At 52.8% G+C, this 57671-nt stretch carries 47 protein-coding genes (1 of these 47 running past the window's edge); 23 read left to right on the top strand and 24 right to left on the bottom strand.

Annotated features, from left to right (window positions below):
* Nucleotides 1–20 carry the 5' portion of a hypothetical protein gene (locus A6F49_RS01520; RefSeq protein ID WP_043056055.1) on the bottom strand. 1201 nt of this gene lie to the left of the window's left edge, so the window shows 20 of its 1221 coding nt (coding positions 1–20); it begins with the start codon at nt 18–20; its stop codon lies off the left edge, out of view.
* A 226-nt stretch (nt 21–246) separates the two neighbouring features.
* Between A6F49_RS01520 and A6F49_RS01515 the strand changes: the two genes are divergently transcribed.
* Both A6F49_RS01515 and A6F49_RS01510 read left to right on the top strand, forming a co-directional pair.
* The gene (locus A6F49_RS01515) at nt 247–933 is read left to right on the top strand and encodes an 8-oxoguanine DNA glycosylase OGG fold protein (protein WP_150119342.1); all 687 of its coding nucleotides are present in this window, start codon (nt 247–249) and stop codon (nt 931–933) included.
* A gap of 345 nt (nt 934–1278) precedes the next feature.
* Nucleotides 1279–1842, top strand: coding sequence for a DUF421 domain-containing protein (locus tag A6F49_RS01510; protein ID WP_052500030.1), 564 nt, complete (start codon nt 1279–1281; stop codon nt 1840–1842).
* A 181-nt stretch (nt 1843–2023) separates the two neighbouring features.
* Here A6F49_RS01510 and A6F49_RS01505 read toward each other — a convergent pair whose 3' ends face one another.
* The 6 genes from A6F49_RS01505 to A6F49_RS01475 all read right to left on the bottom strand — a co-directional run bounded on the left by A6F49_RS01505 (nt 2024) and on the right by A6F49_RS01475 (nt 9111).
* A complete protein-coding gene (locus A6F49_RS01505; protein ID WP_043056058.1) occupies nt 2024–2650 on the bottom strand; it encodes an AlbA family DNA-binding domain-containing protein in 627 nt (208 codons plus the stop codon).
* A 638-nt stretch (nt 2651–3288) separates the two neighbouring features.
* Nucleotides 3289–3726, bottom strand: coding sequence for a DUF3995 domain-containing protein (locus A6F49_RS01495; RefSeq protein WP_043056060.1), 438 nt, complete (start codon nt 3724–3726; stop codon nt 3289–3291).
* Nucleotides 3727–3976: 250 nt separating this feature from the next.
* A complete protein-coding gene (locus tag A6F49_RS01490) occupies nt 3977–5122 on the bottom strand; it encodes a UvrD-helicase domain-containing protein (RefSeq protein WP_043056061.1) in 1146 nt (381 codons plus the stop codon).
* Nucleotides 5112–6713 carry an ATP-dependent nuclease gene (locus A6F49_RS01485; RefSeq protein ID WP_043056062.1) on the bottom strand — a complete coding sequence of 534 codons (1602 nt, stop codon included), beginning with the start codon at nt 6711–6713 and terminating at the stop codon, nt 5112–5114. The genes A6F49_RS01490 and A6F49_RS01485 overlap by 11 nt, the downstream gene beginning before the upstream one ends.
* Nucleotides 6714–7072: 359 nt before the next feature.
* Nucleotides 7073–8245 carry a serine hydrolase domain-containing protein gene (locus A6F49_RS01480; protein ID WP_150119341.1) on the bottom strand — a complete coding sequence of 391 codons (1173 nt, stop codon included), beginning with the start codon at nt 8243–8245 and terminating at the stop codon, nt 7073–7075.
* A gap of 254 nt (nt 8246–8499) precedes the next feature.
* Nucleotides 8500–9111, bottom strand: a complete 612-nt coding sequence (locus A6F49_RS01475) for a TetR/AcrR family transcriptional regulator (RefSeq protein WP_052500032.1) — start codon at nt 9109–9111, stop codon at nt 8500–8502.
* Between the two features lie 304 nt (nt 9112–9415).
* On the opposite strand from A6F49_RS01475, the gene A6F49_RS01470 reads away from it, so the two are divergent.
* From A6F49_RS01470 to A6F49_RS01430, 9 genes are all read left to right on the top strand, one after another.
* Nucleotides 9416–9646, top strand: a complete 231-nt coding sequence (locus A6F49_RS01470; RefSeq protein ID WP_043056063.1) for a Flp family type IVb pilin — start codon at nt 9416–9418, stop codon at nt 9644–9646.
* Between the two features lie 104 nt (nt 9647–9750).
* Nucleotides 9751–10155, top strand: a complete 405-nt coding sequence (locus tag A6F49_RS01465) for a TadE/TadG family type IV pilus assembly protein (RefSeq protein ID WP_043056064.1) — start codon at nt 9751–9753, stop codon at nt 10153–10155.
* The gene (locus A6F49_RS01460) at nt 10143–11039 is read left to right on the top strand and encodes a Tad domain-containing protein (RefSeq protein WP_043056065.1); all 897 of its coding nucleotides are present in this window, start codon (nt 10143–10145) and stop codon (nt 11037–11039) included. The genes A6F49_RS01465 and A6F49_RS01460 overlap by 13 nt, the downstream gene beginning before the upstream one ends.
* 11 nt (nt 11040–11050) lie before the next feature.
* The gene (cpaB, locus tag A6F49_RS01455) at nt 11051–11749 is read left to right on the top strand and encodes a Flp pilus assembly protein CpaB (protein ID WP_043056066.1); all 699 of its coding nucleotides are present in this window, start codon (nt 11051–11053) and stop codon (nt 11747–11749) included.
* Nucleotides 11746–12936: an AAA family ATPase gene (locus tag A6F49_RS01450; RefSeq protein WP_052500033.1), complete on the top strand. Its 1191-nt coding sequence runs from the start codon at nt 11746–11748 to the stop codon at nt 12934–12936. The genes cpaB and A6F49_RS01450 overlap by 4 nt, the downstream gene beginning before the upstream one ends.
* Nucleotides 12933–14393, top strand: a complete 1461-nt coding sequence (locus tag A6F49_RS01445) for a CpaF family protein (RefSeq protein WP_082911522.1) — start codon at nt 12933–12935, stop codon at nt 14391–14393. The genes A6F49_RS01450 and A6F49_RS01445 overlap by 4 nt, the downstream gene beginning before the upstream one ends.
* Entirely contained in the window at nt 14390–15343 is a 954-nt protein-coding gene (locus A6F49_RS01440; RefSeq protein ID WP_067605475.1) for a type II secretion system F family protein, read from the top strand. The genes A6F49_RS01445 and A6F49_RS01440 overlap by 4 nt, the downstream gene beginning before the upstream one ends.
* The gene (locus A6F49_RS01435; RefSeq protein WP_043056068.1) at nt 15343–16239 is read left to right on the top strand and encodes a type II secretion system F family protein; all 897 of its coding nucleotides are present in this window, start codon (nt 15343–15345) and stop codon (nt 16237–16239) included. Before A6F49_RS01440 ends, A6F49_RS01435 begins: the two co-directional genes overlap by 1 nt.
* On the top strand, nt 16236–16862 hold the full coding sequence (locus A6F49_RS01430) for a prepilin peptidase (RefSeq protein ID WP_067605472.1): 627 nt from the start codon (nt 16236–16238) through the stop codon (nt 16860–16862). The genes A6F49_RS01435 and A6F49_RS01430 overlap by 4 nt, the downstream gene beginning before the upstream one ends.
* 222 nt (nt 16863–17084) lie before the next feature.
* On the opposite strand, the gene A6F49_RS01425 is transcribed toward A6F49_RS01430, so the two are convergent.
* The 3 genes from A6F49_RS01425 to A6F49_RS01415 form a co-directional block, all read right to left on the bottom strand.
* Nucleotides 17085–18638, bottom strand: a complete 1554-nt coding sequence (locus tag A6F49_RS01425; RefSeq protein WP_043056751.1) for a helix-turn-helix transcriptional regulator — start codon at nt 18636–18638, stop codon at nt 17085–17087.
* Between the two features lie 335 nt (nt 18639–18973).
* The gene (locus A6F49_RS01420; RefSeq protein WP_043056070.1) at nt 18974–20356 is read right to left on the bottom strand and encodes an MFS transporter; all 1383 of its coding nucleotides are present in this window, start codon (nt 20354–20356) and stop codon (nt 18974–18976) included.
* A gap of 226 nt (nt 20357–20582) precedes the next feature.
* A complete protein-coding gene (locus A6F49_RS01415; RefSeq protein WP_043056071.1) occupies nt 20583–25025 on the bottom strand; it encodes an NACHT domain-containing protein in 4443 nt (1480 codons plus the stop codon).
* A gap of 676 nt (nt 25026–25701) precedes the next feature.
* Between A6F49_RS01415 and A6F49_RS01410 the strand changes: the two genes are divergently transcribed.
* Both A6F49_RS01410 and A6F49_RS01405 read left to right on the top strand, forming a co-directional pair.
* A complete protein-coding gene (locus A6F49_RS01410) occupies nt 25702–26148 on the top strand; it encodes a hypothetical protein (protein WP_150119340.1) in 447 nt (148 codons plus the stop codon).
* Nucleotides 26149–26229: 81 nt separating this feature from the next.
* Complete coding sequence (locus A6F49_RS01405; protein ID WP_043056752.1) at nt 26230–27054, top strand: DUF4232 domain-containing protein; 825 nt, start codon at nt 26230–26232, stop codon at nt 27052–27054.
* Nucleotides 27055–27085: 31 nt separating this feature from the next.
* Here A6F49_RS01405 and A6F49_RS01400 read toward each other — a convergent pair whose 3' ends face one another.
* Nucleotides 27086–27301, bottom strand: a complete 216-nt coding sequence (locus A6F49_RS01400; RefSeq protein WP_043056074.1) for a DUF6458 family protein — start codon at nt 27299–27301, stop codon at nt 27086–27088.
* A gap of 202 nt (nt 27302–27503) precedes the next feature.
* Here A6F49_RS01400 and A6F49_RS17940 point away from each other — a divergent pair, with 202 nt between their 5' ends.
* Nucleotides 27504–27644: a hypothetical protein gene (locus tag A6F49_RS17940; RefSeq protein WP_161485753.1), complete on the top strand. Its 141-nt coding sequence runs from the start codon at nt 27504–27506 to the stop codon at nt 27642–27644.
* 197 nt (nt 27645–27841) lie between these two features.
* Here the strand turns inward: A6F49_RS17940 and A6F49_RS01395 are convergent, their stop codons facing one another.
* A complete protein-coding gene (locus A6F49_RS01395) occupies nt 27842–28756 on the bottom strand; it encodes a LysR family transcriptional regulator (protein ID WP_043056102.1) in 915 nt (304 codons plus the stop codon).
* Between the two features lie 103 nt (nt 28757–28859).
* Between A6F49_RS01395 and A6F49_RS01390 the strand changes: the two genes are divergently transcribed.
* Complete coding sequence (locus A6F49_RS01390; RefSeq protein WP_043056075.1) at nt 28860–29960, top strand: cyclase family protein; 1101 nt, start codon at nt 28860–28862, stop codon at nt 29958–29960.
* 28 nt (nt 29961–29988) lie between these two features.
* Nucleotides 29989–30708, top strand: coding sequence for an SDR family NAD(P)-dependent oxidoreductase (locus A6F49_RS01385; RefSeq protein ID WP_043056076.1), 720 nt, complete (start codon nt 29989–29991; stop codon nt 30706–30708).
* Between the two features lie 586 nt (nt 30709–31294).
* On the opposite strand, the gene A6F49_RS01380 is transcribed toward A6F49_RS01385, so the two are convergent.
* The 7 genes from A6F49_RS01380 to A6F49_RS01350 form a co-directional block, all read right to left on the bottom strand.
* Complete coding sequence (locus tag A6F49_RS01380) at nt 31295–32482, bottom strand: mandelate racemase/muconate lactonizing enzyme family protein (protein WP_235604805.1); 1188 nt, start codon at nt 32480–32482, stop codon at nt 31295–31297.
* A 111-nt stretch (nt 32483–32593) separates the two neighbouring features.
* On the bottom strand, nt 32594–33472 hold the full coding sequence (locus A6F49_RS01375; protein ID WP_043056077.1) for a LysR family transcriptional regulator: 879 nt from the start codon (nt 33470–33472) through the stop codon (nt 32594–32596).
* Nucleotides 33473–33629: 157 nt separating this feature from the next.
* Nucleotides 33630–34511 (bottom strand): VOC family protein, encoded by an 882-nt coding sequence (locus A6F49_RS18260; protein WP_067605470.1) that lies wholly within the window; start codon nt 34509–34511, stop codon nt 33630–33632.
* A gap of 154 nt (nt 34512–34665) precedes the next feature.
* A complete protein-coding gene (dctP, locus tag A6F49_RS01365; RefSeq protein WP_043056078.1) occupies nt 34666–35760 on the bottom strand; it encodes a TRAP transporter substrate-binding protein DctP in 1095 nt (364 codons plus the stop codon).
* Nucleotides 35757–36656 (bottom strand): NAD(P)-dependent oxidoreductase, encoded by a 900-nt coding sequence (locus tag A6F49_RS01360; protein WP_043056079.1) that lies wholly within the window; start codon nt 36654–36656, stop codon nt 35757–35759. The genes dctP and A6F49_RS01360 overlap by 4 nt, the downstream gene beginning before the upstream one ends.
* A 19-nt stretch (nt 36657–36675) precedes the next feature.
* Nucleotides 36676–38118 carry a TRAP transporter large permease gene (locus tag A6F49_RS01355; RefSeq protein ID WP_043056080.1) on the bottom strand — a complete coding sequence of 481 codons (1443 nt, stop codon included), beginning with the start codon at nt 38116–38118 and terminating at the stop codon, nt 36676–36678.
* Nucleotides 38115–38642 (bottom strand): TRAP transporter small permease, encoded by a 528-nt coding sequence (locus A6F49_RS01350; protein ID WP_043056081.1) that lies wholly within the window; start codon nt 38640–38642, stop codon nt 38115–38117. The genes A6F49_RS01355 and A6F49_RS01350 overlap by 4 nt, the downstream gene beginning before the upstream one ends.
* A gap of 1531 nt (nt 38643–40173) precedes the next feature.
* Here A6F49_RS01350 and A6F49_RS18780 point away from each other — a divergent pair.
* Nucleotides 40174–40671, top strand: a complete 498-nt coding sequence (locus A6F49_RS18780) for a type IV toxin-antitoxin system AbiEi family antitoxin domain-containing protein (protein WP_043056082.1) — start codon at nt 40174–40176, stop codon at nt 40669–40671.
* A 229-nt stretch (nt 40672–40900) separates the two neighbouring features.
* Here A6F49_RS18780 and A6F49_RS01340 read toward each other — a convergent pair whose 3' ends face one another.
* Nucleotides 40901–41398 carry a hypothetical protein gene (locus A6F49_RS01340; RefSeq protein WP_043056083.1) on the bottom strand — a complete coding sequence of 166 codons (498 nt, stop codon included), beginning with the start codon at nt 41396–41398 and terminating at the stop codon, nt 40901–40903.
* Nucleotides 41399–42234: 836 nt separating this feature from the next.
* Between A6F49_RS01340 and A6F49_RS01335 the strand changes: the two genes are divergently transcribed.
* Nucleotides 42235–43314: an acyltransferase family protein gene (locus A6F49_RS01335; RefSeq protein ID WP_082911519.1), complete on the top strand. Its 1080-nt coding sequence runs from the start codon at nt 42235–42237 to the stop codon at nt 43312–43314.
* Between the two features lie 137 nt (nt 43315–43451).
* On the opposite strand, the gene A6F49_RS01330 is transcribed toward A6F49_RS01335, so the two are convergent.
* On the bottom strand, nt 43452–44039 hold the full coding sequence (locus A6F49_RS01330; protein WP_043056085.1) for an Ltp family lipoprotein: 588 nt from the start codon (nt 44037–44039) through the stop codon (nt 43452–43454).
* A gap of 264 nt (nt 44040–44303) precedes the next feature.
* Nucleotides 44304–45227, bottom strand: a complete 924-nt coding sequence (locus A6F49_RS01325) for an immunoglobulin-like domain-containing protein (protein WP_043056086.1) — start codon at nt 45225–45227, stop codon at nt 44304–44306.
* Nucleotides 45228–45333: 106 nt separating this feature from the next.
* Here A6F49_RS01325 and A6F49_RS01320 point away from each other — a divergent pair, with 106 nt between their 5' ends.
* Nucleotides 45334–47136: a thiamine pyrophosphate-requiring protein gene (locus A6F49_RS01320; RefSeq protein ID WP_043056087.1), complete on the top strand. Its 1803-nt coding sequence runs from the start codon at nt 45334–45336 to the stop codon at nt 47134–47136.
* 30 nt (nt 47137–47166) lie between these two features.
* Here the strand turns inward: A6F49_RS01320 and A6F49_RS01315 are convergent, their stop codons facing one another.
* On the bottom strand, nt 47167–48213 hold the full coding sequence (locus tag A6F49_RS01315) for a LacI family DNA-binding transcriptional regulator (protein ID WP_043056088.1): 1047 nt from the start codon (nt 48211–48213) through the stop codon (nt 47167–47169).
* Between the two features lie 158 nt (nt 48214–48371).
* Here A6F49_RS01315 and A6F49_RS01310 point away from each other — a divergent pair, with 158 nt between their 5' ends.
* Both A6F49_RS01310 and A6F49_RS01305 read left to right on the top strand, forming a co-directional pair.
* The gene (locus A6F49_RS01310; protein WP_043056089.1) at nt 48372–49724 is read left to right on the top strand and encodes an MFS transporter; all 1353 of its coding nucleotides are present in this window, start codon (nt 48372–48374) and stop codon (nt 49722–49724) included.
* 53 nt (nt 49725–49777) lie between these two features.
* The gene (locus A6F49_RS01305; protein ID WP_161485751.1) at nt 49778–51073 is read left to right on the top strand and encodes an amidase; all 1296 of its coding nucleotides are present in this window, start codon (nt 49778–49780) and stop codon (nt 51071–51073) included.
* A 912-nt stretch (nt 51074–51985) separates the two neighbouring features.
* On the opposite strand, the gene A6F49_RS01300 is transcribed toward A6F49_RS01305, so the two are convergent.
* On the bottom strand, nt 51986–52300 hold the full coding sequence (locus tag A6F49_RS01300) for a hypothetical protein (RefSeq protein ID WP_150119339.1): 315 nt from the start codon (nt 52298–52300) through the stop codon (nt 51986–51988).
* A gap of 819 nt (nt 52301–53119) precedes the next feature.
* Here A6F49_RS01300 and A6F49_RS01295 point away from each other — a divergent pair.
* Both A6F49_RS01295 and A6F49_RS01290 read left to right on the top strand, forming a co-directional pair.
* Nucleotides 53120–55345 carry an AAA family ATPase gene (locus tag A6F49_RS01295; RefSeq protein WP_161485750.1) on the top strand — a complete coding sequence of 742 codons (2226 nt, stop codon included), beginning with the start codon at nt 53120–53122 and terminating at the stop codon, nt 55343–55345.
* Nucleotides 55335–57137, top strand: coding sequence for a UvrD-helicase domain-containing protein (locus A6F49_RS01290; protein ID WP_052500035.1), 1803 nt, complete (start codon nt 55335–55337; stop codon nt 57135–57137). Before A6F49_RS01295 ends, A6F49_RS01290 begins: the two co-directional genes overlap by 11 nt.
* Nucleotides 57138–57671: the final 534 nt, after the last annotated feature.

Below are 57671 nucleotides of genomic sequence, written 5' to 3'. Positions count from 1 at the left end.
TCATTATCTGTCTTGACCATAGCGACAGCTTAGTTGACCAGTGTAGTTGAGCCTAGATTTGAACACAACGATTCGTTGCTAGCCCTGGTAACCACCTTCAAGATAGTCGCTACCCTAAACACCTCTGGGGTACGGATAAATCATCGCATTTAATTCAAGTAAGACGTCGTAGCAAGGATAGTTTATACCTTTTTCATGAAGGATTACTTATGCTAGGACCATCACTTACACATTAGGAGACTTCATTTGACTACCTGTAAAATGCCCACACCACTATGTCTCGCCGAAGACATGAAACAACCGTTCACTAAGCAGCGCGCATTTTCATATGATCGAGAAAAATGGCTGCATTGGCTGGCAGAGATACCAGGTGCGGTCACAGCTGTCACCGCACTCCCTAATGAGGTTGATCGTGACGCAATCAAGCATGCCGTAAAGGAAAATCTCGAGGCCAACAACGTTGAAGGTGCTTTTAGTAGCACCATGATATGGGGCTACGGAACTATCGGTTATGGTCCTTCACGAACTTTGAAGATCCTGTCAAATGGGCAGGAAAACGGAAATACGCTCAGTGACGCTGTGGTCAACAAACTTAGGCAATCGGTCAAAGTCTCACGGACAGACGGAGGAGTCGCTGGATTTTACTACCTAAATAACGAGGGCAAAATCAAGGATTTAGGGCCTTCGTTCTTCACCAAATGGCTATATTTTATTACGGCAAGTGGGCCACAGGGGGAAAAAGCCGCAACCCCAATTCTTGATGCCTTAGTTATCGATTGGCTAGAGGAAAAAGGCATGAAGCTAAGGCGAGCCCGGAGTTCCGATTACGAAAACTACGTTTGTTGTTTGACCGAGTGGGGTGCTCCATACGGGTTGTCCGCTGCAGAAGTTGAAGAACGTATATTTCGAATTATCCGCGGAGGAACAAACTAGGATGGCACCAGAACAATTCGACTCGGAAGTTTTTTATCCCACCTCGTGAGAACTTCCGAGTTCGAAGTGTTAATCGTCATCTAGTCCCTAACCTCAACTTCAAGAGTCGTTCTCGGCAGTCTCGACCGAGCCCATGTCATTCGAATATTCATTGCACTTGGTGCCGAGGGCAGATGGGGCCGCTCCGGCCAGGCCTTAGAAGCTGAGCGCATCAAGTGTGGAGTACTACGCTGGATCTTCGGCCAGGGTGTGCACGAACTACAACAGCGAGTGCTACATTTCAAGCAAGAATCCAAATTGGGCAACGAACGCACCATCTAGTATGGCTGCATAGATGCTTTCAGCGTGACACAGGAACAATTGATAGAAACTTTAGGGATTGAACTTTGGCGCATTCCTATTGTGGTTGTCACTGCGATCGCGATCTATCTCGTCCTGCTCCTGCTCGTTCGCGTTTTTGGCGCACGAGTACTCTCGGGAATTACCGGCTTCGATATTGTCGTTGGTGTCATGCTCGGTGCTGTTGCAGGCCGCGTTATTATCGGTCACCCGCCGACACTGGCCGCCGGCGTCATCGGTTTAGTCACTTTGCTGTGCTGCGAGGCGGTCTTCGGCCTGGTTCGCAGCAACATACATCTCCATCGGGCCATCAATACTCGCCCGACTGTGGTATTCGCGCATGGTCAGCAGCAGCCAGATCTGATGCGCAAAGCCCACATTACGCTCTATGAAATCACCAGCTGTGTTCGCAAGGCGGGGTATACAAATCTGCGTCAAATCCGATGCATCATCCTTGAGCCTAGCGGTGAGCTAAGCGTTCTTGGCTACGAAGATACCTTGGACCCCGAGGTACTCCACGATGTGGTGGGGTCTGAGCGGGTACTCGCAGGCGAGAACGTGGAGCCCTAATGAGATCGCAGATGAGATGACACGGTTCTAGACGATAAAGCATTCGGTCATGTTCGATTCAGTTTTACTCGAACCCTGTTGACGCTTCGGTAGCGACTACTCGTCAGATCGATGGAATAGATTGACCGTAATCGATGTCAAGTCCTGGGCTGCAGTGGCAACTAACATCCGCAGTTCTCAATTATTCTGACGGGTATATGCCGAAACGTAGAAAAGCCCGACCCACCGACAACATCGAATGCACGTTCGCTGGATGGTTGAAATACCCTCCATCACGACTGCGCTCAACTATTGAAAAGTAATTGTCGCGGACTTTGCCATCTATGACTGACCCGTGAACTAAGAATGGCTTCAATTCTTCCGGCTGTGGCGGCACCTCTATTAGAACAAGTTCGCCGCCTTTAACATAGACTTGTTCCATACTGAGGCCCTTTATGCGTGGATAAAGCCGATCCTTCAGAATATCAGTGTACTTCTGTGTAGTTTTATGGTTTATGCACATGGGGGTGAGCTTTTCGAGAATGTCTACGCCGTTCCGTTTTTTCGTCTCGATGCCTATTACGATAACCCCGGGACCTTCAGAATTTGCGAACTGAGCAACAGTTTGTGCCAGCCGGACTTTTCCATATGACGACTCTAAGGCATAGTGTTCTCGCTTAACTTCCAGCCAATCACTTTCAGGTTGGCCCAAAACCGCCTCAGCGTGCCCAGCTCTGATAAGTTCGGCCAGAGTAGAGGAAGTCAAGCCACCCGCAGTGGCATCGATTAAAGCTTGTAAGCTAGTCCCATCTTTAACCAACGAAGCCACAGTTCAGCCTCGAACGGCGAATTTGAGTTCTATCGATACATATCTATAGTTTCCTGTGTCGTCTAGGTCCTCTTCAAGTCGAAGAATTTCATACTTATTGCGGCTCAGGAACGGTTGGATTCGCTCTTCGGTCTTTGAACTCGGACCGGGTTCTTCATCCCCGTAATACCGAACTTTCATTATCAAGGACTCTTGCTCTAATCTGAACGAAACACCTGATATTGGAAGGTATTCAATGTCCCTGTCTCCATCTAATTCAGTGACGATATCCACTTCCATGGAAAGACCTAGATCGTCCAGTCGTCTCAAAACGGATCGAAGTCGCTCGATGCTGACGTTTTCCAGGTCGTCTAGATGGAGAGAAATGGTTCTTCCGTCTTGAGATGTACGGATTTCTCCGCCGATATCCCATGTATTGCCTTCGCTATACAGGACAATGTTTCCGCGTGTTAATGTTGGCCCTTCTGCCCAGCTTCTTTTTATGATGTTGAACTCCGCTTCACAAAACTAATTCGTAGGATCATTACCAATATAGAATGTTCCAAATCTTCCTGGACCTTTGTTCAAGCGAGCCGCTTTCGCTCCACTTACTATCCGAAACTCAGTCATTTCAATTTCAAGAACGCCACACAAATGTACTACTGGGCACGTAGGCTACGTCGCGTCAAGACCAGTGAGATCACCAGCGTCAAACCCCAGAAGAAAAACAATGGATCCCACAGCAGAGCGTGGCCGAGCATCACTGGCTCATTGTAACCAGTGCTTGGAGACACCAGTCCGGTGAGTACCAACCACGCGGTGACGGCGTAAACGCCGCCGTAGAGTACGAGTCCGCTGCCACCTACCCAGCTGACTAGTCGCCAAAATCTTCTGCCACCGAGCTTGCCGTATTCGACTGCCACGGGGATCACCGCCGCCGCAGTTTTCGCCAGGCCGATGCCCAGCAGCACAAGGAAGGTTTGGACAGGTCGTTCAAGTTGGCTCACCACTGCCCATTGACCGACGGTGTCTAACATCCAGGTGCCACCGAAGGCCCAGTAAAAACTCCAGAAGGCGTGCACCAAACCTAAGATCATGTCCGCCCAGAGGAACCGTCTGCCAACTCGGACCGATCGTGGTTGCGTGAACTCCTCGCTAAGTATCGGTCGTTGATTCCTCAGTTATCAACCAATACTACGGGTGGCATGTTCCGGAGTGAACCGAAGATGCGCGGTGATTGGTTGTGAGAGACTCGGTTCCGCTTGTTCACCAATACGACCTGGATGTGAAACCCCGGCTCCACACTAAAATCAGTTCGATAGTGATACCCACTAGCGACGCAGTAGCTCACATCAGGGTGAAGAGATCTGGCTCTTCAGGAACTTGCGGCTGCCAAAGAGTGATTTTGCCTTGAAAATCAGGATGAAGCGTCGCAAACACCTTTGCTGCACCTGTGGTCACTATCGCGACACTATAACGTGCTCTCGTGACCGCTACATAGAACCCGCAAGCGGATTTTGACGCCAAAACTTCACGCGATTTTAGTAGTTTCCTAAATGGACCCGTTGCATAGACAATTACTCGATCACGAGTAATACCTTTAGCCATTCCGAAAGTTAGCAACTCTCCATCTGGTACTCCGCGACTGCTCCTTTGATACCTCAATACGGTGGGACGTTGTTCGAAACTCGCAGAATACGCATCAGCATGTTGTTCATCCACCAGAAATACTCCATCGTGACCTGTAGTCTCCCTGAATGCAGACGTCGTATTCGGCAACGATAGTTTGGGGTCGTGAATGAAGTCAGAAAAATCAGCAATTTTCTGATTAAACCGATTTGTAACATCGTTTGGCACAATATGGCATTGTCCTGCTGCCTGTCGCTTTCTGAACCAATCAACAATCTTTACCCCACGGTAATCTTTGTTAAGTCGATCTGATCGCGAGGTTTCAAGCACCGCTTGACGCACATCGCCGACGAGCAACACATTGATTTTTGAGTTCATGAGCCCTTCAAGTACGACAAGGTCATTACCACCCAAATCCTGAAATTCGTCTATGTAAATATAGTCATAGATTCGTTCAAGTCGCTTTATAGGCGCACCTGCGGTCAATTCAATTATTAGCTTCGCAAGAGTTGCCAATCTGGAGCTGTATGGCTGATGATCATCGTCATAGTAGTATTTCCATCCACTACGACCCCGAGGAATATCATCCTGAGAGTACACGGGATGGAGCCCTCGCGGGTTGATGCCCGGGAACTTCAATGGAAGATATGGCCGAACGATGTGACGAGAGAGAAACGAGAACCATCCCATAGTCTCGTGCTCGCTCAATAATCGATTAGGGAGACGTGATCGGATTACGTCCTGGCCTTGCAGGGTATAAGTCACAGCAAGTGAAGTCGTCCCGGATGGTTGCGCGTTGATTCGCTCGACGATCTCCCTTGTTTTACCACTTCCAGCCACTGCAAGCTGTACCTCAGTCGCCATGTATGAACTCGATTGCGTCTATGAAATACTGTGGCCAGCTAAGCGTCACTTCTTTGTCTGCTACCCGCCATGCCCACTCAGTTTTGCCACCGACCATAGTCTCAACTACGCTGTCTTCTGCGCCGAGACCAAGAATCTTTCGAAGCTTTGCTTCATTGTCGCCAGTATTTACTACTTGATACTCAAGCGTGCGGCCCAGATCCACGTCACCAATGAAGTATTCGCGTTTCCCAGTTTCAAGAAGATCAGCTGCAGCGTCTTTCCAGTAGGACGGTTCTTTACCATCGTTATCACGAAGTACCGCCATTTTTCGGTTAAGTGCTTTCCCTAACTCCAGCGCTCTTTTTCCACGTATGCCAAGGGTGATAACGTCTATAGCATTATCTCTTGGCTCAACGCCCTTAATAATCTTGTAGGCCAGATTAAAGATCATTTCATCTGAGGGTCCTTCGACGATCACTACCTTGCTCCCGATCGCCAGCCGTAATGTGTCATATCCCGATTGCTTTTGAAAATATTCTTTCGTGTCATTCGTTATATCAGGTGTATCCAGCTGCGCAATTTCGGACTTGTACATTAGATGCAGAGACTTTAATCCGAGTCTGTTCAGTACGAAGGAGCTATGCGTTGTAACGAAAAGTTGACGGCCGTGAGCAAGTGAATTAACTTGCTGAAGCATTCGCTGGAGCTGAGTGTGAGATAAGTGGTTCTCGGGTTCCTCAATTAACACGAATTGAGATTGCTCCGGAGTGCGACTCATCGCAAGTGCAATCTTCGTTGATACCTGACGCCCTTGTCCGAGCATCGAGAAGGGCGTCTCTTCTATATGTGGAGCAACAACAGCGTCCCAATTCGTCGACGCGCTTTGATCCATCTGCAGGCTGACTCCGAAGGAAGAATCTTCCTTGCCAATTCTTTCGTTGACTTCCCTAAGGATGCCGCTCGTAATCTCAGCCTTAGCCTTACGATGATCCAGAGCGATCTTCGCACTCTCCTGTGGCGAGACAAAATCACGGATTAATTGTCGAAGCTTGTAATCGACACCTGAGTAGGACCAAGTGGTATTGCTATTAACTAGGGCAATCCCAAGACCTCGCGGTTGCCTCAAGATAATCTCGCCCGCGAAATCTTTCCAGGTGACCATATATAGATCCGACGGAATCAACCGTGGTAGATCTTCTTCAGAGGAGTAGGCATCTAGCTCCGCTGAATGTTCAGGGTCAGGCTGGACTTGCAATCTCAGGCCAGGATACTCTTTAGCTTCTGAGTTCCAAACTCCTCGAAGACGACCGACTCCTGGGGTCTCGTCTTCAAAGAAAATTTCCAAATCAATTTCAGGCCAATCTGGACTTTGCTTGCGGTCAAGTGCTTCGAAGAAGGCTTTCACAGCGTCATGGTTAAACCAATATGGATTAAGATCTTCAGATGCCCTCCTCCCGCGAACTCTGCCACTAATCAATAGTGAAATGACCTCGAGCAACGTTGACTTCCCAGCTTCATTATCCCCAACAACTATGTTGAGATCTGGGTTTGGAGAAAAATCCAGTGATTTGAAGCAGCGATAGTTAGTAGCTTTAACACGGGCGATCATGAGGCCAGTATGACATCTCCATAATCTAGGCCAATTATTGCTACGTATTGCTCCCTCGAGCAGCTAGCTTCAAGACAAATCGTAAAGGACGACAGGGATCACCGGTCGATACCTTTGCCTATTATTCCCAAAGGAACGCCGTGCCAATGCGTGAGCAGGTATCTTCGAAGACTCAAAAATAGTCACAACCTGATAGTGATCTCGTACATGCCAATCTCACCACTCCGTCACCGTCATGTCATTCAAAGCAAGGCGTAGGTTACGTGACATTTATTAGGTTTCGAATAAAACTTCATGACTTTGTTCCTGGAACTCAGTACTTTGGCACACCGTGTCCTGCACCACCAATCAACGTTGATTCATCTCAGGGTCAAAATCTGCGAGTACTCACGCATCAGTGCAGTCGGAACGTGGCGCTCGGTCTCCACCCCATCCGAAATCTCGACGGCCTGCGAGATGTTCATGAAAATCACCACGCTGGAATCCGACTCTTCGTCGTGCATGACCAGCGCGGTGAAGCCGAGGCCTTCACCGGTATGACCCCACCAGCTCTCGAGAGAACCAATACCAACGGCGTATTCGTCGTACTCGGGACCGTCAGACAACGGCGCACCGACCAGGCGTTCTTCCTGCAGCTCGGGCGAGATCAGCTCCCCGGTTGCCAGGGCCTTGGCCCACACGGTCATGTCCGCCGTCGTCGAGATCATGGCACCGGATGCGCCCATGGACGAGAAGTTATTGAAGATCGGTACCACCTCACCCTCGGCCGGCTGGTGGCCTTGGGCATGTGGGGCCGGCCAGTCGTCGTCGGAGTCAGCGTAGACGGTATCGGTCAGGCCGAGTTCATCGACAATGCGCTCGTCAATGGATCGGGCAAGGGGTTGGCCGGTGACGTCTTCAATGACGACGCCGAGCAAGTTCGTGGAGGTATTGGAATACACATGGTCGGTGCCGGGGTCGAACTGTGAGCCCTCGTCCAGGCCGTAGCTGTTGAGCGCTTCGAGTGTGAAGTGCTGGGCGGGGTTTTCGACCAGCGTGTGCACGAACGACTCCGAGCGCGTGTAGTCCCCTACCCCACTGGTCATGTTGGCCAGCTGACGCAGGGTGATCTGATCGCCGTTGGGCACGTCGTCAATATAGGTGCCGATGGGGTCGTCGAAGCTGAGTTTGCCCTCATCAACCAATTGGAGCAGCACGGTGACGACGACAGACTTGGTGACGCTGCGAAGTGGCCAGACCATATCGCCGGTGATGGGATCTTGGGTTTCAAGGTCAGTCACGCCTCGCACTGTTGACCAGGTTCCATCGGGCGTGGTGACAGCGACGGCGGCGCCGGGGACTTCGTAGCGATCCATCCACGAATCCAGGGCTTCGGCCAAAGGTTGCTGCACGGTTTCGGGAAGCTCGGTGGGGGTTTGCGACAGCGATGCGGCGTCGTTACCGGACTCAGCACTGGCACAACTTGCGAACCCTAACAGGGCAGTTATCACGAGGGGCAGAACGCGCAACCGCGCTCGAAAAGTCGCGTCCATATCCTCATGATACGTGGCGGGTTCGGCGTTGCCTACAGCCACACAAGAATCGCACAAGAGGAGCTGTGGCTCTCCGCTTGCGAAAGCCGATCGTGCATGGCGGGTTCAGCTGAATTGAGATGTCGTTGACGACATCCGCAACAAACCAATACGTGAGTGTACGTCGTTGAAGTTGGCGGGTAGGTTGTTCTGCAATTACCGCGGGCGCCTGAGGTCAACCGCGTCGCGCTTAACCCCACACCGTCCCCGCAAGGCTAATCCTTAGCGACTGCGTAGCCGGTTGAGGCGATGTTGAATGATGTATCGACAAGATCCGGCAGGCAGTCCTCAGTGCAACTACATTTCGACCAAATATTCATGGACGTGGTGATAGCCGACACCACCGCTTCCGCGGCAAGAGTGGGGTATGGATCCTCCGTCAGGTCAGTGCCGAACCGGTCTGCGATAAGCTCGCTAAGATTTGCACTAAGTTCCGACTCTTGGGCAACACGAAAAGGCTTTAACGTCGGGTTTTGCCGTTCGAGCTCAACGAGCTCAGCAATCATTCGCAAATGTTCAGGATGCTCGCGAGCATACTTGGAAAAAACCTGACGCAACTCTTCAACCGGGTTCCCCTGCTGAGTGCCGGCGCTGTATTCGCGAAGCATCGCTTCAAAGCCAACCCGTCCGGCTGCTAATACAGCGTCTTCTTTTACTGGGAAGTAGTTTGAAACGGTCCGGGGCGACACGAATGCCTCTTGAGCAATCTCGTCAATAGTCACCCGACTGAGTCCTTTTTCTTTCGTTAATTTGAGTGCAGCCGCCGCGATTTGTTCGCGCGTCAGCTGTTTTTTGAGTTCTCGCAAACCCGGCTGTTCTTTGGTCATAGGGTCAGTGTATCGCAAACATGCGAAACTTTAATTTTGCTGTTTCTGCACATTTACGGAAACCAAAAAACACCCACCGTGATCAAAGTCACGAACATGCTACTGATCGGTAATATAGCGCGGGACTTTCGCTGTAAACACAAAGGAAAACCCCAAAAATAAGCTTCAAAATTGAAAAACAATCGATGAAAGTTTGCTGGATCTGCAAAGTTCTGGGAAACTGGAATTGATCCCGAGTTGCACTTGACTAGGGATCATAGCCATAGGGCTTGGGCCCTCGAACTCACACAAGAAGGAACTTTCCATGCTCCGCATTTACACTCTCATCGCAACACTTCAGACATTCGTCAACGACCGTTTCGAAGGTCGCAAGGACCGAGGCGCCACCGCTGTCGAATACGGTCTGCTGGTCGGCCTCATCGCCGTCGTCATCATTGGCGCCGTCCTCACCCTCGGAGGCCAGCTTGAAGGATTATTCGAAAGCGTATCGAAAGTACTTCCAGGCGCTGGTAGTGGCGCAGCAACCGATAACTAAACCCACTCAATATCACTTGTCGTTGCCGGTGGCACTTCACTCAGGGTCACCGGCAACGACAAGCATGATTTCACCATCACGAGCAACGAGCGAAAGGAATGTCCATGGTAGAAAACAATCGCGATCGCGGCGCTTCCGCCGTGGAATTCGCACTGGTAGCTCCGCTCCTGGTAGCCCTCCTGTTGGGCATTTTGGCTTTCGGACATGCATTTCATGTTCAGTCGGTGCTGTCCAATGCGGCGCGGGACGCGGTGCGCGTTGTGTCGTTATCGAATGCCTCGAATCAGACCGACCCGCAAACCGCCGCCCGTGAAACCGCGATCAACTCGGCACAGCCGTCCGTCAGCTTGACGAATGCGCACATCGACATCACGCCAGATGCTTGCGGGGCGGCGGAAAACGTCACCTCTGAAACCGCAACGGTAACGATCACCTATCCGCTGCAGTTACTCGGCGGCATTGGCAATATCACTCTGACCGGCAAAGGGACCATGCGGTGCAACGGCTAAAGAATAATGATCGCGGCCAATCTGGCACCATTGTCGCAATTCTCATGGTGCCTTTGATGGCGATGCTAGCTCTGGCCATTGACGTCGGGGCCATGCATCTGGATAAACAACAGCTCCAAACCGGAGCCGATGCAGCAGCTCTAGCTATTGCACAGGATTGTGCCCATAACGACTGCTCAACCGCCAATATCACCGCCGACTCCATGACGAAAGCAAATTTTCATGGTGACGGCGCATCCGGCACCGTCACTGCGCTCAACGTGTCAGACCGTACGGTCACAGTGCAAACCAGCACGATTCGGGAACACTGGTTCGCGCCCATCATAGGTATCCATTCGACGCCCATTCATGCAACCGCCGTCGCCCAGTGGGAAGATCAAGCCAGCGTTGCCGGCACACTTCCCCTAGCGTTTTCCTGGTGCGCTCTGGATGGCCTTGAAGAATCCGCCTCGCAACAGGTCCTGTACTCCTCAGATAACAACTGTCGGGGCTCCGGGCCGAACACCATTCCGGGCGGTTTCGGCTGGCTGACTCCCGGTGACAGCACCTGTGAAACACTCACGTGGGTAACAGAAGGTTGGGCAAAATCTGATCCCGGCAATAACCCGTCATGTAATACGGCGACACTACGGCAATTCATTGGCCAACAAGTCTTCCTACCGATCTTCGACGCCGCAGCAGGCCAAGGCAATAATGGCCGCTACCGAATCATCGGCTATGCAGCCGTCACGCTGACCGGGTACAACTTCTCGGGTGCAAGCTATCCTGCTTCCCCGCCGTGTAGTGGCAGCGCTCGATGCGTCAGCGGTATCTTCCACCGCTTCGTTGCACTCACCGAATCCTCTGATACCTCCGGCACTGCCGTCGTCACACTTACCGAATAAGGTCTTCTCCCATGTCACGCCGCTTACTCGCCATCATTAGTTCTGCAGTCCTGGCCATTATCGCCGGAGTGCTGGTGTTCAATTACGTCAATCGAGCCGATGCTCGCGCAATGTCGGATCTCTCCCCTGCCCAAGTCCTGGTGGTCACCGATACTGTGCCCACGGGCACTGCCGCCGCAGAACTGCCAGACTACGTCTCGGTTGAAGAACTTCCTGCCTCCACCATTGCGCCAGATGCCGTGCAATCGCTGGACGACGTCGCAGGCCTCGTCACCGTGTCCGAACTCTATCCCGGAGAACAAGTCCTCAGCACACGATTCGTCTCCCCGGGCCAAGATGCCGCACCTGAAGTGCCGGCTGGCCACCACGAAGTCACCATCCAGTTACCAACAACGCGGGTCATCGGCGGCTACCTTGCTGCCGGAGACACCGTCGGCCTGTTTGTCAGTTCCGATCAAGAAACCCGACTGCTGCTGCACAAAGTCCTGGTCACCAACGTGCAAGGCGGTGCCGTGATGGAAATAACTGACGACGGCGCAGCAACCGAACAACCCGCTGCCGAATCACTCATGGTCACCCTGGCCGTGGATGCAGCCGATGCACCACTGGTCGTCAATGCCGCCGAATTTCACGGTGTCTGGCTCTCGTTGGAACCAGCGGATGCACCAGATAGCTCCACCACCATTGATCGAGAGGACCTCTTCGGATGACACACATAGCCATTGCCACTTCCGGTGAAGATCTCGAAGCGAAATTCGCCAAAGCTACCGGGACAACGCACCTACGAGTCCCCATGCCCACGCTTGAACAACTCGACGAGTTCCACGACTGGTACGCTGACACACTTCCTGATGTCTTAGTGTTGGACGCTCGGCACGACCACGTACTGAGCCTCGAACTGGCCACCGATCTGACCGCACAGCATGCCCATCGCGTGGTCTTATTGGTCGTTGAACAGCTTGAAGCTATGAGCCTGCCGGCGATGCGCGCCGGCGTCACTGACCTGATACCGGCAGAAGCCGAACCGCATGAGATCCAACAGCGCCTCAGCCAAGCCGAACACCGAGCACAATCGCTGGCAACTGACGAGTCCCCAACCGCCCCCGAGCAACCCAGGGGCCGGGTGATCAGCCCAGTGTCTGCCGCAGGTGGGGTCGGCAAAACTCTGGTTGCCACCAACCTCGCGGTTGCGCTGGCCCAGACTCAGCCGCACTCCACAGTACTGGTGGACCTGGATCTACAATTCGGAGACGTTGCCACCACACTTGGGCTGGAGCCTGAATATCGGTTGGACGACGTCCTACACAGCGTCACCCATGGTGACACCATTGCACTGAAAAGTCGGTTGACCCTGCATGCATCAGGACTACTGGTGCTGCCCGCCCCCGATAATCCAGCCACGGCCGACACGATTTCCACCACGCAGATCAGTCAACTGCTCGACACCCTTATTGCCGAGTTTGCCTTCGTTGTGATCGACACGGCCACCGGGCTCTCCGATGCCACCCTGGTTGCCTTAGACCACACCACCGACCCGTTATTACTGACATCGTTGAGTGTGCCCTCGATTCACGGGATACGAAAAGTCGTCGACACCCTATCGCTGCTGCAAATGTTCAGTGACGCCACCCAGGTGGTGGCAAACTTTGCCGACACCAAAGATGGGGTCACCCCACAGGATGTCGCCCAAACGCTAGGGGTCAACGACGTCATACGGATTCCCACCTCCAAGCGGGCCTTAGCCGCCGTCAACACCGGTGTTCCACTGGCCCAGTCTCGACCACGCGACCCGTTGGTCAAAGCACTACGCCCAATCGTCAACTCGGTGCTTGCAGATGATCTGAACCTCGTTGATGCAATCACCCACCGCGCAGGCAGAAAGGATTCCCGATCATGAGTTTGTCACGACGTCTGCACCGCGTCCAACAACAGCCCGGTTCCTTTCCACGAGAACACGCGGAGGCTCATGAGGATCCTGCGCCGCAGCCTTCTCGGCTCCAAGCTGCCGCAGCACAGCAAAAACCATCTGCCCGCAAGCGTCAACGCAGCACAACCACCGCGGATCCAGAAAATGCGTTCCGAGCGCTCAAGGGTGAAGCTGCCAAGAAGCTCTATGATCGCATCGGGGCCCGGCTCAATGATCCGTCGCTGACCGAAGAGCAGCTGCACGGCATCGTGCGTGCTGAGCTCAACCGAGTGGTCGAAGAGGCCTCAATTCCCCTGTCCTCCGGGGAACGTCAGCGCCTGAATGATTCGGTCCGCGACGATTTGTTGGGCTACGGTCCACTGGAGCCATTGCTCGAGGACGATTCGGTTACCGAGGTCATGGTCAACGGACCAGATGCCATTTATGTGGAGCGCGATGGCCGTCTGGAGCCCTCTGATGCCCGGTTCTCCTCCGAACAGCACCTGCGGTTGATCATCGAACGCATCGTGTCTCGGATGGGACGTCGAATCGATGAATCGACCCCAATGGTCGATGCCCGTTTGCCAGATGGATCCCGCGTCAACGCCATCATCCCGCCGTTAGCGTTTAATGGTTCATCGTTGACTATTCGCAAGTTTGGCAAAAACCCGCATACGGTCCAAGACTTATTGCGCTTTGGCACCCTGACGCCACAGATGACCGAACTGCTCGAGGCGTGCGTTAATGCGAATCTCAACATCATCATCTCCGGTGGTACCGGCACCGGTAAGACCACGCTGCTCAATGTACTGTCGTCGTTCATCCCGAATACCGAACGTATTATCACAATTGAAGATTCTGTGGAACTGCAGTTGCAGCAGGAACACGTTGTACGGCTTGAATCCCGTCCACCCAATGTCGAAGGCAAAGGTGGCATGGTGATTCGAGATCTGCTGCGCAACTCGTTACGGATGCGCCCGGACCGCATTGTGGTCGGTGAAGTCCGTGGCGGCGAAAGCTTAGACATGCTCCAGGCCATGAACACCGGACACGACGGCTCCATGTCCACCGTGCACGCGAACTCGCCACGGGATGCGATTTCCCGGTTAGAACCCTTGGTGCTGATGGCAGGCATGGACCTGCCACTGCGCGCGATCAGGGAACAGATCGCTTCAGCAGTGGATGTGATCGTGCAGCTGACTCGACTGCGTGACGGCACCCGACGTGTCACGGCGGTCACCGAAGTCCAAGGCATGGAATCCGACACCGTCACCCTGCAAGATGTCTTCTTATTCGACTACTCAGCGGGTGTCGATGCATCAGGTCGCTTCCTCGGACGCCCCGTGTCTACCGGTATTCGTCCGCGCTTTACCGAACGCTTCGATGATCTGGGGATCACCGTATCCCCGAAGATCTTTGCGCTACCTCAAGGAGGCACGGGCCAATGATGACTTCAACACAGGGCACCGCACTCCTCGTGACTGCCGCGGTGACGGCCGCGCTGGCCGTTGGGGTATTAGCCTATGCACTGATCATGCCCCGGCCCGCACGGGTACCATTCGCCCGACGTCGTCCCGGCGTGAACCCCCCGCCCCACCCATTACACCGTGCCTTCGCCGCGGTGACCAATCGTGTCGAGCGACGTCGACGAGATCGCGGAACACCGGCCGGCACGCAGTTATTGGATCTGGCAGCTGTGAAGATAGGTCCCGAACAGTTTGTTCTGAGAATCATCATCGGTGCACTCGTGGCGGGTGTGCTCGGTTGGGTCCTCGGCAATGTCCTGATCGGGCTGCTGTTGATGATCGCAGTGCCGGTTATCAGCCGATGGGTCATTGGTCTGCGGATCGCAAAGCGCCAACAATTATTTGCTGACCAGCTCGAAGACTCCTTGCTGTTGATGGCCTCCAGCCTGCGCGCCGGTCACAGTCTGCCCCAAGCACTGGCGTCCCTGGCTGAAGAAGCCGAGAGTCCCACCGCAGAGGAATTCACTCGCGTCGTCAACGAAACCCGAGTCGGCCGCGACCTTGGTGAAGCACTGGAAGTCACCGGCCAGCGGATGGACAGCGAAGACTTCACCTGGGTCACCCAGGCCATCGCAATCAACCGCGAAGTCGGCGGCAACCTTGCCGAAGTTCTCGACGGCGTCGCCGGCACCATCCGACAGCGCAACGAAATCCGCCGCCAGGTTGCCACCCTGAGCGCCGAAGGTCGGCTCTCCGCCGTCATCCTGATGCTGCTCCCCTTCGGTGTGGGCGGCTTTTTACTGCTGACCAACCCCGCCTATTTGGCGCCCTTTATCGAAACGCCAATCGGCTACGTACTGCTTGGCATCAGTGCCAGCCTGTTGCTTCTGGGTGGCCTGTGGTTACGCAAAACCGTCGAGGTGAAATTTTGATGCCGGCATTCATCGCAGCAGCCATTGCAATCGCCCTTGCCGTAGGCATTGGGTTGTGGAACCTGTGGCAAGTATTTGACCCGACCCGGCGACTCGCACAAGCCAATCTGGCGCGCTCAGGCCACACCGAGCTGACGGAAGACACCCACGACGACGCCGTATCGACCCGCAGTTCGATACAAGAGTTGGTCTGTACACTCACGCCTGGTCTGGTGGTGCGGGTCTTGGACCGGCAGCTCAGCTTGGCCGGTCGTCCCGCGGCGTGGCCATTGGTCAAGCTGCTGAAACTCAAATTGCTGTGGGTCGGCATCGCCCTGGTGCTCAATGCGATCGTGTTGCTCACGGGTCCGCCACCGCTGGGTGTTCTGGTCACTGTGCTCGTGACCGTTGTTGGTTATTTTCTGCCCGAGCTGTTGGCACATAGTGCCGCACAGAAACGCAGTGAACGCATTGAGATTGAGCTGGCTGATACGCTCGACCAAATGACCATCGCAGTAGAAGCTGGCTTGGGTTTCGACGGCGCCATGGCCCGTGCCGGCGAGAACGGTCGCGGACCGTTAGCTGAAGAACTCGTGCGCACGCAGCAAGATATTCAGATGGGGAGCTCCCGCAAAGATGCCTTCCGGGCGCTGGCCGAGCGCACCGACGTCAATGATCTGCGACGTTTTGTCCGGGCGGTCTTCCAGGCCGATACCTACGGCATATCCGTGGCAGGAGTACTGCACACCCAGGCTGATGAAATGCGGTTGAAGCGCCGCCAACGAGCGGAAGAAAAGGCACAGAAAGTCCCGGTCAAAGTGTTAGCCCCACTGATGCTGTGCATTCTGCCGGTCTTGTTCATCGTGGTCATGGGGCCAGCTGTGCTGAACATGATAGAAGCATTTGGTGGCATGTGAGCATCACCGTCGCTATTCTCAATGCCGTCATTGCTGCGGGAGCCGCTTGGGCTCTGACCCGCGCGATCTTGGCATACGTGCCCGGCAACTCGCGATGGGTGCAGTCCAGGTTCCATGTCTTACTGGCAGCAGCCGGTGGATTCGGCGCTGCAATGCTCACGGATCATCCCGCGGAGCTCATCGCTCTATTAGCCGCAGTCGTCGGATGCTCACTGTTAGTCGTTATCGATCTTGCTGTACACCGGTTACCCGATAAGCCCGTTGCTTCCACAACGCTCGCCATGCTGGTGCCGCTCGGGATCGCTGCAGCAACCGGCATCGGTTGGGCACCGTTCGGGCGGGCTCTCTTGGCTGCCCTTGTACTGATGCTGGCGTACTTTATCCTGGCGTTCATTTCCCCGGCTGGGCTCGGTCTGGGAGATGTGAAATTCGCCAGTGTCATCGGTCTTCTACTCGGCTGGTTCAGTTGGTCACACGTGGCTATCGGTACCCTACTGGCATTTCTCGTCAACGGGCTGGCAGCGCTGATCGTGCTGATTCGTCGCGGCAAGGTCAAAGGATCCGAAGTGCCTTTCGGCCCTTCGATGGTATTGGGAGCCGTTCTGGCGCTCATGGTGAATTAGTAACGAATTTTTGTGGCTGCCATCCAAACCTGTGAACAGCGTTAGAGAACAACCTTTATGGACGTGTACAAAATTTTCAGTTTTTTGTACATATCCGAAAAACCTGTACAACACTTCTACACGTCCAATTCCGAAGTATCTGATCCCCCATTTATGACGAGAAAGTCCGTCGAATCACAACATACAGCTAATAACAAGCGTGCGCCCGATCGCTAGAGAACATTAGAGTAAGCCCCTACGTTCTGCTTCACGCACGGCCGATGAAGCAGAGGTGGCGCCAAGCTTGCGGTATGCGCTCTGTAACTGCGATTTAACTGTATTGAGCGAGATGAAAAGATTCTCTGCGATTTGGGCTCGGGAATGCCCTAAGGAAACTTCTCGTATAATGACCAATTCTCGTTCGCTTAGTGCCGCGCCAGGATCAGGGAGTCCAGTCAAGAACGTCGAGGGGCCTCCATCTTCTTGTGGCCATTGCTTGATGTGTTGTGTGGCCAGCCGACGCGTTTCCGGACTAAATATTCGAATCTCAAATTCAGTGAGACCTCGTGGGAATTTTGCTGCTTGCTCCAGAGCGTTCAAGCTGTCCCGAACATTGTCAGTTGCATAATTTGCAGCCGCGACTATTGCCAGTCTCCGAAGTTCTAGAAGACGCAGACCAGCTGTCTGGGACCGGAGCTGGGTTGCGTGCGACAAGGCCTCTTTTGGCCTTCCTCCGTAGAGATGCGATGCTGCTTGGATCAACCGGGTATACACAATGTCCTGATCGGCCTGACCTAGGAGTTCCTGTGCTTCGGTACCTCGTCCTGCACTCATTGCCAGTAGCGCGCGTTTGAGCGGAATGACACTTCCGGAAAACCCGTGTCCCTCCGCCTTTGGCACCGGCAATGTTTCAAACATCTTGAGTTGGTATTCCAGGGCTTCTCGGTAACCGGACGATTCCATCAGGTGATACATCGCCACGATATAGAACGGCCACATTTCACCAACATCATGAAGCTGAATCTTTTCCAAGGCTTCTTTTGCAAACTGTCCGCCACGCAAAAGGATCTCGGTAAAATCGCGGTGAACATCGATATGCGATTCTGCCCAGCTGGACGTGCGAGGGATATCCTCTGCTCGGGCAAGTAACATCTCGGCATCGTACGAGTCGCCAAAAGAAGCCTGAACAAGAGCGGCCTTCACAAGCGCATCGCGTGTCAGAAACGCAAAAGCAGGAACCTCCACGTGCAATTGAGCCTCAGTGAACGCAGAAACCGCACGGTGAAAATCACCTGCCAACATAGCAGAAATGCCCAGCTGGACACTTGTGCTTAACGCCCAACCACCGTGCCTGTCAAAGACAGAAACGAGTCGACCTTGCTGCAGACGCATGGCTTCGGCCTGTTCCACAGCATCTTTATGAAGCCCCACGGACCGGAATGCACTCATCCGGATAACGGCCAAAAAATACTGCTGCCGAGGGTTATACTCTTCTGATCCAACAACGACATCCTGGCTGAATAACAAGTCTGGGTCGGGGTTCGACATCACCGCGTGAACAGTCGTGAGAAAATGTCCCGGACCTGAAAGCTGCGAGATCAGCACATCGACGATCGCGTACAGCCTATCCGGACGGAAACCAAACCATGCCGAAGTAGGGTCATCGGCAACGAGATGGCCCGCCGCTACATAGTCTTCGTTCGCGACGAGGCCTTCTACTTTTTCAACAAAATGCCTTAGGTGGTCATAAGACGCTTCATCAGTGTTCGAAACCTCAACATTCACGTTATCCGTCATGAAACGCATCCTACCGGTCTTGTCCTGACCTTCGTCTTATTGCGCTGCTGATCGACACTCATGACAGATAGAAACGACTCGTCAGCAGCGTGTCATAATTACACTGCAGCATCTTGGACACAATTGGCTGTCCTGCTTTGTCACACCTTTGCCATGCCAAATACGCCTCGACAAAATGAGGTCATTGACAAATAAAACCACATATCATCTTGAGAGCTGAGCGACGACTACTCAAAATTAAACCACGAAGCCCCTAGCCCATAAGTCGGGTCTAGGGGCTTCGTGGTGAACGACGTCGTCAGGCGTATGTCCGCTATATCGCAGAAGGCATGGGACTACACCCCAACGTTTTGCTTCTCAGCGACGGTGGGCACCTCGGAAACTTTCTGAGCTGCCTCTTGTTCGGGAATCAGCGGGGTGCCGCGTGGTTCTTTGATGGTGAGCACGGCGATGCCGGAGATGATCGCCAGGATGGCCAGATAGACACCAACCGAGCCGATCCAGCCTGTGGAGCCCACGAGTGACTGGGCGATGGTGGGTGCAAACGCGCCACCGAGGATCGTACCAAGGGCATAGGAGATCGAGACGCCGGACAATCGGGTGCGCGATGGGAGCATTTGGGAGTACATGGCTGATTGGGGTCCGTAGGTCAGACCGATGGGCAGGGTGAAGACCAGAACCGCGAAGACGATGAGCCAGATGTTGCCGGTGCCGATCATCAGGAACATTGGCACGGCCCAGACCAGCTGGAAACCGAAACCAATCAGGTAGGTCGGACGTCGTCCTAAGCGGTCGGAGAGGATGCCGCCGAACAGTGTGGAGACAATCCAGCATGCGGCGGCCACGGAGATCAGCGTCAGCATGCTTGTTTGGGAAACGCCGTGGGTAGTGGTGACATAGCCCAGTACGAATCCACCGGTGACCATGTAGCCGGCCGCGTTGTTTCCGGCAAACGACAGGGCGGCCTTGATGATGGTTTTCCAGTCTTCTTGGAATAGCTGGCGCAGTGGGGTTTTGGCTTGGGCGGCGTTGTCGCGCAGCTCCTGGAAGACCGGGGTCTCAGCGACTTTGCGGCGAATGTAGTAGCCCACGAAGATCAGCACGAAGGAGACCAAGAACGGGATGCGCCAGCCCCAGGCTTGGAATTGTTCTGGTGTCAGAATCAGGGAGAAGAGGCCCAGGATGGCCGAGGCCAACAGCATGCCAAGTGGCACCCCGATTTGCGGGTAGGCACCGAAGAGTCCGCGACGTGGTGTGGGTGCGTGTTCAACGGCCATCAGTGCCGCGCCACCCCATTCACCACCGGCCGAGACACCCTGCAGGATGCGCAGCACAATCAGCATAACCGGGGCCCAGACGCCGATGGTGGCGTAGGTTGGCAGGAAACCGATTACGGTTGTGGAGATGCCCATCAGCCCCAGCGTCAGCATCAGGACCATGCGGCGTCCGTATTTATCGCCAATCCAACCGGCTAGCACTGCGCCTAGCGGGCGGAAGAGGAATGAAATCCCGACCGAAGCATATGCCAACAGTTGGGCTAGCTGCGGGTTTTCTTCTCCGACGGGCGCGAAGTATTGGCTAGCGAAAATAATGGCTGCGGCGTTGGCGTAGATAAAGAAGTCGTACCACTCGACGGTGGTACCAACCAGCGTTGCTCCGAGAACGCGTTTTTGGTCTCGGGTCAATGCTCGCTTTGCAGGATTTTTCAGGGTTGTCATGGTGCAGTCCTCAATGGTGATCCTAAGGGTGACGGCGATGCTCAAACTCGGGCAAGTTACTCAGGGCCTGCAGGCAGCCGATGACCTGAGCGCTTCGACCGAGAGTGTGGTGCCGCTCACACCTACAACTGTGACGCAGGCAATAAATCAGCGCAACTGAGGATAATGTTGTTTTATGCACAGTAATTTTGCGTTAACGACAGCAGCTTTGCACGATACACACTTATCAGCGTATTGAGTAACTTACTCGGTGGCTCCCTGCCCCTAAAATCCGCTGGACCAGGCCTGCATCTACGAGATGACCCATCCCATACCTAACTTGATGGATAGCCAGTTGAGTAGCATCACTGAGCTCCTGGGCATTTTTTGCGCCAGACTTCAGTGCGATCCATAGTGCCGCCCCATTTTTTGTGCTGACACTTGCTTGTTGTTCTAAGTCACATGTGCTCGCGTCACTACCATGTTGGTACGAACGATTTCGAAATGAATCCATCGATTGGGCCGAAACATTCGGTTCCGCAGATGACGCTTCCAAGAATCCCGCGTTCCAGCTCAGGGTTCTCTGATCCCGCAATCCGGGACTAAAGCTGTACGCTCTGGAATCAACCTTTCCGACCGTTCCATTCTCAAGTATGTATGAAGCACTTCCACTCACGAATCGATGATCATCCGTGTAGCTTCGATAAATCCCGGGTATGTGTTCGTGTCCGGCGAGTACAGTCCAAAAAATCGTGTACCCTTCGTCCTCGAGTTTAGAAATTTGACTGCGCCTGACCAAGAGCGAATTTGGCCCGCCTTCTCTTATGGAAGGATCGAATACCGCTACACCGCTACTATCTTCCCATTCGAAATCTTTGCCTGGATAAAGCTCTAAAATCCCAGCAAGCGCGCCACTTGGAACGAATCCTTGGGTCTCCTGTTCTGCCGAAGCATCCCTGTCACTTCCCGTACCCTCATAAGCGGCGCTGCACTGAATGAGATCGGCAGGTTGTGGCCCTTGAACCGATGGGCACCAATGATCCAAAACTCCTGAGCTATGAGCCCACTGAGGGTCAGAATGATGCCCACCGAGCAATGCGTTGACACTCTCACCGCTCTCTGGCATCCAGCGACCGTACCAGTCTTTCCCAACAGCCCAGGCTTTCAGCGCCCCTGCTGATTCGATGGGCACTAAATATGCGTGAATATGCATCCATATGGTCCGCGTGGGTGGCCTCTGCGCCTCAATTTCGGGAACATGTTTCTGTCGCCAATCGGGGTAACTTAGTAAATTTAGCCACTGTTCTCCATCGGGGCCAGTCACTGATATCAGTTCGAGAGGGTCAGGGACGCCGTTCATATCACTTGGATAGTCGTTGACCACTACAGCGGGGAATGTAGCCTGGGCGGGAGAAAACCACAGTGATTGTTTCGATTCGCTACGCTCCGCTGGTTTTCGAGCTAGAAGTGTTACATCAATATCGCGGGATATTATTTGTTCGCAGTATGAGTAGGGAAGAGCACTTTGTTGAGACCATGAGGGCTGAATATCGAAGTTGTCGGTGAGCGCTCCGAGAACCTCATACAAGGCTATCCATTGGTATTTTTTCCCGATGCGCTCGGCTTGACCACCCATTCGCCATCTACGAAGTCGACTATCGATGGCTCCAAATTTGTCTGGGGACCAGCCCAAATCCAAAACTCGGTCGAAAATGGCTCGCTCTGCGAAGTCAAGCATTGTGTCTTGGTCTGGTATGGCCAGTTCTCGGATAGCCGGTTTGAGCACATATGCGCCGAAATCGCCCATTTCTGAAATAGAAAGCCAGACAGAGCTATAATCACGGCCATGTCCCTCGCTCAATGCTTCAATTTCTTCTCGCGGCGTCGGTTCAGCAGGTAAAAGAGATCCATAAGGCGGCCCACCACTCGGACCATCCCAACCTGCTTCTCTAGCGGCTTCGAGGACCCTCCGAATATAGTCACGGGTTAGTAAATGTTGTGGCCACCCCTCTGCGACGAGGTCTGCAAGCGTTTTCGCGAGGCCATGGAGTGTCGTTGTGCTGGCGTTCCGCAATGAAATACCGCAGGAAGCTGCAGCCATCCGTTCAATAATGTATGGGTCATTAGTATCCGATAAGAAGCTCAGAACCTCAATGAATGCGGAAGAATCTTGCTCCCCAAGAGCCACTATTGCTTTTGTTGCATGGTCTCGCACACGCCGATCAGATGTGGTAAGAAACCACCCTAGCGTTAGTAGTGCCAAAGTTCTGGTCTCACGGCCTGGACTACCTCTACCCTCCGCCCTCATCGGCCATGCCCATTCAATTAGAGTCCGGACCGGATTTTGCACTCCTGGGTCAAGGGCATGAATGAGCCACACTGACCAAGTCGCATCTCTGTCTTCCAATGTCTGTTGCAGAAGGTGAGTGTGCAACCACTTAGCGTTCAACGGATGTCCCGGAACGCAAGCTAAAGAAATCAGCTGGGTTCTCGTCTCGTCAGCAAATTCCTCAGTATTCATGAGGCGCTCGACTAATTCTCGGGTCCGGAAGCTGACAAACTCAGATTCTCGTAGAGTCAAACTATCGAGAAAGCTGTGGATAGCAGCAACTGAAACGCTCCCATCGACGCTCATCAGGTCAAAGAGCTCAACGGCATGCTTTTCCGGCAGCATGATAGCGAGAACTGCAAGCGTGCCACGCTCGTGCCACGGATCTGGTCCCAGGGAGCGAAGCCAAGATTCGACCTCGCTCGGGGTCTTCGACGCGATCGCACTTGCTCGCGCTACATCTCCTAAACGCTGGTAGCCAAATGCCAATCGATCGACGCTTACTTCGATGAGGACGCCTTCATCTAGCAGCCCCTTCAGCAAGGATTGTGACCAGATACGTTCATCATGGAGTCCGGAAATAATCCTGTTTACATGGCTTCTCTCGAAAGTGCTGGCGTCTATCTGTGCAAGTTCACGAACTACAGCCTGCACCAGCTTCAGTTGAGGGTCATAGTCGCATCGAGCTGGACTTGAAAGGCGTAGGTTCATTGCATCAATGAAAGCGTTGCATACTGTGGTCAGACCCACCGAACCTAGGGTAAAACGAGACTCCCCTAACGTATACAGGGCTTCGCATGCCAGTCGTAAAAAGAGGGGATTCCCAAATTCTGGATTAAAAATCGGGAAAGATGGAATCTCAAGCTCATACTCTTCAGCGAAGCGGTGAACCGCAACATCTGTTTTTTCTTGAAAACCGTAGTGCTCAACTACAGGCATGTCGGTCTTTCCAATAACAGGATCTAAAAAATCGGTCCTACAGGATAGAACAAGACCAACACGAGGGAACCGCTTCAATTTGGTACGAAGAACGCGGATATCATCCAACCAACGGTCTGGCCTCAGACTTTCATTAATAGCGTCCACGATCAACAATGCTTTATTGCCTGAGGCTTCAGCGGCGGCATCAAGCAACATTAAAACGTCATCGACGGTGCCCCGTTCTTCTATCAGCTCAGGAATTTGTGGCAAGAGTGGTCGACCATCGAAATCCTGCCCGAGGAGCATCATTGTTGGACGCCCCTCAGCGATTCGTCTCCTAGCAACATCACAAAGTAAATGAGTTTTCCCTACCCCAGCGCCTCCGATTATTAGAAGCTCGCCTTCATCTGCCGCACGAGTGTCCACCGCAGAAGACAATTGGTCAGCCGAGCTGAGAGCATTGAGGGCATCTCTTGCGTTTGTAAAAAGCGACGCGGCTTCGCCGACAAAAAGCCCATCGTCGGAACGTAAGTGCTCATTTAGGAGCTCATTCACCGTCGAAACCGCCTCGAAAGCAGAATTTATCTCACTAGATGCCTTTTCAAGCCTTTCGAAGGTGTGCACGGAACTAATTACACGCGATATAGCCTCGTCTGCACGTTCCATTCGCTCTTGGCTCTGTTGGAGATCGTTTTCGAAAATATCGCGCCGAGCGTCAGGTGCTTTCCAACGCCACCTTCGAGAAGATCGCAACTGTGCAAGAACTTGTCGCCATCGGTCAACGTAGGTTGGATTGCGCCCAAGGGCGTCAAGAACCTGCACTGTATCAACTTCAATGTGCATTTCTGGACTATAACGTCGGCCAACCTTCGCGATTACTTCCTCAATGCGATTCCGTTGTGAATCGACAGTCAGTGACCTTGAGTCAAACCAGTACCTAAGACGTCCTGCGTTTTCCTGTTCGGTTAGAGCAGATGTAAGTTCGTGCCCTCCCACGAAAACAAATTCAACAGTTCTTTCCTTGTCTTCCACAAGGGACACCCAGTTCGATACCGCTTGTTTCCATAACGAATACGCGGAGGTGGAGCGTTCGTTATCACCGGCGGGTAGATCCATTGGGAATATTACAAAGTATCGTGTCAAGTTGGGTTCTTGCTCGAGTGCGCGAACAAGCGAAGCTGTGACCTGCGTTACCGCTGATGAGTCGAATTTGAATAAGTATTTGGCCTGCCACGCCCATACGTCACCGTTAGGTAAAGTCCCCTTACCTTCTCGGCCTCCATCGGGGTTTCCAAACCGTTCAAAACGTGTACCGGATGGCCACTCAGGCATCTGCTGAATCAGAATCGAAGCTAATTCCTCGAAAGCGTCCGCTCTCGAGGCAGGTCGACCATACGGACGGATACGAGAAAATTCAATATCAGGGAGAATAACTGGCATTAGTTAGGTACTTTCAGCAAGATCTAGGCTCCTACGATCGTACCGACTTTGCCTATCTATCTAAGAATAGTCTCCGAGGAGGGCCGCGAATAGGCGCTCCACGAAAAAGACGATCTGGCCATGCTGACAGACAGGGCCTATGAGCGCTGGCGTCCAAGGTAAGTCTCAGCTTCGAACAGTCTATTACGAGATACTGCTACCTCATTGTCAAGGGAGGCAGTAGAGACAATGGACGGATGGTTTACCGTAAGAAATGTCCCGGTAGGATCGCCAGAGATGTTTTTTCAGAAGCAACGAAAAATGAATTGGTGTTTGTTAGTTCTACCTCCTGATCGTTTGTAGCGCATCATCGCAAGCAGGTGGAAACCATCTGCACAGATAACAGGAGCTGGTTCTTGGCTTAGTTGTTGAGTTCAGCACGAGCCCCATAGTTCGATCTCAAATTTTTCCTTGAGGGCTAGAACGCTTCAAAAACCTAGGCAGGACAAGTTCTCCTGACGGAATTCTCAATTATCTAATCGTGAATCCTGCAATCTCACACTAGAGTCTTCAGTCGAATAGATGCATGAACTTTTCGTGTCCCGCTTGTGAAGCCTAGACTCACGGTGAATAGATTTGCATCAGCCCCTATGCTGGAATCACACCTCACACGTACGACTCGAACAGCGAGATGGACATGGGCCTCACCACGCAACGTCACCTGTGGGCTGCGCTCGGTTCGGCACTGGTCCTGGCCGCGCTCATCGTTTTGGGGTCCGTCGCGCTCCAATCCCAGGGTCTTCCGCGGCCTTGGGAAGTCGATGGCACGCACCGTCACGTCGTCCACAACCTGAACAGTCTCTACGCGTGGCTGGCAGGTTCGGCGCTGGTCGTCGGACTGCTCGGCCTATTTACACTGGTGGCAGGACGGCCAGCTCAATGGTCACGGTTCCCAGGTCGCCCACGCGGTCGGGCCTACCGATTGTGGCTAATCGCTTTAGCCATTGGAATCTTCATCACCATGTGGCTTCCCTGGTGGGCCTTCATGCAGTGGTCCGACCCCATGACAGGGCCATCGATGACGCTACTTTTCTTCGCGTCGGTTACCGCAGTGCAGTTGACGTTGTGGTGGTGGATCCGTTGACAAACCGGTCAAGACCAAGCAGCGTGGGGCTTCGCGATAGCAATCCAGCTCTTTGCGCTTGCCATCACCCTCAGCTTCGTCATGTTCGCGATCATATTCCTCGCCGCTATACGAGTCTTAGATAACGAATTCGTCTTGTTGATACTGCCAGTGTCGCACCCGATTGCACTTTTCCTCGGTCCGCTGTTGATCACCAGATCTCGGGACAGAGATTCGACTGCAAATTACGACGACGCCCCGAACAGACCTGCGTCAAAACGCCAGCGCACTGCCACCATCGCATCGATCGTCGTGATCGCCTGCACCGCAATTTGGGCAGCATGGCCACGGTATCTTACCGGTGACATCGAGCGATCTGGTCCAGAACACCACCCGTCACCTCGCATGGAGACTCCCTCGGACTCCCCTACCCCGAGCCCGATTACTCCGCCTGCGACGCCGGAACCAACCGCTGCTCCAACGCAAGCTGCATCGGCGTGCGAAGCTTCGGCATTGGATGTCACCATTGGCGGTTGGGATGCAGCCACGGGTGCTCGTGGCGCAGGAATCGTTGTTACCAACCACAGCGCAGGCGCCTGCCAGCTTCAGGGAATGCCAGACCTGCGAATTATTCAAGCCGGTCAAGATCTGGAAGTAAACGTCAGCGAATACGAACTCTCCGAAGATGGGCAGGAAACCTACTCAACCATCACCGTTGGTCCAGGCCAATCCGCTCAGGCAATCGTGTACTGGCGAGGGGAACGCGGCGCGCACCACGACGACTCCGCACAGCAAGTGCAAATCATGGTCAACGGAGCGTGGCTTGACGCTGCGTTCGAATTTCATGAGCACATGCAGCCGATGGACTCACCGTTCGATGTGCTTCCCGGCAGCGAACTCGAGATCGGCAAGTGGACTCTGCGATAAACCAAAACCCGAAAATACAGGTCGACGATCGTTACTCCTCGATAATTTCACGCCGTTCTTCAACAGGAACCACCCGCCGACGACGTGTTGTCGCATCGAAAATTAGGTTGATCACGAGCCATGCTGCACCGGCGATCATACAGATGAGCCCAATGAGACTGATATCGACTGCTGCCACTTCAACGTTGACAGCAAAATAGAGAATGGCTCCGATAACTATGAGTGCAACTGCTCCACCGTATTTCATAACCATCTCCTAGCGAGGTTTGAACTTCGGGCCGTCTGGATTGACTTTAACTCAAAACCACTGCTGACCTCCCGAAAAGGCCTCACGCGGGACAGACTCAATCGGAGCGTAGAAGACATAGCCGCACCTACTCCAAGTGATAAAATATAGGAGAGTCAACAGCAGACGCTTCGATTGCTTTCATTTAGATTCGATAGCTACATTGGCAAGCAACCCGCCCAGTTATCGGGGCATCGTCGATGACGACGTTGCTATCTCCAGGTACTTTCGGCAGGATACCATCGATTGCGCTACCGAGTGGCGAGCCGAGATTCCCTACATCGCCTATGGCATCTGGGCCTAATTGAATCGGAAAGGGCCTCTGCCTCCGAACAAATCACCATGCACCAGAAATTAGTACCGAGCATGGGATGCAACAGCAGTCACAACTTGACACGGAGTCAAGTAAAATCTGCCCGGGCAGAGCAGTACCAGACAGTAAGACAGCACAGCTTGGCTCTTGCGTGAGCTAAGAATTCCCCAGAGTACTGCACTCACCTCTTAACCGACAATAATGCCTTCCGGTTCCTCTGGGATGGGGTAGGTCTGATTAATCGCATCAATGACCGCCAGGGTAGCTTGTCCAGCTTGAGCCGACCACACCACAGTCGCCGTCAAGAACCGAGGCGTACCTGCCAACGGCAAAAACACCAGGTCACCATTCCCCACGTGCGCCACTGAGGAGACCGTGATGGTCACCCCAACCCCTGCAGCTACCAAACCCAAAATAGTGTAAGAATCCGGGGCCTCTTGCACGATCTTGGGTGTATACCCGGCCTCTGTCGTCAGCTGCAGCCCAACATCGCGCACATTCGAACCATAGGTCCCTGGAAACATCACCCAGGAATCATCCCGTAAATCATGTAAGTCAATGGAGCCCGATGTCGCCAATCGGTGATCCGATGGAAGTGCCACCAGGACTTCTTCATACTCAAACACTCGGTCAATCAGTCCTGAATGCACTAGTGGACGACGTGAAAAACTGATATCGAGATCCCCGGATACCACTCTCCCAGGACCTTGCGCACCATAGACCATTGACCGCAGATGTAAGTCGACCCCCGGCGAGTTCTCGCGAACAGCCCGAGCAATACCTGGCAACGAAGGCCGCGAACTCGCACCTGCGTAGCCTAGCCGTACGGTCCCCTGGACATGACCTTTTAAGTCGTGAGCGCTGCGATACATCAAATTGATTTCCTGCACCGCACGACGTGCGTGTGGCAACGCTGCTTGACCGGCAGTTGTCAGTGCTACTCGACGCGTGGTTCGCTCAACAAGCGCCGTGTCAAACCGATTTTCCAGCCTACGTATCAATTGACTGAACTGCGGTTGACTCACTTCGAGACGCTCAGCTGCTCGAGTGAAATGGAGCTCCTCCGCCAATGCGATGAACGCATTAATCTCCTGCAGTTTCACGAAACCTCCATCGTTGGGCCACACCATATTCATAATCTTACATTATGAATATATATCGAATCAATGTTAGACAATGGATAAATCCGCACTTAGGATAATAATCATGATTGACGATGCATCGACACTGCGAAACCTCCCTGATGGCAGCATTGAGCGACGCTGGAAAAACCGTCCTGAGCCATCCACATGGGGAGAATTTGGTCGAGATGATACCTTGGGTCGCTTGAATTTGCTGACGGCCGAAAAGGTACGTGCCGGCCTGGCCGAAATCGTCTCGCACCAGACATTCGCACTTGGTCTGCCGCTCAATTTGCCTGGTGGGACGGATCTAAACCCGAATCGTCTGCCACCGATCCATCGGCCCAATCTTCGCGGTGAGCTTGTCAACGCGAATTGCCGGTATGAGCAAATCCAACCTGGCATGACGGATGTATTCAACGACGACCTCATCATCTTGCACAATCAGTACTCATCCCAATGGGACGCGCTAGTACACGTTGGGGCACTCTTTGACGCCGACGGCGATGGCATTGCCGAACCCGTTTACTACAACGGTTTCAGAGCTGGCATTGAGGTTACCGCTCCCACGATTCCAGCCGACTGCGGTGTCCATCCCGCTGATGGACGTGAGCTCACAACAACCGCGAACTTTGGTCCCCTCGGTATCCATTCAATGGCCGCAAAGCCGATTCAAGGCAGGGCAGTCATGATCGATGTGGCACACCACTTTGGCACGCATTTCCAGCTTATTGGTTGGGCAGAGCTCTCCGCCGTCTTGGAACGGGACCGCATCGACATACAGCCCGGCGACATCATTCTGATCCATACGGGCTATGCACAATACCTCATAGATATGGCGGGAACACCAGAACCACAAGTCCTACACAACTATGGTGCTCAGCTCGACGGTTCTGACCCCCAACTGCTGAAATGGATTACCACCCAGCAAATAGCCGCAATCGCCGCCGACAATCCCGCCGTAGAACAGTTTCCTGCACCCCCACAGCCTGGGCTGACGAGTGTCCTCCCCCTGCACGAACATTGCCTTTTTAAACTCGGCGTCCCAATGGGTGAGTTATGGTATCTCACCGAGCTGGCGCAGCACCTTCGCACGGTGAATCGGACAGCCTTTCTTCTCACTGCTCCGCCGCTGAATCTTCCTGGAGCAGCCGGCTCACCAGTCAACCCGATTGCAACCGTCTAGTCAATAAAACTCAATCACAAGGAATCATATGAACTCCCAACTCTCCACCCCACCGCGCGTCCTGATTACCGGCGGAGCAAATGGAATCGGCGCAGCAATTGCACAACGTTGCCGTATTGATGGCTACGAACCCGTCATCTTGGACCGCGCCGGTGAGGACGCCATTCACTGCGACTTGTCAAATGTGGAATCAACTCAGAAGGCCCTCAAAGTCGCACTCGAAGGTGGGCCTATCACCCGACTGGTCAATAATGTAGGTGCAGTATTCCCCAACGCCATCTCCGACCAAACTGTCGAAGAATTTGAGGCCGCTATGGCATTAAACGTTCGCAGCGCTTTCCTGTGCATACAGGCGTTACTCCCCTGCATGCGTGACGCCGGGCTAGGACGAATCGTGTCAATTTCGTCCCGTGCCGCACTAGGTAAGGAACTTCGCAGCGCGTATGCTACATCGAAAGCCGGACTCCAAGGTTTGACACGCACCGTTGCACTTGAAGAAGGCCGCCATGGCATCACAGCAAACGCTATTGGCCCCGGGCCAATTGCCACGGAATTATTCGTGAATGCTAACCCAGAGGACTCTTCTCAGACACAGGCCATCCTAAGCTCAGTACCCGTGGGGCGCGTAGGTACACCTGATGAGGTTGCACACGCTGTCGCGTATCTATTGGATGACCGAAGCGGTTTCGTTACCGGTCAGACGCACTATGTATGTGGCGGTATGACTGTAGGCGCGACCCACGGATGATGTCGCGGATGAGACTCACGTAGCTTCTATTCGCGTCGGCTCAAAGTACTCCGTATTTTTACGGCACACTCGTCCAAACTCAAAAAGAGTGATGTAACGCTTTCCATGTGCAGCGGACACAAATCCGTATTTCTTGTGGGGAAGGTATTATTAGTGGATCTCTATCTGACGTCCAGTGTGCCCCGTTTGGACACGCAATAGTCGCGCCTGCCCGTCGAGTATCGACCTACCGAACCGAACTGCTCAATAGACACTGTCCTAGACCGGGCTAGGAATTATGCCAATCACACATGAACCCAGTGCAAATCACAACGACGACGCAGTGACACGATATCAGCCGGTAATTTGAGCGCCCGGAAGCGTCACCTAGATCCGCTACCTTCAACATCGGGTTCGTATACTTTGCTCTCCGAAGTCCAGATCAGTACTTCTCAGTGGTCAGAAGTTATGCAGATTCCGGTGAAGTTACTAGGAGTCTCATACTATTTCACAGCCGAAACAGCCAGATGAAGAGCGTTCCACCATATCCACAAAACGCGGGGCCGGTAGAGTGAACTGCCCCGCGTTTTATTTGATTTATGACCCGTTATTTATCGAGTCGATAGTACTCGAGCTTATCTGGATCAATAGAGGCACCGTAGCCCGGTCGCTGCGAAATTTTGGCATAGCCATCCACAATTTCAATAGGCTCGGCTTGGAGGTCATCCTGCATATCCAAGAAGTTGGAGACTTCCGCTGGGAGTAAAGACGTCTCGTAGAATGCTGCACCAAAGGCAATCGTGGCCATGGAACCAACTTGGGTATCGATTTGGTTCCCGAGCACTATATCAACACCTCCTGAGGAACACAGGCCCCAAATGCGTAAAGAATCTGTGATCCCGGTACGGGCCGTTTTAATGGACACAGCAGAACCATCGCCGTCTTGCAACGCCCTCCACACTGCAGTTGGGGTGGGGGCTGACTCATCGACCACAAATGGGATGTTAGTGTGCTGCACAATTTGGCGCCGACCGAATCCTTCACTTGCAGGATTCAGTTCTTCTACAAAACGCAGGTTGATATCTTCAAGAGCCTTCAACACATATTGGCTTTCACGTGCATTCCAGCCGCGATTGCCGTCGATATAGAGCACAACTTCGTCACCAAACTCGCGACGAATCGCGCGGCAAACTTCGATATCGTCGTGGATCGGACGACGTCCAACCTTAATTTTATATGCGGAGATGCCGTATCTGTCGGTCAGGTCTTGTACTTCCTCAAGAACGTCGCGGGTGTCTGCGAAGCCGACCATATGTGCTACCTGAAGACGGTCTGTGTAGCCGCCGAGCATCGCAGTCAATGTGGTGTTTGCAGTCTTGGCCTTGATATCCCAAAGTGCGATATCGATGGCTGCCTTCGCAACATTATTTCCGACAGTCCGTTTGAGAACCTCATGGACGCGAGCATTCTGCTCAACAGGAGTGCCTATAAGTTGTGGGGCCATTATCTTGTTGATGACCGCAAGGATAGACTCTTGAGTTTCACCGTAGGTATACGGCCGTGGTGGCGCATCTGCGATACCGACCAAACCGTTGTTGGTGGTAACCCGTACGAGAACGTGATCAGCTTTATCCACAAACCCTGATGCGAACCGAAGTGGCTTCGCATAGTCGATACAATAGGGAATCGCTTCAATTTTCGCGATCATATCCATGGTTGATGATGACATCCTGGTGGATGTCGTCCTCCTATTCAAATAAGTTGTTCTGTGGTTATCACCGTTGATTGTGCGCACGCTTGAGCTACCAACGTCGGCGCACATCATTGGTGGTGACAAGGCGCATAAGAACGCCCTGGAAATTTGAACCGTCTTGTATAAGCATCGCCACGGAACGAGGCTGGTTATTTAGATAGAGAAGTTCGAGCTCAATATCGCTGCGATGGCTTTCTTTATTAGCTCGCTATGTTCATTCGAACGCGATGCAAGTTCGAGCCCGACCTGGGGTAAGTCGCCGATTCTTGCGTAGCGAAGCCCCGGCAATTTCAGCACCTCAGCCGATTCTGGTACGATGCCCACGCCCACACCGGCAGCTACCATCGCCATCATGGAAGAGGTGTGTGGCACATCAATAATTTTAGAGACTATAGAAGGGGCTTCTTCTAAGTGCCGACGAACCATTCTGCCGACCTCAGATTTCTCAGGTGGGTAGCAGAGGATCGTTCTTTGGCTGAGTTCCGACATCGCGACCACTTTGCCCACTGAGTCTTGCTCCTGGATCACTGCAACGAGTGGCTCATACCCAAGTACGTCAATACGTATATCATCACTAACCGAAGCATTACGTACTAAACCAATATCAAGTTCGTTGTTTCGAATCATCTGGAGCTGAACATCCGTGAAGAACTCTGGAATAACCTCAATGTCGGCTTCCGGGAGCGCCTGACGGATGAACTGTACTATGGTTGGAAGCTGTCGGTACATGGCTGAACCGACGACACCTAACCGGATCACGCCTCGATTACCTAGGGCAAGCTCCTGTACTTCGAATTTTGCGCTGTCGACTTTGTGGAGGATGTCGACAGCGTACTCCAGGAGCAATTCACCGGCTGCGGTCAACTCGACCTTCCGAGTGCTTCTGTCAAGAAGTTTAACCCCGAGTTCGCGCTCCAAGGATAAAATTCGTTGTGACAATGGAGGTTGAGTCAGGCGTAGCGCGTCGGCTGCTTTACCGAAATGTCTGTGCTCAGCAACTTTCACGAACGCTTCGAGCTGTCTCAACTCCATAGGGATCTCTACTTTCTATCAAACCACGAGCAAGGTGCCATCCTGTCGAGCTCCAACCGAGTGGTCTACTATGATTGCATCGTCTCAGGAAACAAATCACGCAGGTGCTTTTCGTTTCTTGATGACGGTAGCATCTTCAGCAGGCATAGGTTTTTGGTTAGGCGTCCACCTGATGAATTTCAACCACGTTTCCTGCTGGGTCTGGTAGGAAAATCTGATGCCAGGTTTTAATCGCCCATTTTTCGTAGTCCGAATACGGGATACCATTGGCCATGAGCCGTTCGATGACAGCATTCATATCGTCGGTGCGGAAGGCAATGTGCCCATGCATCAAGCCGTTCACAGACTGCCCCGAGTCGTAACCTGCGTAGGCTCGTCTTGTGGTGGCATGCAGCTGTAGCAGGTGTTCGTCACCGGCATCGAAGAATTGTGCAGAATCACCCCAAGTCTTATTCTTGCCGTCGTCGCCGGTCATACCCGGTGACGGCAGTCGCTCTAGTCCCAGAACCTGATTATAGAAGCGATTCAGCGCGTCAATATCGTCACCGCAAACATTCACATGATGCAAACGCAGATGGCCAACAGGCGTAAATTCCTGGAGCTCAGTCATCTCATCAACCTGGTGAATTTCAATGATGTTGCCGGCCGGGTCTGCTAAGAAAATCTGTCGCCAGTTTTCTATAGCCCAATATCCGTAGTCGGCGAAGGGCACGTTATGAGCGTTGAGTCGCTCGATGATTTCCTCAATGTCATCGGTACGAAAACACAGATGACCGTTTGCCAGCGGATTGATCGGCTGGTTGTATTCAAAGCTCGCGTAGGGGCGTCGTTTGGTGATATGGAACTGTAATTCATCTGGATGTCCTGCCTGAAAGAAGGCGGCGGTGTCGCCCCATGTCTGGGACTCCGGGGCGACACCCTCATCGCCCGTCATCGACGGTGGCGCCAATTGGGTCAGTCCGAGTCCTTCAGTGTAGAATTTCGTTAAGGCGCCCATATCGTCGCCGCAAACATTTATGTGGTGCAATCGCAGTGCCATAGAGTGGCCCTCCAAATAGTGTTGTTATCGCATGTGTGCAGTGTGCGCCGCTATTCCTCGCACACTGCACACAGTTGTATTTAGTTTGTGGTCTTCGGCATCACGCGTCTTGACACGCTTGCCAAATAGGTAGCGTAGGTGGTGTTCGCCGGCGTTACTCACCGGCGCACTGGTTCACTCCCGAGACAAAATCGCTGTCATGTTTCTCCAGCAGGGACTGGAATTCGTCCCACAGACCATCGGCATTTTCTGTTGAACCAGAAACATCCGATTTCCATTGGTCAATCAAGGATGTCCCGATCTCCGTACGCCATGCTTCTTTAGCGCTGTCTTCCCAGACGGTGACTTCTACGCCAGCGTCTTGCAGCTCACCACAAATTTGAGCATCAAATTCTTGAAGAATTTCTTGGTGCTTCTCCGGAATCTGAGCAGCAATGTCAGTGACAATCTGCTGATTTTCCTCTGAAAGTTGCTCCCAGGCGTGGTCTCCAATAATGAAAGCGTTTGCAGTGTAAATGCCAATGCCTGGTTCGGAAATATGCGATGTGACTTCTTCCAGACTCTGGACCGTAATGTTGTCGAAGATCTGGGTGCTCCAGCCTTCAATCATTCCGCGCTGCATGGACTCATAGATTTCAGGAGACGGTATAGAAACCACGTTCACGTCGGCGTCGGTCATAGCGGTTGCGGTGAAACCTGTTGCACGTAAGGTCATGCCCTCGAGGTCTTCGACTTGGGAAACCGCACCATTAGTGCCCAGAGTCGACACACCATTACCACCGAAGGTAAGCGGAATGACGCCAGCGTTCTCCCACTCCGAACGGAACTCCTCATTAGTTTCGTATAATTCAGCGTATGACTCTCGTACGGCGACCGGATCTTCTGTTACAAACGGTACGGTAGCCATTTGTGACAGTGGCAATTCAGCGGGATTGTAGAGCACTGTCATGAATCCCATGTCAGCGCGTCCATCAGACACTCCTGGGAGGATATCTGGACCGCCCAACAGCCCGCTGTCCCACACTGGATCGACGGTGACGGCACCATCAGTTTGCGCCTCAATTTCGTCGAAAGCCCACTGGAATGCCTGTGACTCTGGCATCCGTGATCCAAGATAACTGGCAAACTGTAGCTTGACACTGCTTTCGCTGGCTCCCGCCGCAGAGTCGCCCCCATCGCCGCTGCCACATGCGGTCAATGCTAACGCCATAATGGCTAGGCCACCGAGGGTACCCGTGATTTTCTTCATGCGTCTTGTCCTCCATTGTTCAGGGTTTTCTGCCGATACAAATCGGCAACATAGGTATCGTCAACTGATAGTCCGGCAGATTCTGCAGCTTCATGGAAGATGGCAGCAGCACTGTGGACAAGCGGACTATACGCTCCGACATGTTTCGCGGTTTGGCTAATGAGTTCAGTATCCTTGCGAAAAATGGCGAGAGCGGTATCAAATTCGCGTTCTTGCGCAGGTAGAGCCATTCGAGGATATCGTTCACGCATCATCCAAGAGTCGCCTGCGCCACTGATAAGAATCTGGCTCAAATTTGCAGGATCAAGTCCAAGTGTTTCAGCAAGATTTACTGCTTCTGCGGCCGCAACGAGGTGCACCGAAGAAAGGAGATTATTGATTAGCTTAACTGATTGACCTTGTCCAGGTTCGGTCCCCACCTGGACGAAACTTCCGATAACGCCGTCCAGTACATCGATGACCTTCTGGACGTCCTGATCACTACCACTGCACATGAACTTCAGAACGCCTTTTTTAGCTCCGGAGACGCCACCAGTCATAGGGCAATCCACGACTCGCACTCCGTATGGGGCAACTCGTGAAGCAAATTGTGCCAAGAATTCAGGGCCAACGGTGCTTAAGACCAGGGCAATGCGGGAGCGACTAGTACCATTCAACTCGAGAGCCTCATAGACGGACTCCAGTTGGTCTGCGGATGCCACACAGATCACGATAAGTTCTGAATCCCAAGCATCGGGGATCTGCTCGCTAGCTCGAATGCCAAGCGTTGCTAATGTTTTAACTGTGTCCCGATTGGCATCGACGACGAGAGGGCTAAGCCTGGCTTTCGCAATATTTTCGGCGATTGGAAAGCCCATGGCACCGGCGCCGATAACGCCTATTGTTGGAGTTTTCATGCTAATTATACTTTCTCACTCAAAGAGTGTCTGATGATGCTAAGTCTGGTAACCACGTGATGAGTTCGGGGAAGATCATCAGCAGCGCAATGACGGCAAATTCGACGAGAACAAACGGGAAAATCTCTTTAAAGATCCCCTCGGGAGTCATCTTCTTGTGCATCCCGGCCGCAACGAAAACATTGAGACCAAAGGGTGGGGTGACCAAGCCAATTTCGATGGCCTTCACAACAAGGAGGCCATACCAAATGCCGTTGACACCCATATCATCGAGAATCGGCCAAATCAGTGGGACCACAATGATCATGATCGTATACGAGTCTAGGAAACATCCCAGGATGAGCAACAAGACCAGCGAAATGATAATGATCCACGTCGAGTTCAGATCCCACGATGTTACTGACCTCACCAGCTCGTTCGGTAGACCTGTCCGCACCAGGAAGAACCCGAAAACGGCGCCACCTGCCAGTAACGCGAAAATCATGGAGGTCATCGCCCCAGTGTCAACCAGGCTGTCACGAATGTCAGTGGTTACACGGCGAACACCGAATTTACGCAACCGTATGATCAAGACGAGAAGAGCGACCACCGCTGCAATCGCGCCGGACTCGGTTGCGGTAAAAAGCCCGCCGTAAACACCACCGATGACGATGGCGAAAATCAGCAGCACGAAGAGTGCTCCGGTAATATTTTTACGTGAAAGGCCTTTTGGTGCTTGGTCCAAGCCCTCTCCGGTTCCGGTGCCAATGTTCAATGCCTGTGAGGACGGCGTAGAGCCCCCGACCGCAGCGGTGACCAGTGTTTTAGTAGAAACGTTTTTCTTCTCGGTTATTTTCTTCTCGGTGAGTTTGCCGCGTTTGAACTGCACAATAGTTGCTAAAGAATAAGCAATAACCGTTACGATGGCGGGAACAACACAGGCGATCAGCAGCGCACCGATCGAGGTTCCCGTCATAGATCCGAATATCACGATGATAATGCTGGGTGGGATGAGAACTCCGAGAGTTCCTCCCATAGCCACCAGTGCACCGGCGGAATTGATCTTGTATCCGCGAGATTCCATCTCTCCAATAGCAATGCGCCCAACGGTAGCGACAGTTGCCGAGCTGGAACCGGTCACTGCAGAGAATCCAGCCGACGCCAAAATGGTGGCAATTCCTAAGCCGCCCGGCAGCTTGCCCACGATTTTCTCAGAAACAGCAAACAGATCCTCAGCTAATCCTGCCTTCCCGCTGAGGACCCCCATGAGAACGAACATGGGAATGATGAGGAGACTGTATGAGGCTACGGCGTCAAAGGTGTTGCTACCTATGGCGATATTGGCGACGTTAAATCCGTCGAGTAGCAGAAGGCCGATCGCCCCCGAAGCTGCAAGTGCCAACCAGATGGGCTGTGCCATGAAGATCATGGCTAGCAGGACGCAGAGTGCAATAATCGTGACGAGAGAAGCATCGAGCATCATGATTGGTCACCAGCTTGTTCTAGAACGGTATTTTCTGAGGTCTCGGGACGTGTCCACTGAACCGCAGATCTCACATATTCAACGGAGTAAGCGATGATGCCGACAGCCAAGAACGCTCGAGCTGGCCAAATTTCGACCTTAGTAAGCCCAAATCGGTATTCGCCAGTGGTAAAAGACGTGATGGTGTTACCAACAGAAACCCAAGCCAATGCAGCAATGGCCAAAATACCGACAACAGAACCGGCGATGATCAGGATTCGCGAAACATGCGGCGGTAGAATATTCGTCAACAGAGATGTTCTGATGTGAAAACCGCGGTTTTGTGCCGCTGGAAGAGCGAGGAATACCACCGCTACCATCAAAATTTCACTGTATTCCAACACTCCGGGAATGGCGCTGCCTCCGCTCGACCGGGAAATGACGTCCGCGACGGTAATCGCCATTAGGACGACAACTAAGAATCCCGAAATCACACCCAGTGGAAGAGACACCCACTTCGTGTACTTCAATGTCTTCACATTCATAACAGTGTTCTCAATCTGATCGTATTATCAATTCGCCTATGTCCCTTACTAGCCATTGGAATTGGCCTAAGAACGTAGTCATTTGGGGCACATGCATACATAGCAGGCTCGCTTGTGTGACTCTGAAAGACAGGTTTTATCCCGTCTCTTGGATTAGTCCAAGCAAGATTTAATCTTTCCAGCGTGATCACTCCCCTTACATCTGACGCAACGGAGTGATTCATTCTTTGAATGGAAAAACGGAACTACTTTTCAGAATCGTCTATCGCATTAAGTATGTTGTTTTACACTCATGTGTCTTCCTAAAGAACTAAGTATCTAGTAAGCAAATCACATGAGTCCAATGTTACAAGCGACTCAATCAATTCACGGAGGGAATAACTCGAGGGAGAATGAAGTCCTGTCTAGTTCACAATTCCCTACCGTTACACGGGAACCACTTCTGCCGCAGCATTTCAACTTTGATAATCCACTGAGATGTACTTATAAAAAATAAGGCTCAATAACTAAGAGGTTTCATGTATCGCCTGATATAAAAACAAACTTGACCTGTAACACATTCGCAGTCGATCAAGTAACACCATAAAGATCAATCATCAAATATTCAGTTGACCAACGAATCGACTCGTCATTATTCAGCAAGCAATACCGCAACAGAGTGCACCTTGCCCAGACGACTCAAAAAAATCACTCGCAGAAATACTTTTCTCTCGAATGCGGCGCTTGAATGACGCAGGAGCTGCTAGATCTCCGTCATAGCTTAATTGTGACCTCGACGTTATGCATGCTGCCGACATCACCGAAAGCATCCTGCCCCTTGAGCGACAGATTGGTCGACACAATCAGATTGTTGGCTGAGACTGCTGTCCAGGCACAGCCTCGGCCACCGAAATCGTCCAGATTGCAGAAAGCTGGTTGAGGCTAGTATCTTCGACCGGAGGTCCGCCTCTACACCCGATATGTGATGGTGTTGGATAACGGCGACCGAAACCAAGTCTCCTGGGAATTGCGAATCGCCGGTGACCCACGTCGGGACACCGTCCAACTAGTGGACCCCGTGGATTATGCAGGGCACGCCGAACTGCTTGCTCTCAAAGGGCGTCCGAGTAGAAGATCCAGCTAATATCGATACTGCCTGAGACCAGGACCTTGCCGCAGACCGGCCTGTAGCACTGAGCGTGAAAGCTGATCCCAACACCCCTCCCCTGCCGGCACATAATACTCTTGAATAAGCGGGCGGCTTCCCTATCTGCCAATTTGTTGCTGGCTGGCGACCCAGCAACAGCGCGGGTCATCAACCAAAGCGTGCGATCAGGTGCCGCCCGTTTATTTGAACGAATGCGCACGAAGTTCAACGACTCATCAATATAATGCCCGTGGGCTGTCGCTGATAAGTGTCTGCGCCAGTCGCTGACGCAGGGAGCGATAAACAACAATCCGCTGAAATATCTGCACAACCGTACTGTTTTCGGTACACTTTTGCAGTTATGTAGGGTGCATAACTTACCGTGATCAGTTTCGCCGAATCACGATGTACCAGCAAGGCATAGTCACTACCTGCAACGCGGACGAGCTCGACATCCCCGTTGTCGAATTGCGAAAGCTTGCACAACGTGGCCCCCTGCGCAGGCTTGGTCATGGCGTCTACCGATTCGACGATTTTCCTCAAACAGTTGACTCAACTGAAGCTGAAGCCGTGGCAATGGTAGGCGGACATGTGTACCTCGAAGGTAAGTCTGTTTTGGCCCTGTTAGGGCTGGGCCATGCCAAGCCAGCCAGAATCGAAATCGCAACTACCCGACAAAATCGCCGTATTCTTCCTCGATGGATACAGGTGACGCAGCGAACCACACTGAAGGTTGACGAAACCACCCGGTATCATGGGGTCCCGTCCGTATATTTGCAGCACACGCTACGGCAGATACAACATAAAATTCCTCGGTTGCGATGGGAAGAAGCCATTGAGCAGGCTGCCAACCGTGAACTCCTCGGCCCGAGCCAAGTCCGGACCCTTCTAACTCCGAAGTGAGAAGATACCTCGTGACTACAGCCACACTATTCCGCAGTTCAAAAAGGTTTTACGCCCTGGCCGTTTGATCGGCCCTCAACGCTGAGGACTACAGGGACGGTTCCGGGGCGTCTAGCACCAGACCAATAGAAACACTTCGGACAAAAGATTCAAGGCAACGGAGTCAGCTCGACAGGCATCAGTCAAATCTGGATGGTGCACGGCCAGTAAACCGACACTTATACTCCGACTATGCCGTGTTGGCCTGAGCAGAAGGGCTCTGGTTAGCCCTCGATTCCAACCAGCGCTGTACGACATGGATGTTATAAAGAGGGCCCTGGCTCGTTTTGATAACGGGGTCAGGAAAACTATCCTTCTCAGCTAACTGCCGAGCACGCTGCCTAGATACACCCGCAATTCTCGCGATTTCAGCGAATCCAACCACTTTCGGATACACCGGTTCGTTGAGTTCGTCATGAAACTCGTCCTGATTCTGGGCCCCTACTGCCGTAATGGTTGCTTCAGCCTCTGCGATTTCAAGCACCTCAATTACTGCCGTGTGTGCGAGATCGAGGGCCGCACTCCAATTTTTCGCATCAACGGTGAGCGCCGCTGACCCCGATTTCCTATCACGCGCCATACTCATGACGGCAGCAAAATCTTCAAGACGCTCACTCATGTCAAAGGCAAGGTCATCCGAAAACGGGCGAGTAGTCCTAAAGCCGATACTGATATACCAGGTTTCCATGATCTACGCCTCTTTCCGTGTACCAGGTGATGTAGGTAAAGCCGACTTTCAAACACGTGCACCAGACAAAAATGCTCGGGTCGCTAACGTCATAGCAGCACGAACCCTGATCGTTTGAGCTGAGCTAGCATGTTTTCCCATGATCGTGCGCCTCTAGCTCTGCCGTGGATTGCAACTATTGATTTTGATTCATCCGGTGGAGTTGCTATCCAGCCTTTTCGAGACTCTTTGATCAACCATCCCTGGTCTAAGAGTTCCTTGAAAAGTGCTCTGAGCCGCTTCTCCATGGGCATTCGCTCCGACATCAGACTTCCCTCTTGTCGATGACAAGCATACGAGGCAACCGCGACCCTTGCCAACGACAAGGGTGAGCGTTGTTCCCTGACTACGCTTGGAGTTATTGATGCCATCGGCCTTAAGATTCATCGGTATCTTGCCTCCTCTTACAATCACAGCACCAATGCCTGCCCCACGTGATCCCGCACCTTGTGTTTGTGGATAACTTTTGATCCACAAACTTCTTGACCAGGGAGCACTGGCTGGGGCACCCTGGTCGGCATATCTGAATATAATTTAGGCCCGGATTAAACCAATGAAACCCCTTGCGAAACCCAAAACCCCCTACATAAAATAACTGCCAATGGTAAAGACCGCCTGGCCAGGCACCCAATCACGGGGAATCGACCAACGGAATGCACGGGCTAGAAGTACTCCATGCAAACCGGAGCGATCTATAGCCACATGGTCCCGGGCGAGTGTTTCGAGACAACGGCTGCAGCACGGGCCGCTGGCTTCCACATTTCAATCGGTGATCGGCTCACCACCACACACTTACCATGTCTATAGAGAAGTGGTCGACCGTGTCTACAAACCGATTGGATTGGGTTGATACAGCAAAAGCTATATCAATAATTCTGGTAGTTGTTCTCCATTTACGGGATCAATTCGAACAATTTTCGTTGCAGTCACCACAGCTGGATTTCTTCACAGAAGTATCTGCAAATCTGCGTATGCCCATGTTCTTCGCTGTGGCCGGGCTGTTCGCGAGTAAATGGCTGAGCAAATCCTGGCGAGACCTCGGTCAGGGGAAACTCGCACTGCTGGTATGGGTATTTATCCTGTGGCAGCCCGTGGTTTTTGCCTATCGCCTACTGGTCCACTGGGTCCTGGATGGTCTCAGCTGGCAATACACCGCAGAACAAGCTTTGCGGGTGTTGGCCTCCCCTATCAGGCCCAACGGTGAACTGTGGTTTCTATGGACTCTGGCACTGTTTTTCGTCATCGGTCGATGGACCGCAAAATTTAGCCCCATTGCCCAGGTTGCCACCGCGGCCTCGGTCTCGCTCATTTGGATGACGCTGGTCGAACCATCCCTACCGGAAATCGTGTACGACGCCATCGGCAGTGGATGGCACGGGATCTTCCGCTATTACTTCTTATTTATCGGCTTTGCCTTATTTTCCAAACAGATCAGAACCGCAGTCTCCCACCTCAAATGGCACACGTCAGCACTGCTCTTTTGCATCTGGTTGGATGCCTCTCTGCTCGCTGCGTACTACGAAATCCCGCCGAACGCTTCCCTGTTCATTCTGTCGCTCCTTGGGGTCGCGGGAGGCATCGGGCTTGCCAACCTCATTGGCGGATTAGCCCTACTTCGATACCTTGGCCGTCAGACGCTTCCGATATACCTAGCGCATAGTGCGATCATCGCAATCTTCTTGTGTGAGATCACGGCTCTCGGACTGACACCTGCTGTGACCTTCAATTTGTACTTATCAACCCTAATTCTGACGACCGTGGTCATAGCGTGCGCACTTGGACTGTCTCAACTCAAACCACTGAAATATATGTACCAGCGGCCCGCCTTCCCGTCAGAGCGCGTAGCATCACCGTCGAAGCGAAAGAGCGTTGCCTAACCGCACAGATTCCCGTTCCCATGTGCAGTTAAAGAATGACGACGACGCAATCAGCTCCGCATAAGAAAAAACCTTGCGTTCGCACTACACGGCAGTACGAACGCAAGGTTTTTATATAGAACCAGAAGAGACCCGGGTTAAGGAAGATTAGCGATCGCGTAGTCTGCTTCCTCAGTCGTGAACTGGCCACCGTATTCGCTGGTCAATTGATCGTGAATCGCTGCGGGCGACATAGCCATCGTGTCTTGATAGGTAATTGCCGATTCCAGCGCGTTGTTGTTCCAGTCAGCTTCTACATTGTCTACGGCATATTGTGCAGCTTCTTCAGTAAACTGACCACCGTACTCACTTGTGAGCTGATCGAAAATCCCAGCCTTGGACATGTGCATCATGTCAGAATAGGTTTCTGCGCTACGTAATGCCGAACGATGCTCAGATGGAACATCATCTTCGACGGGTTCTTCCTCGACGACTTCAGCGGGTTCTTCTTCGACTTCTTCAGGAGTCGTTTCAACCTCCGCCTCTTCTGTTTCTTCCGATTCTGCGTCCTGAGTTTGCTCAACTACGCTCGGTGAAAATGAAGGTTCCGCCTCAGCTTCGCTGTCACCGCCTCCTGCAAGGTTCGAGATAACCCCGATCCCGACGATGACATACAGCACGATCATCCACCAGCGCTTCCAGATCGGCTTCTTCGTTTTTTGCAAAGATTGTGCTTCAGCAGTCATTATGCCTCCATGAGTGTGAAAAGAGTGATGATGAGAATGCTTTGAGTAGAGCACCTCGGGTCGAAGTCTACGTATCGACCGACATCACCCAGGAGAAGGCTTCGGGAAATTACTTGAAAAAATCACCAATCGATAGGGTGATTGACCATGAAAACTTCGAAGGCACAAGACTGAACAGGCGGACTAAGCGTAGACCGCTACCGACCAGCCAGAAACATCAGCAGGTCGGCAGCGGCCGGTTGTTATGTAGTTATCGGATCGCGGTTAGTTCGCGGACTTATTGCGGCGAGATACCCACCAGGCGGTGAGGCCTGCACCCACGCTGAGCAGACCACCGAGGGTCAGCAGCAGTGCGCGCCGGGTACCGGTGTTCGCCAGAGAACCGTTGCGTTCAGCGTTGTTGACGATCTCTTCAGCGTCGTCAGAACCGGAGGCCTGCTGACCGCCGGTCTGGTTCGAGCCGTTATCGTCAGTGTTGCCACCGGTGTTACCGGAGTCGTCTCCGTTGGAACCACCGGGTTGGCCACCCTGATCGTCGGTGTTATCCGAATCGTCAGGGTTGCCGTCGTCACCTGAGTTGTCATCCGAGGCTTCGGTGACGGTGATGGCGCGGGTGGCAGAAGCCTGGTTTCCATTGGCATCTTCGACCATGTAGGTCAGCACGTAGACACCTGGGGTGGCGGTGTCCAGCGAGCCGATGACCTGGATGTCGTCGGTCAGATCTCCATCGGTGTTATCTGTCGCGGAAACACCGGCCATTGGATCAAACGCGTCCCAGGCAGTAATGGTCGCATGCTCGGGCACGGTCAGCTCGGGGGCGACGTCGTCGGTTCCGGCGGCGGTTGCGGTGAAGACACCCATCTGGCGGGCTTCACCGGTTGGCAGGTCCTCGCCAGTCTCGGCGTCACTGCTGGTCACGTACCAGGCGTAGGTTTCACCTTCAGTCAGTCCGGACCATTCCACGGTTGCCGGCCAACCGGAGCGGGCAGTGTCTTCGTCGATGACCTCATCGGTTGGGGTGGTGACCATCATCTGGTCGGTGGTAAATGAGGTGCGTCGCGTCTCCAGCTGGATCGGCAGTCGAGTGTCGTCTTCGGTGCCGTTATAGCGGGAGCGGTCGTCATATTCGGTGGCCCCGAAGTCATCCAAGTGCGGCGAGTAGGTGTCCCGCAAGAAACTTACCGCCATCGTCCGCCTAGCAGTTCAGCACACTTACACCTGCCCTCTTGTCAGGACTCCCCGAAAGTGGTCGGATGAAAACATCACCCGAATCGACGCATCAAAGGTACTTACCATGGCAACATCAGTCAGCGACTTTATTATCGATCGCCTCATCGCATGGGGTCTACACCACTGGTATGGATACCCGGGTGACGGTATTGGCGGCTTCGACGGCGCGATGGGACGCGCCCAGAAACAAGGCAAGAACTTCACCTATATTCGGCCCACTCATGAAGAAGAAGCGGCGTTCATGGCCACAGCCCATGCAAAATTCACCGGCGAAGTCGGAGTCTGTGTGGCAACCTCAGGCCCGGGTGCACTGCATTTGCTCAACGGTCTGTACGACGCCAAGGGTGACAACACCCCGGTGGTAGCCATCATTGGTCAACAAGCACGGGTTTCCTTGGGCACCGAATTCCAACAGGAAATCAACCTGGAACGAACCTTCAGCGATGTGGCAGTGTTTGTGCAAACAGTCACCACCCCCATGCACGCACAATTTGTGATCGACAAAGCGGTGCGGATGGCCAAAGCCTACCGCGGCCCTGCTGTGGTAATCCTTCCCGCCGATGTCCAAACACTGGACATGGAAGAGCCTACAGCCGAGCATTTCGTCTCCCGCACCGGGGTAGGTTATGCCGAAGACCGTCTGTGTCCTGACGACACCGCACTGGCCCAAGCCGCTGCTGTGCTCAATGCCGGGCAAAAAGTTGCCATGCTGGTTGGCCAAGGCGCGATTGGCGCAACCGATGAGGTCCTTGCGGTCGCGCAACGACTCGGCGCCGGCATCTGCACTGCCTTATTGGGCAAGCAAGTCGTACCCGGCGACATTGACTATCACACCCAGCAACTCGGTTTGCTGGGTTCACGCCCCAGCTACGACATGATGCAAGACTGCGATACCTTACTCATGGTCGGAACCAACTTCCCCTACGGCGAGTTCTTACCACCCACCGGTAATGCCCGCGCAGTCCAACTCGATCTGTCACCACGGCACCTCGGGGCCCGCTACCCCACCGAAGTGAATCTGTGGGGTGACGCAAAAACCACGCTGGCAGCTCTCCTGCCGCGACTGGATCAGCATGATCTGGACTGGCAGAACACCATCGCCGAACAGATGCGCGAATGGGACGAAGAAAATGATCGCATCGCCCTCGCTGAGGCCAGCCCCGTGAACCCACGGCGAGTCTTCACATCATTGAATGACCGGCTCCCAGACAATGCGATCATCACGTGCGACGCCGGTAGTACCGCCGATTGGTACGGCTTTCACATCAAGCTGGGTCGAAACCAAATGGGCAATCTCTCCGGCCGCATGGCCTCTATGCTGGCGGCCATGCCCTACGCTATCGCAGCAAAATTCGCCCATCCACAGCGTCCGGTGGTGTGCACTATTGGTGACGGCGCCTTCCAGATGTTGGGCATGAACGGCCTGCTCACGGTCAAACGGCATTGGCAGCAATGGGATAGCCCAACGTTCATTGTGATGGTGTTGGATAACGGCGACTTAAACCAAGTCTCTTGGGAGATGCGAATCGCCGGTGACCCGCGCTGGGATACCGCCCAACTTGTGGAGCCCATGGATTATGCAGGTTATGCCGAACTGCTGGGCTTTAAGGGCATACGGGTAGAAGATCCAGCGGACATCGACGCGGCCTGGGATCAAGCCTTTGCTGCAGACCGGCCAGTAGTACTGAGCGTGAAAACCGATGCGAACACCCCGCCCCTGCCTGCTCACATAACGCTTGAACAAGCAGGTGGATTGGCCAAGTCGTTGTTGACTGGCGACCCAGCAATCGCACGAGTCATCAATCAAAGTGTGCGCTCAGGTGCGGCCCGTCTATTTGAACGTGTGCGCAACAAGCTCAACGAGTAACCGAAAGACGGCAAACGATTGCACGCCTTATCAATTTTGCCGCGGCACAGTTGTAGAGGCCCGCACGATCAACGACACTGGTAGCTTCAGCGAAGACATCTCCCCCTCATTGATTCCTCGCAGCAACTGCTGTAGTGCAACGGATCCCATCGGCGCTGCAGGGGAACTTATAGTGGTGAACGGCACGGGTAGCTGAGACACCAAGGGGATGTCGTTATAGCCCACCAGAGAGATATCACGCGGGATACTTAGACCTCGATCTCGGACCGCTCCTGCAACCCCGATCGCCGCGGTGTCATTGACCGCGAAAATAGCAGTCGGCGGGTCGGCCAAGTTCAACAGTCTGTGAGCACCCGAAATCCCACCCTGAACCTCAAAATCGGTATGCACGATGAGTTCCTCATCTACTTCTATCCCTCTGCTAGTGATTGCCTCTATGCAGCCTTGCGTACGATCCCACGCAGTACTTGCATGGCGGGGCCCTGCCACAATCCCAATCCTGCGGTGACCTAAGTTCACAAGGTGTTCTCCAGCTAAATAACCGCCATGATAGTCGTCAGTCGTGACGGCATGGAGCTTGCCGTCTGCGCGCCTATTGACTGCGATGGTTGGAATACCCGCGCGAAGAATCTCTTCCACCATATCCGGGCGATCTAAGTGGATGGAGCTTACGATTAACCCGTCAATACGCCGTGACGCCAACATTTGAATACTCTGCAGCTGAGCATTGACTTCGTCTGGAGGTGTCGCCAAGAGAATCTGATACCCGGCTGCAGTGGCGGCTTCCTCGATAGCTTCACATGTTTGAGCAATAACGACATCGGTGAGCCGAGGCATCACGACCCCGATAGTGTAACTGCGATTCGTGCGCAACCCCGCGGCCATGAGGTTGGGCCGATATCCCATCTGCTCAGCTATGCGGTGTATGCGTCGTACAGATTTCGAAGCATCAGGAGACTCAGGGTCCCGCTTCAGCGCCCGCGAAACAGTAGAAACATGCACTCCAACTGCATCCGCGATGGCCTTGAGCGTTGGCTGACCGTGAGCAGCCGGGGCTGGCTCAGTTTCGTTGGACACTTAAATTCCCTCTTGACGAAGTGTGATTCAAGTCTCTAGCATACAGGTCATGAGGTGTTGCAATCGATTGCAACACCTCAGCGTTGAGAGACTCAGTTCTTGAGACGGCAGCTGCTTTTATTGATATTTTCTACTTCTAATCCACTTGTGAGGATTACATGACGACTACCTCGACACCTTCGAATACGACGAGCCAGTCACCCGCAAAGGTGGCTTTTGCCAGCTTCGTAGGTACTGCTGTGGAATGGTATGACTACTTCCTATTCGGTACTGCTGCCGTGCTCATCTTCAACCATCAATTTTTCCCAGACCTAGATCCGCTCGCCGCGACGTTGGCTTCGCTCTCGACGTTTGCGGTCGCTTTCGTCGCACGTCCCCTCGGCGGGATCGTCTTCGGGCATTTTGGAGACAAGGTGAGCCGAAAGACCATGCTGGTCTGGTCGCTTTTGGCAATGGGCATTGCCACCTTTGCTATCGGTCTACTACCAAATTACGCGACGATAGGTGCATGGGCGCCAGTGCTGCTGGTCTTCCTGCGCGTCGTGCAGGGTATTGCAGTGGGTGGCGAATGGGGCGGAGCAGTCCTGATGGCGCTTGAACACGCGCCAGAAAATAAGAAATCATTCTATGCGAGTTGGCCTCAGGCTGGGGTTCCCGCAGGAGTGGTCCTATCGAGTTTCGCTTTCTATCTCGTGCAGCTCCTACCAGATGACCAGCTCAACGCATGGGGCTGGCGCCTTCCGTTCCTATTCTCTGCAGTCCTGATCGCCGTCGGATTAGTGATCCGTCTCAAAATCACAGAATCTCCCGAATTCGAAGACATGAAGGCGCAGCGTATGGAAATCAAAGTCCCACTGTTCGAAATGCTACGGACCGCCAAACGCCCGTTATTGATCGGGACCTTCGCTCTGGCCGGCTCAAATACGCTGTTCTACGTCGCAACCGTGTACCTGCTGTCCTACGGGACCGACGCGGTGCAATTTGATCGAGGTACGGTACTGCTAGCCATAAGTGTCGGCGCGATTATCGACATCTTCGCGATCCCGTTGGTGGCAATCCTTGCAGATAAATTTGGTCGGCGCACGATGATGATCTTTGGCTCGGTAGTCACTGTGGTGGCAGCGTTCCCGATCTTCTGGCTATTCAATACCGGCACGACCTGGGGCCTCTTCACAGCGCTCATCCTGGCCCTACCGATCGCACACTCATTTGTATACGCCACCGTTTCTGGCTTCATCGCTACGCTATATCAACCAGAAGTACGCTTCACTGGTACTTCTATGTCGTACCAATTGGGAGGCATTCTGGCCTCCGCGCCAGCACCAATCCTCTCCACCATGTTGTTCGCTGAATTCGGCACGTATGCTGCCGTAGCGTGGTACTTGGTCATTGCCAATGTCATTGCGTTTTTAGCGGTCCTATTTGCACCGAAGGATCGACCTACACACCAACCATCCCAGCAAACCGTAGTGACTGTGAATGATTCCATTGTTCTACAAGAGGCACGATGAATACTCAAATCTCAGAGATATACTCTCTACGTTCAGCGCTCGATAACGGATCAGTGACAGCAAAAGAGCTGTCTGAAACTGCCATTCGCAGAGCAACGGCTGCAGATGACACTTTTATTACCATCGCTCAAGATACCAGCCGTGCTGAAGCATCAGACAGACGGATCCAGGCTCGCGAGATTCGTAGCCCATTGGAGGGCATCCCTATCGCGGTGAAAGATGTGATAAATACAGCCGACCTCAAAACGACCATGGGCTCAAATGTCTTTGCAGATTACCAGCCCACGCAAAACGCCACATTGGTACAGCAGCTCGATGATGCAGGGGCCAACATCATCGGCAAAACGAATACCCAAGAGTTCTCATACGGTATTCGAGGAGATTCAGGAGCATTCGGGGTCGTTACCAACCCTTATGATCCAACGCGAATTGCTGGTGGTTCCAGTTCTGGATCAGCAGCCGCAGTTGCCAGAGACATTGTCCCCTTAGCCGTAGGCACAGACACTGCCGGTTCTATTCGAGTGCCCGCGGCACTATGCGGAGTCGTTGGCTTTAAGCCCACTTTTCAGCTCTTGGATACCACCGGCATATTTCCCCTGGCCCCGTCCTTCGACACTGTAGGTTTCTTGGCCTCCACAGTGCAAGACATCGCAGTGGCAATGGCGACGCTACTTCGGGAAAAGAACATGAGCGAGGCGCTTTCAGCGCCTAATCTGAGGTATGCCGTACTAGAAGACAACCTCATCTATGGCGGCCCTGGTCTCAAGGATCCACACGCATTAGAGGTCGTGAATTCGCTATGTGCAAGTCGAGTCTCGCACCCCGTTGGCAGTGGGACTGATTTCAATTTTATGGAACTGTACAACGTTGTCAGAGCGCGTGAAGCGTTCCTCATTCACGAACCATACGTGACCCAAATGCCAGAGAAATATCAGCCGGACATACTCATGCGAGTCAAAGCTGGTGAAACCATTTCGGAGACACAGGTGGCAGAGGCGCAAGATCAAATCGCAAAAGCAGCGCTAGTGTATGAGCAGGCTTTTGCAAACACTGATATCTTACTGAGTTCAACTGTGCCCATCGAAGCGCCCCTTCTTCACGAGAAAGCCTCCAGCGCCGAAGCATTGATGTCTCAATGCGTGATCTGGAACCTTCTAGGATGGCCCGCCATGACTATCCCATATTGGATCTCGGACAGTCCCCTCCCTCGGTCCCTTCAAATCATTGGAAAACCAGGGCAAGACGCGAAGGTCATAGCAGCGGGTACGCACCTTGAAGACTTATTGAACACCGGAGTTCAGGGACGTGGAATAACATCGACGCCGAGGTCGAAGACACCAATTGCTTGAATAGTCACCTAGACACTTTGACGAACCATAACGGTCGTTGTTGCGCTTTGATTTTAAGGAGCAGCAACGACCGTCTCACTTTCTGGTGCGGATCATTCGGAAGCTTCAGGTCGGATAAGAGATAACAATGGCTGCTACTTGACGGAGGGACCAACTGATGACTGACGACGAGCTGCGGATCATCGCTCACAGAATCCCTCGCACAACGACTCGACCGTCCGATGGCATCTTAGGCATCATCTTCCTCCTTGTCGTCCTCGCACAGCTACTCATCACAGTCCCGACTGACCACCAAGTTGTGCTCTCGGTCGTCAGCTGGATCTTTTGGGGTGTGCGTCGCCGAGTTCCTATAGCGCGCGTATGTTGCTCGGTTCCAGGCGCACTTTTGGCGCAAAAACTGGTGGCAGGTTATTTCTCTGCTGATGCCGTTTTTACGTTTCTTCCGTGCGTTACAGTCCCTGCGGCTCTTAAGCGTCGCAAGATTTGGCTCAGTGCTCTCACCGGGAGTTCGCGGATCACGATGCGCAGAGAAGTTGCTCTCGAACCGGGTTGCCTGACTGGTCGCTGTTACCGCGATCATTATTCTGGCTGCCAGTCAGCTCCTCTATTTATTTACTGATTCCCCAAGTTATTTTGATGCCCTCTACGAGACCGCACTGGCCACGGTAACCGGATCCGGCTTCAGCGCAGACACGGTCTTCGCCCGCTGCCTCCACGTCATACTCGCCATATTCTATGTGGTGGTATTCGCTACGCTCGCCGGCACGCTCGGTGCTTACTTTCTGCGTCGCGAGCCAGAGGCGGAAGAAGACTCCTCAGCTGAACCTGGCCACACCAATTCCCTGTCTGGATCAAGCAGTTCCCGGTCCCACGAATGAATCGTATTCTATAGAGAAATGTTCGGCACTAGCGCTAGACAGAATCATGAAGAGACTCGTGCCTCGCCATCGCGACGCGACTGGTAAAACAGGTGACACCGTTATCTGCGTGTTCCTCGCAGTAATTCGTCACCGAAATCTGCCGCACCGATTCCTCGGTGTCGCGTATTGCCACATCGTCGACGAACCAGGAGATGATCAGCGTATCGCTGTGGCCGTTCTCAATAAGTTGTGTCACGGTATAGAGACGATGCTCCTGCGGTGCCAAGCTCACCACGGCATCGCTTTGGCCCTCGGCTTCGCCTTGCGGTAGGAAGACCACTCCCCCGGCGATAAACAGAAACCACACGGCAATCAAGACGATAAGCGCCCGAGTGACATGCTTCAGCGCAACCTTTGTTATGCCAGTGTGTGTTGCCTGGTCGCTGCAGGTAATAGGTCATCAATGCTCGTTTCGTTTCTCGGCGCGTAGCAACGTTTGAAGGGCAGATTCTTACCGTGCTTGCTCGGCAGTTACGCGCCGACGCCAGTGTATTTTGAACATCGACCCCTCAACCAAAACGCTGTGATACAAACACAGTGAACAATGAGCGCCCGAGGTACCCTTCAACGAGAAGCTATTACAATATCGGTGCCACTTCTTTTTCCGAAGGCGTGATGTCGTCGAGAGTCAGCTTGCCCTCAGACCAGCTGCAGCAAAACGGTGACGACGACGTACTTCGTCACACGTCGCAGCGGCCAGACCATGGCGGGCTCCACGAGGTCCTGGGCTTCGAGATCTGTGAAGCCCCCCCCGTTCCGGTGACCCGGTACCATTGGGAGTAGCGCCAACGCCACGGCACTTTCCTCTTTCCAAGTCGTGAAGGCTGGACGCATCGTGGGTAGGACAAGCGAGCCTCAAGATGCTGTGAGTTCAGACGGATTAAACCTCTAGACGGTAATTATCCTAAAGGAACTAGCAAGCATTTTGCGAGGCCCGACCATGGTATATGGCACTCGAACTCACGCCTGAACTCATAGAAGAATAAGTGAAATGCTGCGTTCGCTTTAAACTGCGCAAGGGGCCGCACGCGGGTCATCATTAATCTGCGGCCACGTTTAATCACCCTTGTCATTTAGACTCGCATATACACACTCACCCGCAGCCTCTTTCAACAGACTTGAAGAAGTGACAGAATTGGCCAAGCCATACACAACCCCTGATAGCCACACGTTAGCAATCTCAAAAGTCCATATAAGCAACTTCAGACTGTTAGCAAATATTGATATTAATCTTTCGTCTGATGGGTGGGCCGTAGAAAACCACCCGGAGAAGAGTCACCCTTCCAACGAAAGAACAACGGACGCACGTGATCCTGTGACAGTTCTTATCGGTCACAACAACAGCGGAAAGACGTCGCTAGCCGAAGCGCTCATCCGTTTCACAAGTGCGCAATCCCCCAAGTTCAGCCTCCAAGACTTCTCATCTTTATGTCACGAAGAGTTCTACAACGCATGGCAGGCTTACACCACCGCAGAAAGCTCTACTCTCCACTCCGAACGGGAAGTTCAAGCTCGGGAAAGACTCCCCGAGATACTAGTTCGGTTCCATATCTCTTATAGTCCCGAGATGCCATCCTTCGGACCACTATCTGAGCTGATCATCGACCTAGTCCCAGAGTGCAACACGGCAATTGTCGAGATGAGCTACAGTCTGCAAAACGGTAAGCTCTCAGAACTTTTCGGCGGGATCACTCCTCTTGATGCGACTACCGAAGAGGAAGAATTGAAGCACTTCTTGGACGCGTTGCAGCCTCGGATACCAAGGTTATTTGAACGTACGATCACCGCAATTGATCCCACGAACCCAAAGAATCGTAAAACTGATATACCTATCGAGCGGCTCCGCCAACTTATAACAGTCGACTTTTTACAAGCACAGCGGGGCTTAGACGACGAAAAAGAACGGCCGAAAGATCCACTAGCTCAAGTTTTTCAGTCCCTATTTGAAGCTGCGTCACATTCAGATGATGACTCAAGCCAAAAAATGGTGGCAGAACGGTTACAAAAAGCTGTGGAGGGGGTAGAGCAAGAGTTAGGTGGGGAAATGAGCGACATGATGCGCGCTCTGAGCCCCGCTCTTGAAGACTTCGGATATCCCGGCCTAGCGAGTTCCGCCATTGAAGCGAAAACCAGCCTTGATATATCCAATTTACTCAGAAGCTACACTACCCTTAGCTATCCGGGCGACTCTGGTGTGACTCTGCCAGAGTCTTACAGTGGTTTGGGATCGAGAAATTTAATACTCATTCTTTTCAAGCTTCTTGCGTATTACAGAATGTACGTCAACCGGGGAGACAAACCTGGGCTTCACCTAATTTTCATCGAAGAACCTGAAGCCCATCTTCATCCGCAGATGCAGGAAGTATTTATTGAGCAGCTGGGTCAGATTAACTCGATCTTTTCGAGAATCCATTCAAGAGACCGAGGCACTGACGATGTTCTAAAGCAAGGAACAAACACCGAGCTGTACTGGTCCCCACAATTCATTGTCACCACTCATTCGTCGCATATTGCAAACAGAGCTCCTTTTTCGACAATCCGCTACTTCCGTGTACCAGCCAAGAACGGCCTCTCGAAAAGAGAGACTCAAATCAAGGATTTGAGTACAGCTGAAGGCCTTGACTCCGCTTTTCTTCATCAGTATTTAACTCTTACTGCTTCGGACTTGTTCTTCGCAGATAAAGCTATCTTGGTGGAAGGCACCTCGGAACGTTTACTAATACCTGCCATGATAAGGAAAGAAGTCCCGGAGCTAGCTAAGCAGTACGTTAGCATTCTTGAGGTTGGTGGCTTTTACGCCGATAAATTCTATCCGCTACTAGATTTCTTAGGTATCCAGACACTCGTTATTACCGACTTAGACGCCGTCGATGCAGACGGAAAGAAAAGTTGCGTGCATCAGGGCGTAGCGACCAGCAACACCGCGATCAAAAATTGGTTTAATAACAAGAAAATCACTCCGGCAGGACTACTGGAGCCAAGTGCATCTGTAAGAAAGATTCAAGCAAATCGCCGCATTGCTTACCAAATCCCAGAAGACGGGCTTCAATCATGTGGGAGAACACTTGAAGATGCCTTGATTTTTGCGAACCCTTCACTATTTGACTTGAACCTCACCAGACCAGAGAGCGATAAAGGAAAAAGCGAAAACGTTACATACAATGAAGAAGAAGCACTTAAGAAAGCCAAGAAACTCCATAAAACTACATCAGCCATAGAGTTCGCAGTGGTAAGGGATGATTGGGGTACTCCAAAGTATATTTTAGAAGGCCTGCTTTGGCTAGCAGGTACCTCCCTGTCCTCAGTTGCCCAGCAACCTGCCGTACGAATGGCGGAGATAAATGATGCCTAACCTACGGACCGCAGAAGGTCTACTATCCGCAGAAGAAGCGGCGAAAGTAGCTTTCACCGATGTGAAGCTCGCTATTCAACAGAAGCAAAACTTCAAGCTCGAAGCAGCTGCCGGCGCTGGCAAAACTTACACTCTGATACAGACTCTCAACTGGTTGTTGAGGGATCGTGACACATTTTTGCCCCTCGAGCACCAACGAATCGCGTGCCTCACTTATACAAACGTTGCTTGCGAAGAAATAATATCGCGCACTGATGCCAATCCACTTATCTTTGTTGCAACTTTGCATAAATTCTTGTGGGAGATGGTCTCGCCCTATCAAGAAGCGCTCTCTCATGAACTATCTACAATCGACTATTGGAAGAGTGCGTTTCAAGAAAATCCATCGGCTGTTACTCTACCTGTAGAGTACGATTTAGGTTTCCGTCGAATACATGAAGACCGGGTCTCAATACACCATGATGATGTTCCCATAGTAGCGACTGCACTATTTGAAAATCGCAAGTTTCGGAAACTCATTACAGATAAGTTTCCGATTATTCTAATCGATGAGTACCAAGACACACCTGAGGGATTGATTCAATCTATTATTTCTCGAACTGACTCGGGTAACGAACCGTTAGTCGGGCTGTTCGGCGATGCATGGCAAACGATCTACGACAAGCGATGCGGATCAATCGATCATCCGTCTCTCAAGATAATCGAGAAGCCTTCGAACTTTCGTTCGGATCACTCTATTGTAGACCTCCTAAACCGCATGCGGCCTGAGTTGATACAAACTCCCTCGGATGAGGCCGATACGGGAACTGTAAAGATTTATCACACTAACAATTGGCCTGGACAACGACTCACGCATCACTTTAAATCGCAGATCTCACACCAGGCGGTTAGAACGTGTCTAGATTGGATACGCTCTAACGAAGGCTCACGCACCGACAATGCCAAAACCTTGATGTTAACTCATTCCGTCATTGCGCAAGAGATGGGGTACCCTTCGCTTCCAAAGATTTACCGTGACAATGACACCTTCGCCAGGAAAGAGGATCCCGTAATTGCGTACCTGATAGATGTACTTGAGCCGGCCATCAAGGCATTCCAGGAGCAACGCTTCGGTGACTTCTTTCATCTAGTCTCTGGAGCCCGAGCCTCTCTGCGAGCACCGTCAGACAAGAAACGTTGGTCAGATCTCTTTGAAGCTATTATTCTGGCTCGCACCACGGACACGGTCTCAGAAGTTATAAGCTTATTACTCAACCAGGACTTGTTTGCAATTCCTTCAGCAATTACACATCTTCAGTCGAAGCTAGAAAGACATAACAGTTCAGAAGCCGTAGATGAGGAAGAACTCGCATCCTCAAGAAGACTGACTGAATACAGGGATTTATGTGAGATCCAATATTCGGAGATTATAGCGCTGCGAAATTATATGGACGAAGGTTCAGTCTTTTCTACTAAACACTCAGTCAAAGGCGCCGAATTCGACGACGTAACTGTAGTCGTAGGAAGAGGATGGGCTAACTATGACTTCGGAAAAATGTTGTCGTGGTACAACGCTCGTCATTCACTTAACGCTGAAGATCGCGTTAGATTCGAAAGATGGAGAAATCTCTTCTACGTTGCAGTTTCGAGAGCCCGACGTAACCTCACCCTTCTAATCGTTCAAGATTTGGATGAGACCGCAATGCAGACCCTTGAGGACTGGGTTGGGACGGAAAATATAGCCTCCATAGAGTTCAGCGATGATGAGAATGTTAGCGAAGTCAAGTTCGAAGGAAGTGACAGCAGCTTTTGAGCCTAAAAGACTAGCGTGAACTTTTCGCTCCCCGGGCAGGTAAGCAAAGGTGCCAAGTTCTACCATTCTTCCGACTTCTTGGCTGAGGCTTCTTTCAGTGATGCCGTCGTGTGTCGTCACTGGGTGTAAAAATTCTGAAATGACCACAGAGTACATCAATGCACCTCTGTCTCCGTAGCGGATTATTGTCAGCCAAAGCCGCCATGGCATAAACGCCTGCTAATCGTACAGCTGGGGAGCCGTCACCCAGTGGGGATGCTGCGGCTACAAAGTCTCGGTTGAACTTGTCATCTTCAGCATCGCGCTGCTTCCGATAGCTGACGACTAATCACACTGTAGCCACAGTTAGAGTCACAACGCCGCCCGCTGTTAAAATCTCTGTCATGCACCCATCCCTTAGATATCTATGGTCTGCCCTGCGTTTTTCGGACACCTTGTTGATGGGTTTTCTTTAGGCTGCGGTGGCAAGCTGGAGTCCACCATAGTGGACCTCGGCGGGCCGTTGGTAATCTAACGCTGAGTGACGTCTACGAG

Source organism: Enteractinococcus helveticum (assembly GCF_001657475.1).
In the GTDB taxonomy this organism is placed as follows: domain Bacteria; phylum Actinomycetota; class Actinomycetes; order Actinomycetales; family Micrococcaceae; genus Yaniella; species Yaniella helvetica.
This window is presented reverse-complemented; position numbering and strand designations above follow the sequence as displayed.

Coding starts and splice junctions, on each gene's coding strand:
- dctP (WP_043056078.1), bottom strand. CDS start 35,760: ATGAAGAAAATCACGGGTACCCTCGGTGGCCTAGCCATTATGGCGTTA.
- A6F49_RS01360 (WP_043056079.1), bottom strand. CDS start 36,656: ATGAAAACTCCAACAATAGGCGTTATCGGCGCCGGTGCCATGGGCTTT.
- A6F49_RS01355 (WP_043056080.1), bottom strand. CDS start 38,118: ATGATGCTCGATGCTTCTCTCGTCACGATTATTGCACTCTGCGTCCTG.
- A6F49_RS01310 (WP_043056089.1), top strand. CDS start 48,372: ATGACGACTACCTCGACACCTTCGAATACGACGAGCCAGTCACCCGCA.
- A6F49_RS01480 (WP_150119341.1), bottom strand. CDS start 8,245: ATGGACGCGACTTTTCGAGCGCGGTTGCGCGTTCTGCCCCTCGTGATA.
- A6F49_RS01405 (WP_043056752.1), top strand. CDS start 26,230: ATGTTCGCGATCATATTCCTCGCCGCTATACGAGTCTTAGATAACGAA.
- A6F49_RS01475 (WP_052500032.1), bottom strand. CDS start 9,111: ATGACCAAAGAACAGCCGGGTTTGCGAGAACTCAAAAAACAGCTGACG.
- A6F49_RS01320 (WP_043056087.1), top strand. CDS start 45,334: ATGGCAACATCAGTCAGCGACTTTATTATCGATCGCCTCATCGCATGG.
- A6F49_RS01440 (WP_067605475.1), top strand. CDS start 14,390: ATGATGACTTCAACACAGGGCACCGCACTCCTCGTGACTGCCGCGGTG.
- A6F49_RS01325 (WP_043056086.1), bottom strand. CDS start 45,227: ATGGCGGTAAGTTTCTTGCGGGACACCTACTCGCCGCACTTGGATGAC.
- A6F49_RS01340 (WP_043056083.1), bottom strand. CDS start 41,398: ATGGAAACCTGGTATATCAGTATCGGCTTTAGGACTACTCGCCCGTTT.
- A6F49_RS01425 (WP_043056751.1), bottom strand. CDS start 18,638: ATGACGGATAACGTGAATGTTGAGGTTTCGAACACTGATGAAGCGTCT.
- A6F49_RS01420 (WP_043056070.1), bottom strand. CDS start 20,356: ATGACAACCCTGAAAAATCCTGCAAAGCGAGCATTGACCCGAGACCAA.
- A6F49_RS01445 (WP_082911522.1), top strand. CDS start 12,933: ATGAGTTTGTCACGACGTCTGCACCGCGTCCAACAACAGCCCGGTTCC.
- A6F49_RS01335 (WP_082911519.1), top strand. CDS start 42,235: ATGTCTATAGAGAAGTGGTCGACCGTGTCTACAAACCGATTGGATTGG.
- A6F49_RS01470 (WP_043056063.1), top strand. CDS start 9,416: ATGCTCCGCATTTACACTCTCATCGCAACACTTCAGACATTCGTCAAC.
- A6F49_RS01465 (WP_043056064.1), top strand. CDS start 9,751: ATGGTAGAAAACAATCGCGATCGCGGCGCTTCCGCCGTGGAATTCGCA.
- A6F49_RS01385 (WP_043056076.1), top strand. CDS start 29,989: ATGAACTCCCAACTCTCCACCCCACCGCGCGTCCTGATTACCGGCGGA.
- A6F49_RS01390 (WP_043056075.1), top strand. CDS start 28,860: ATGATTGACGATGCATCGACACTGCGAAACCTCCCTGATGGCAGCATT.
- A6F49_RS01350 (WP_043056081.1), bottom strand. CDS start 38,642: ATGAATGTGAAGACATTGAAGTACACGAAGTGGGTGTCTCTTCCACTG.
- A6F49_RS01490 (WP_043056061.1), bottom strand. CDS start 5,122: ATGGCGACTGAGGTACAGCTTGCAGTGGCTGGAAGTGGTAAAACAAGG.
- A6F49_RS01290 (WP_052500035.1), top strand. CDS start 55,335: ATGATGCCTAACCTACGGACCGCAGAAGGTCTACTATCCGCAGAAGAA.
- A6F49_RS01450 (WP_052500033.1), top strand. CDS start 11,746: ATGACACACATAGCCATTGCCACTTCCGGTGAAGATCTCGAAGCGAAA.
- cpaB (WP_043056066.1), top strand. CDS start 11,051: ATGTCACGCCGCTTACTCGCCATCATTAGTTCTGCAGTCCTGGCCATT.
- A6F49_RS18780 (WP_043056082.1), top strand. CDS start 40,174: ATGTACCAGCAAGGCATAGTCACTACCTGCAACGCGGACGAGCTCGAC.
- A6F49_RS01435 (WP_043056068.1), top strand. CDS start 15,343: ATGCCGGCATTCATCGCAGCAGCCATTGCAATCGCCCTTGCCGTAGGC.
- A6F49_RS01485 (WP_043056062.1), bottom strand. CDS start 6,713: ATGATCGCCCGTGTTAAAGCTACTAACTATCGCTGCTTCAAATCACTG.
- A6F49_RS01495 (WP_043056060.1), bottom strand. CDS start 3,726: ATGATCTTAGGTTTGGTGCACGCCTTCTGGAGTTTTTACTGGGCCTTC.
- A6F49_RS01375 (WP_043056077.1), bottom strand. CDS start 33,472: ATGGAGTTGAGACAGCTCGAAGCGTTCGTGAAAGTTGCTGAGCACAGA.
- A6F49_RS01415 (WP_043056071.1), bottom strand. CDS start 25,025: ATGCCAGTTATTCTCCCTGATATTGAATTTTCTCGTATCCGTCCGTAT.
- A6F49_RS18260 (WP_067605470.1), bottom strand. CDS start 34,511: ATGGCACTGCGATTGCACCACATAAATGTTTGCGGCGACGATATGGGC.
- A6F49_RS01400 (WP_043056074.1), bottom strand. CDS start 27,301: ATGAAATACGGTGGAGCAGTTGCACTCATAGTTATCGGAGCCATTCTC.
- A6F49_RS01410 (WP_150119340.1), top strand. CDS start 25,702: ATGGGCCTCACCACGCAACGTCACCTGTGGGCTGCGCTCGGTTCGGCA.
- A6F49_RS01330 (WP_043056085.1), bottom strand. CDS start 44,039: ATGACTGCTGAAGCACAATCTTTGCAAAAAACGAAGAAGCCGATCTGG.